Source organism: Aurantimicrobium sp. INA4 (assembly GCF_027924525.1).
Taxonomy (GTDB): domain Bacteria; phylum Actinomycetota; class Actinomycetes; order Actinomycetales; family Microbacteriaceae; genus Aurantimicrobium.
Window position 1 is genome coordinate 1,264,414 of record NZ_AP027040.1, and the last position, 56,799, is coordinate 1,321,212.

Sequence of the window (56,799 nt, forward strand, 5' to 3'; positions counted from 1 at the left end):
CATTCGATACGGACGTAGAGAACCTCATTCAAGGCGCAGATGATCATGCCCTGTGATGTGCGCAGATCAAGGTGGTCATGCCCCACATGATCGATTATTCCTCTGAATGTTTCTGCAGCTGTGTAGACATAAACAGGCTTGCGTCTGCGGCCAATATCTCGAAGCACGAATGCCAGGTTGACCTTCTGAGCCAGCCGGGGGCGTGAGGAAAGAGCTTCCAAGGCGCTATCTGTGACCTCGCCAACCTGATTACCTAGGCTAAGTCGTTCAAGTTCGTTGGGAATTCGAAGTGATCTCACTGCCTGCAAGGCAACGATGAGTGCGCCGTGGAGCTCCTGTGGGCCTTCAACCTCGAGCGCGGTCCAGTCTTTGCCCACGTTCTTGATTGAGCCAGATATTTCGCGACCATCCTTCAGATTCAGTGAAATAGTGATCTTCTCTTGAGCGCCTTGGAGTGCGATCAGGCGGTCTCGAAGCGTCAGCTTAGAACGTCTCTCGCGCTCCTCATCTTCGAGGCGGTTGAGCACTTCTGCATCCAGTTCTCGCTCGAGCTGACTTTCTAAATCATGAAAGAGGTTATCTAAGGTCATAGTGAGCGAAGGTAGGAACCGAAGCTGAGAATCTGCTGGAGTTATCCACATCTTTCCTGAGAATTAGACTTTTGGTCTATTTGCTATGTCACAGTGTTTTCATGACAACAGCACAAGCTCTCAACACACGCAGTTCCCTCTTCGACCAGGATGACTACTTTGGGTACCAGCCGACCGCTACGTCTGCACTGCCCGACCCGCAACCGATGGTGGAGAACCTTGCTCGCTCCGTCATGGAAATTCTCGCTGGGTGCCGAGAGCTTGACCAGATAGCTCGCTGGGTGAGCGATGAGGTGTATCGCACCCTCCTCAAACGCGTCCATATTTCCCGCCGAGCGCGGGCCGTCAAGAAAATGCCCGCAGTGCGCCCTACCTTTGGCTTAGGTCGCACCATCATAACCAACCCCACCGATGGTGTTGTGGAATCGGTTGTGATTGTTCACGGCAAAGCCCGCACACGTTCAATAGCGATCAGGCTCGAAGGTATTGATGGAAGGTGGCGTGCGACCGCAATCCACGTTCTCTAAACCAGAACGGGTTTTTCTTTGTTGTATCGAACAAAGAGCATGCCAACCCGAAATGCTGATTCGCTCACGATCAACAACAGGCCAGCCGTGATCAAGAGGCTCACCGCATAGTTGGAAAAGGTGCTGTTCTCCGACACCGTTTTTACGACAACAAGGAAAACTAAGGCCAGGTACTCGGCTCCGCTGTTTCGCACGACCACAGCTTTTTTCTCTGGGAGTGGGCGAACCCACATAATTCGTGTTCGATAGCGAGCAAAGATGTAGCCACAAACAACACCGATTCCTCCAGCAGCCCAGTGAAGCGGGTCTTTGGTGAGGTCATCCCAGAGCACGATTCCAATAAAGAGCACTTCAAAAACAGGGTCAAAAATGGCCAGCCAGAGAAGACTGACATATTCACGTTTGGGAAGGTGGAGAACCTTCTTGCCATAATTGCGAGCTTTGAGATCGAAAATGATCATCACGACTATCAGTGGTGACAACCACAGAAGCAACAGCCAATCATTCTCCATGGCAGAAGCTTAGCCCTGGAGTTAGTAGCTCAAGAAAAAGAAAAAGGAGTTACTTTTTCTTCTTCTTGCGGCGCTCAGCCCGGTTACCCGCAGGCGCTCCACCAGTCTGCTGACCAAAGGCACCACGTGTTCCCACGGTGGGTCCGGTGGGGCGGTTGTTCTCGGGAACAATCTGACGTCCATTATCGGCTGCCTGTTGGGCACGAGCGGTCTCAGCCTGCTCAACACGTCCACGCTCGTCACGAACCTCCACCTGGCCGTCTTCTGACGGTGCGGTGTAGCTCAATTGCGCGTTGGCGTCTTCAGACTGGCCAAGACCCTTAGCGGCAATGCTGGGGTGCTCCGGATTGCCCTCAGCGACGTTGACCTGAACTTCGAGATTGAACAAGAAGCCAACAGATTCAGCCTTGATGGACGCCATCATGCCCTGGTAAAGGGCAAAGCCTTCACGCTGGTACTCGACCAATGGGTCACGTTGAGCCATGGCGCGAAGACCAATACCGTCCTTGAGGTAGTCCATCTCGTAGAGGTGGTCACGCCAGCGGCGGTCCACGACAGATAGAACGACACGGCGCTCTAATTCACGCATCGCGGTTGAGCCGAGAGATTCTTCACGGCGCTTGTATGCAAGGAGAGCATCTGACTGGATTTCGCGACGCATGAACTCCTTGTTCACACGACCCTTGTTTCCAGCTTCCTGGATTACTTCATCAATCGTGATGGAAACAGGGTAAATGGTCTTCAGCTCAGCCCAGAGAGCGTCGAAGTCCCAGTCGTCACCGTTGCCTTCGCTGGTGTGGGCAGCAAGAACTTCATCGACGACATCCTCGAGGAACTTGTGAACACGTTCTTGCAGATCGTCACCTTCGAGGATGTGAGCTCGGTCGGCATAAATAGCTTCACGCTGACGGTTAAGAACGTCATCGTATTTGAGAACGTTCTTCCGCATTTCAGCATTACGCGCTTCAACCTGAGACTGAGCAGAGCGAATAGCACGGCTCACAATCGAGGACTCGATAGCAGTGTCATCGGGGATGTTGCTTCGGGTCATGATGGCTTCTGCAGCACCCGAGTTGAACATCCGCATAAGGTCATCGGTTAGGGAGAGGTAGAAGCGGCTTTCACCGGGGTCACCCTGACGGCCAGAACGTCCACGAAGCTGGTTGTCGATACGACGAGATTCGTGGCGTTCGGTTCCAAGAACGTAGAGGCCACCAACGGCAACAACCTTGTCAGCTTCTTCCTGAACACGGGCCTTGACCTTGGAGAAGGCTGCTTCCCAGGCGGCTTCGTATTCTTCTGGGGTTTCTAGGGGGTTCAGTCCCTGAGATGCCAGTTCAGAAACAGTGAGATGCTCAGCGTTACCACCGAGCATGATGTCGGTACCACGACCAGCCATGTTGGTGGCCACGGTGACAGCACCCAAACGACCAGCTTGAGCAACGATAGCTGCTTCACGAGCGTGGTTCTTGGCGTTGAGGACCTCGTGACGAATGCCCTTCTTGGCTAGAAGCTTAGAGAGGTATTCGCTCTTCTCAACTGAGGTGGTTCCCACGAGGACAGGCTGGCCCTTGGCGTGGCGTTCAGCAATGTCGTTAGCAACCTGCTCGAACTTGATGACTTCGTTCTTGTAAACGAGGTCAGGCTGGTCAATGCGCTGCATGGGCTTGTTGGTGGGGATAGGAACCACACCAATCTTGTAGGTGCTCATGAATTCGCCGGCTTCAGTTTCAGCCGTACCGGTCATACCTGAGATCTTCTCGTACATACGGAAGTAGTTCTGCAAGGTCACTGTAGCCAAGGTCTGGTTTTCTGCCTTGACCTCGACGCCTTCCTTGGCTTCGATGGCCTGGTGGATACCTTCGTTGTAACGGCGACCAGCAAGGATACGACCAGTGTGTTCATCTACGATGAGAACCTCACCGTTCATGACGACATAGTCTTTGTCCCGCTTGAACAGGGCAACCGCCTTGATGGAGTTGTTCAAGAACGAAATCAGCGGGGTGTTTGCAGACTCGTAGAGGTTGTCAATACCGAGGTAGTCCTCAACCTTTTCAATACCTGGCTCAAGAACACCAACGGTGCGCTTCTTTTCGTCAACTTCGTAGTCAACACCGGGCTCGAGTGTGGTGGCAATCTTGGCAAACTCGGTGAACCAGCGGTTGGCTTCACCAGAGGCAGGTCCAGAAATAATCAGTGGGGTACGAGCCTCATCAATGAGGATGGAGTCCACCTCATCGACGATGGCAAAGAAATGTCCGCGCTGAACCTTGTCAGCAGCACTCCAGGCCATGTTGTCGCGCAGGTAATCAAAACCAAACTCGTTGTTGGTGCCATAGGTAATGTCGCACAGGTACTGTTCACGACGAACAGCAGGCTGCTGACCAGCGGTAATCACACCGGTGGTCATGCCCAGGGCGCGGAATACGCGACCCATGAGTTCAGACTGGTAGCTGGCTAAGTAGTCGTTCACGGTAACAACGTGAACACCGCGACCCGCAATCGCGTTGAGGTAGGCAGGAAGGGTGGCAACCAGTGTCTTACCTTCACCGGTCTTCATTTCAGCAATATTGCCCATGTGCAGTGCAGCACCACCCATGAGCTGAACGTCGAAGTGGCGCAGACCGATGGTGCGTCGCGCTGCTTCACGAACAGCAGCAAAGGCTTCAGGGAGCATGTGGTCGAGAGATTCACCCTCGATGTAACGCTTGCGGAAATCTGTGGTTTCGGCACGAAGCTCTTCATCGGTGAGGTTGATGAATCCCTCTTCGAGTTCGTTGACGGCCTTCGCAAGGTTTTCTAGTTTGCGTAGGGTTCGGCCTTCACCAACGCGAAGGACCTTGTCAAGAATGTTTGCCACTGAAACTCTCCAAATACTGGTGCACACTGCATATAAAAGACATGCGCATAAGGGCGGTCACACGTGAAGTGCAGACCGCCCTCAATGCTACCGGGAATGAGCTTGCCCCGCCTGTACAGATGCTGGAGGCGGGGCAAGAATCAGCTGTTAAGCAGCTGCAGAAGGTTTAGTTGCCTGCACTTCTTTGGCTATTCGCTCAATATCTTCTGGGGTTGCGGGGACGAGATCGACCTGGGCAAAGGCGTCAGCACTCGCTTCATGAATCGACAGTGGCTTCTGGTGGCCGTTGTGGTGGACCTTCTTCTTATCCCTGGCACGGCGCAGCTGTTCCATCATGCGGCCCATGGCCAGATCAAAGGCGGCATATTTGTCTTCGCCGTCGGACTCGGCACGGACGACTGGTCCGGCTTCTACGAGGGTGAGTTCCACATGATCACCACCTACCAGGCCTTTACCGCCGTGATGTTTACTGACGGTCACATCGAGTTCGAGGGGGCGATCTGCCAGCTTCTCAATCTTGTCGACCTTCTCGGTGACGTAGTTACGGAATCGGTCGGTGATTTCGGTGTGGCGGGCGATGAAGTTCAGTTCCATGATGACCTCCCGTAGTTGGCGTTTACGCCCAACTTTTGGGCGAGTCCTTTCACGCCAATCGATGTTGTTGAAAATGTAGTCCTGTTTGCATAAAAATGTCACGCAATTTTTCTGCGAGTGTCCTGAAAGTTTTTTGGCGTGTAAGCCAGCACAGCTGCACCAATGACGTTGGCGCCCTCGGCACGCAGTGCCCGGGCACATTCCAGCAGGGTTGCCCCTGTGGTCAGAACGTCATCCAGGATGATGACGGAGCGTCCGTTAAGGTTCTTTACTGCCCGAAATGAGCCGCGCATATTCTCGAAGCGCTCTATCCTGCCCAACACGGATTGATCGACGCGTCGTCGAGTGTTCACCAGCAAACGCTGAGCTCTCACACCAGCTGCTTGCGTCAAGACCGTGATGGGGACATACCCACGTTGCCTGAAGTTTGCCCTGCTGCTGGGCGGAACCACCCAGGTGATGTGCGCAGCAGTGCTTGAGCTTTCAGCTCTGCCATCTGCATACGCAGCCTGCAGTGCTGACACGTAAGGCCTGGCTAAGTGTTTAGCCACAGAGGTTCTGCCTTGCTCTTTGAATTCATGCAGCACAGAACTGGACACTTCCGTGAGCTCCAAGGAATACCACAGCGGAAGCCGGGTCTCCGAAACTGGGTCGAACAGTTCACGGTATTGAAGCTCTGGAACTAGCACAGCTTGGCACGCAGGACAGAGGTTGTAATCGAGTTCACCGCATCCCGCGCAACTTACCGGCAGAACTAACGAGAGTGCCTCTCTGCACGCGTTAGCTACCCATTCACGGATTGTTCCACTGCTCATACCTTGGAGTATGAGCTTCTAGCGATACACCACTGTGTCCCGGACACTGGCCGGTGGATAAGTTGAGGCTACTGCTGAACAGCGAGGGTAGTGACACCACTCACAGCGGTTTGCCACTGCGTTCCACCACGCAGTGAGAGCAGTATTCCGCTCGAGGTGAGAACGCGTAGACCAGAAATTGTGTTGGCTCCTGCCATGGATTGTGGAGTCCCTTCAGTGATGGAGCTGAGCTCTTTACTCTGTCCACCAATTTCTTGGGCCCGAACCAGTCCCAGCCCGGCAGAGTTGATGGTGACAGTCGCAATGGTGGTGGCATCCACCCAAGCCACGCTGACAGGAGTCCCATCTGAGAGGGTTTGTGTAAAGAGTGGACCTAAGGCCACAGGTATTGATCTTTCACCCCTGACTAGGGCGCTAGCAACTAGTTGATAACTGCCATTGGTCTCCAGTAGGGCAACAACCTGAGTTCCGTCATGGGAAAGCGCTAAAGACAGAATTCGGTCTGCAGATGCCCAGGAAGTGTCGACCTGTTGAATCTTTCCATCAGTACTGATGGCTTGCAGTTTGCTGGGTTGATCGGCAGGAACAGACCAGACGTAACCAAAGTTATCAACGGTGGGGGCAATCAAGCCGGAGCGTGAATCCACGAGTTGAGCAGTTCCGTTGCGAACGAGGGAAACACCTTGGGAAGTTAGCGTGGCCGAAATGTTTGTCATTGTGCCAATGGAAATGGCGCTGGGTTGGCTCTGAATCATGACGTTCGCGAAAGCACCATAGGTGTCAATCTTTGTGCCATCCCAATACCCGAAGGCTTTGGAAGTCAAAACCAAAGGACGTGAATCAATAGGTGGTGGCATGACATCACTGGCAGAGTCACTGATGGAGTTATTCAACACCGCTCCATCAACAAGTAGATCAACCGAGTTGATGGTGGCAACTGATTGCAGGCTTGCTAAGGTTTGCTGCTTCATCCGGCGAATCACCGCAGGATCCGCTGACAATGCAGCAGCATTCAAATCAACCTTGGCCACGCCGCGTGTGACCGGAACTGTGTCGGCAACGAGGGCCGTTCCTTCAGGAAAGGAAGTCTGCACGGCACCATTGGCCGCTAACCACTGTGAGGGCCCCGCAAGCAGAGCTTTCGTGATGCGCGTGCTGGCCGAAGCACCGGCAGGGAAGAATCGCACATCTGGCACCAGCATGGTGTTGGTGGAGTCGAAGAAGTAGAGCGGGTGTGATTGATACACCTGGTCAAAAGTGAAACGGTCAATGACCACTCCGTTGGGAGCTGCACTAATACGCCATTGACCATCAACCTGTTGGAATGTGTACTCAAAGGTGGTGGGAACAGCAGGATTGATTTCGGCGTAGTTACCTTGAGCACCAACTTGTGCTGTCAGGGCGAAGACCAGTCGACCTGTGTTTTCTCCGGTTTGTGAAACGGTGCGCAGCCCTGAGTCAACATTCACCGCGGTGGTGGCATCCCAGGCTGATGCAAACTCCGGGGTAAGGAATTGTCGAGCAATCGCATAATCACTCACTGGTGACGAGGATGCCTCAATGAATCCGCGCAGAATTTGCTCAATGCTGCCGTTCTGGATGGGACCTGCTGGAAGGAATTCGATGGCGTCGTTTTCGACAGGAACCACGGCAGAGCCCTGATTGACTCCACTCGAGCGGGGAATGCCCGAACAGGCAGCGAGTACAACAACACACAACAACGACAACAGCGCCGCTAATGAACGCTTGAGCGAGGAAGACATCATTGCTCCTCCCCGTCGTGGCGTTCATCAGGGTTCAAAGGCAGTGGCGAGACCGCAATGGGGACATCTACATCTCGAGGCAGCGTTAGGCGGAAGATTGCACCCTCGCCAGGGGCTGCCCACACATCCAGTTGACCATTGTGAATGCGGGTATCTTCGAGCGAGATAGCTAACCCGAGACCTGTTCCACCGAGTGTTCGCTGGCGGGACGGATCTGCGCGCCAGAATCGGCTGAACACATTCTCTAACTGCTCGGTGGTCATACCCACACCGTGATCGCGCACGCTAATTGCAACCGCGGTGGCATTGCTGTCCACGGCAACTTCAATAGGTTTGCTCTCACCATGCTCAATGGCATTACCAATGAGGTTCATCAGGATGCGACGAACACGACGAGGATCAATGTCGGCATCGAAGTGACCTCCGGGTGCCATCAGCGACAGGTCGCAGCCGTGCTGCTCCGCCAGGGTGGTCATGGTTCCCACCACATCTTGAACAAGACCTGCAACGTTGGTGGGTTCTGGCTCGAGGTTGACACTTCCTGCGTCGTAACGGCTAATTTCGAGCAGGTCCGAAAGCAGCTTTTCGAAGCGGTTTACCTGCGCATTGAGAAGTTCAGTACTGCGCCGAGTTTTATCGTCAAAGTTCTCTCGCTCTTGGAAGAGAACATCGCCAGCAAGTTTGATGGTGGTCAGCGGGGTGCGAAGTTCGTGAGAAACATCAGAAACGAACCGCTGTTGCATAACCGATAGGTCAGCGAGCTCTGTGAGCTGACGTTGCATGCTGCTGGCCATGTCATTGAAGGAAGTTGCCAGTGTGGCAACAACATCTTCACCCTGAACAGGAATACGCACTTCCAAATCACCGGCAGCAAGTCTCTGACTAGTCTCAGCAGCGTTTTGCAAGGGTGTAACCACCATGCGCGAGACCACCCAGGCGATAGCACCGACCATGATCAACAGACCTAGTCCAGAAAACCACAGAACCTGCTGGATGAATTGAAGGGTTTGTTCAGACTGGGCAAAGTCGTAGCCGATAAAGAGTTCATAGAGCCCAGCACCAGGAATATCGAGCTGTGAGCCAACGACAACGCCGGGAACTTTCGTTCCCGCCACAGTTAATTCGACAGACTGCCAAAACTGTTGGTCCGCGTTGGAGATCACTTTCTCCTGCAGTTCCTGACTGATCACACCACCGGTGAGTTCCGTACTGGAAAAGTTCTGCGGAGCCAGAGGGTTAGGTTCTTGGTCGGGAACTCGATAAACCGCCACCAAACCACTCGATGATGCATCACGGATGGCGGTTCTGGCCGCATTCATAACTGATTGCATCGAGGCCTGATCGGTTGCATCAGCTGAGTCAAAGATGCGTTGAGCTGCAACTTGTGCACGCTGAGACTCTGAAAGCACCTGGTCAAGTCGGGAAGCAAAAAGGTCATTACTGATGGAGAAGGACATGTACAGTCCCACCAGCACAATGGCAAGTCCCGAGAGTGCCATTGAAACCACCACGGTTCGAAGCTGCAGTGAACGTCGCCACAATCGCGCTACTCGCGAAGGCAGTCCAAAGAAGTCGAAACGTCGAACCTTCATCGCACCGTTAGATCACAGCTCCGGCACGGTAACCAATGCCACGCACGGTCGTGACGATGGTGGGGTTATCTGCATCAAATTCCACTTTGCTGCGCAGGCGCTGCACGTGCACATTCACCAAACGCGTGTCTGCCTTGTATTGGTATCCCCACACTTTTTCTAAGAGCATCTCGCGAGTGAAAACCTGCTGGGGCTTGGACGCTAGGGCAACGAGCAGATCAAACTCCAATGGCGTGAGGTTGATTGCTTTGCCCTCACGCTTGACCTCGTGACCATCGACATCAATGGTGAGATCACCAATACGCAGGGTCTGCGCTGTGGCAGCTGCAGGCGCCATGGAGCGCAGACGAGTGCGAATACGTGCCACTAGTTCACCCGGGTTGAACGGCTTGACCATATAGTCATCTGCACCGGCTTCTAAACCAGCAACCACGTCCGTAGCGTCACCCTTGGCAGTGAGCATGATGATGGGAATTCCCGATTCTTGACGGATCTGACCGCAGACTTCAATCCCGTCAAACCCTGGAAGCATCAAATCCAGTAGCACGAGGTCAGGCTTGCTTTCCCGGAAAGCGGCGAGCGCTTCGGCACCATCAGCACAGAAGGTGGGCGTGAAACCTTCACCTTCTAACACGATGCCGACCATTTCAGCTAGTGCGGCGTCGTCATCGACTACCAGAATGCGTGCACTCATGGGTTAGAGCCTAGTCTTCGTTGCTTAGTAGCGGTAATGGTCAACTTTGTAGGGACCCTCAACGGGCACACCAATATAGGCAGCCTGCTCTGGTGTGAGGGAAGTCAGCTTGACCCCGAGTGCGTCCAAGTGCAGTCGTGCCACCTTCTCATCCAGATGCTTGGGCAAAACAAAAACGCCCACGGGATAGTTTTCGCGGCGAACATAAAGTTCCATCTGCGCCAACACCTGGTTCGCAAACGAGTTGCTCATGACGAAGGAAGGGTGGCCTGTGGCATTGCCAAGATTCATCAATCGACCTTCAGACAGAACAAGAATGCTTCGCCCGGAAGGCATGCGCCATTCGTGCACCTGAGGTTTGATTTCGACCTTCTCGGCCCCCGGAAGATTTTCCAGGGCAACCATGTCGATTTCGTTATCGAAGTGACCAACATTGGCCACAATGGCTTGGTGCTTCATCTCAAGCAAGTGTTCAAGCCGAATGACATCTTTGTTTCCGGTGGTGGTGACGAAGATATCGACCTGGTCCACCACATTCTCCAACGTGTCCACCTGGTAGCCATCCATGGCTGCCTGCAGGGCACAAATGGGGTCAATCTCGCTGACAATCACGCGAGCGCCCTGTCCGCGTAACGCTTCAGCAGATCCCTTGCCCACATCTCCATAGCCAGCAACGAAGGCAACCTTGCCGCCGATGAGAACATCGGTGGCACGGTTCAAACCGTCAGGCAATGAGTGGCGGATGCCGTACTTGTTATCAAACTTGCTCTTGGTGACCGAGTCGTTGACGTTGATGGCGGGGAACAGAAGTTCTTGCTGTGCGAAGAGTTCATAGAGACGGTGAACACCGGTAGTGGTTTCTTCAGTGACGCCAATAATCTCAGCTGCAGTGGTTTGCCACCTGGTTGGAGTTTCGCTCAGTGTCTTACGGAGGAGATCAAGAATGACGGCGTATTCTGCGCTGTCCTGGGAGGTGGTTGCGGGGACTGCCCCTGCTAATTCGAATTGGCGACCTTTGTGAACGAGAAGGGTTGCATCCCCGCCGTCATCCAGGATGAGGTTCGGGCCAATCCAAGATTCTCCCGCGGCCTGAGCTTCTGCCGACCAGTCAAAGATGCGCTCGGTGCACCACCAGTATTCCTCGAGGGTCTCGCCCTTCCAGGCAAACACAGGAACACCTGCTGGAGATTGGGAGGTTCCGGTGGGGCCTACAGCAATTGCTGCAGCGGCTTCATCCTGGGTGGAGAAAATGTTGCAGCTAGCCCAACGAACCTGTGCACCCAAGGACACCAGCGTTTCAATCAACACAGCTGTCTGCACGGTCATGTGCAGGCTTCCTGCAATGCGAGCACCCTTGAGGGGCTGGGTGGGCCCAAACTCTTCACGCAGTGCCATCAAACCGGGCATCTCATTTTCTGCCAGACGAATCTGGTGACGTCCAGCTTCAGCAAGGGAGATGTCTGCGACTTTGAATTCAAGATTCATAGCAGCAGAAATGGCAGAAGAAATTGATGAGCTCATGCCTTACAGTTTAGGCGTGGAATGCTGGGCGCGAATCAGCGCAAGAACTTCATCACGGATCGCAACCATGGTTGCCTCATCCCCTGCCTCAACGTTCAAGCGCAATAAGGGCTCCGTGTTGGAGGGACGCACAGAGAACCACCAAAACGGTTCACCTTCGGCAGTGGTACCGGTGATGGTCATGCCATCCAAGGAGTCTTCGGTGCCACGTGCTGCAAACGCCGTGCGAACGCGCTCTGTTGCCTCTGCCACGTCGCTCACGGTGGAGTTAATTTCACCGCTGATGGCATAAGGCATGAACTTCGCTGCAAACTCGGACAGGGGCTTATCCTGGTGGCCAAACTCTGCCAGCACATGCATTGCTGCAAGCATGCCGTTGTCTGCACCCCAGAAGTTACTGAAGTAGTAGTGAGCCGAGTGTTCACCGCCGAAGACAGCACCAGTAGCTGCCATTTGATCCTTGATCAAAGAGTGGCCAACTCGGGTGCGAACTGGGGTTGCTCCAGCACCAATAATGGTTTCTTTCACAATGTTCGAGGAGATGAGATTGTGAATGACAAAGATTTCTTCATTGGGTGTTGCAGCTTTAGCTCGTGCAATCTCACGCAATGCAACGATGGCAGAAACCGCAGAAGGAGTGACAGGGGTACCCTTTTCATCCACGACGAAGCACCGGTCTGCATCTCCATCAAATGCGAGACCTAGATCTGCACCATGCTCAACAACTGCATTCTGCAAGTCAACCAAGTTCTTAGGCTCGAGCGGGTTGGCTTCGTGGTTAGGGAAGTTCCCATCCAGTTCGAAATACATCGGAATGATCTCGATAGGCAAAGCAGATAAACCTGCTGCAGTACCCAACACGGCAGGAACAGTCATTCCGCCCATTCCGTTACCTGCGTCAACAACTACACGGATGGGGCGAATACCTGAAAGATCAACGAGGGAACGCAGGTATCCGGCGTATTCCGCCAGGACATCAACTTCGCGATAGGTTCCTAAAGTTTCAACGTTTGGAATTCCGTTTTCGAGGTAGTCACAGGCCCGATCGCGAATGGCAGCCAAGCCAGTATCAAGGCTGATACCTTGAGCACCCGCCCGCGAGAACTTAATACCGTTATAAGCAGCTGGGTTGTGGCTGGCCGTAAACATCGCAGCTGGAGCATTCCACGAACCAGAGGCAAAATAAGTCTCATCTGTAGAGCACAAACCAAGGTTCACAACATTGGCACCACGGGCCTGGGCACCACGAGCGAAAGCCTGAGCAAAACCGGGAGACGAGTCACGCATGTCGTGACCAACAACAATATCTGCCCCTGCACCGTCAATCTCATCAACAAAACCGGCAGCGAGTGCTTCCACCATTTCTTCGGTGAGCTGCTCCCCCACAAGGCCTCGAACGTCATAGGCCTTCACGATAGAACGGAGGCTCTCCACTGCGTTTTTAGTCATTGGTTAAGTCTATGTGACGCAGTTGCTGCCACCCTTGAGGCGGGACAAAGCCCACTGCATGTTTACGGCATAAATCATGCGCGAGGGACTCTGGGTGGGGCGAGAGTGGTCCCAAGACGGCCAGTTTGTCTTCGTAGTCATAGGTGAGTGAAAACTCTGCTGGCTGCTTGCAGCGACCCTTCGTACACAGACGTTCCATGCGTTCAGGCTATCGAAGAGCTAACATGGGCGCATGGATAGCCCGTTCGCGACGTCAGTGCCCAACAGGGGACTTAGTCGTGACCGTCATGGCCGCGGAATGCGCGGCCCGGTGACGGGCCCCCACCTGCCACAGTTGCGGGGGCGGTATGAAACATTCATGATGACCGTGGCACACACGGTTGATTATTTGCGCAGCATGTGGGCTGAAGAATTAGCCGACGTTCATTTCGATGTAGCACCCACACCCCCTCGTGTATCCGTTAACGGTGTGGTGGAACGCTGGAAGGTTGATCACGAGCGCCGACGGATAGTGCTCTATCGTGTGCCGATTCAACGCATGAGCAAACTGCACAAAGACGATCCACTCCACCGCCAGATGATGGTCGAAAGTGTTGTCTTTCGGGCCGTGGCCGAGTTGTTGGGCAAAGACCCCTGGGATTTAGGCCCAGAACGCTTACGCCCCTAAGCAGATCGGTTTAACGCGGATAAACCGTGATGGGAGAACCGAGCACGTTAGCTGGGTTCAATGCGATGGCTGAACCAAGGCCAGGACCACTGAAGCTGAGTCCACCCAGCAAGCCTGTGGCGCCGGTCACGGTGTAGTTGGTGGCTGCCATCAAAGGTGTTGTCACCATCTGACCTTTTTTCACGCTCAGCACGATGTCTTTTTGACCTTGAGCAGACAGGGTGACCTCAGCTGTGTCGCGTCCTGGGTTGTAGAAGGTCACCGTCGGAGCAGTTCCTTGTGGGATAGGAATCAAGATTTCATCAGTGAGGAAAGAACTGGAACTCATCCACGCGAAGTCACCGCCAGTAATGGGGGTGCCTGGGGCAGCAGTGGCATCCGTGAGGGAATCCTGGACTGTTCGAACACCAGCTGCGATGGGCTGCTCACTGGTGACAATCACGGTGTAGGTGCCATCGGCAATACCGGTTAGAGGCAGTTGCACTGCCTTCTTTGCCTTGAGCTGTGCTGAGTATTCGGTCTTTTCTCCTGTGCTAGAAAGCAGAGTGACCGTGACTTTGCTGTCTTTGTCACCAGGAGCAACAACACGAATACCCGGATCAAGGTCGCTGATCACGTCACCGATCTCTGATCGTTCGTGATCAGCCTGACCGGTGACAAACACTCCAGTGATGATTTGCTGTGTTGCAAGTCCAGCTCCGGGAACAACCCATTCAACACCGGAAGGAACGAGGGTGCGTGTAACCGATTGCTGCAAGGTGGCGAGGACCTGGCCTCCATTACTCATCACCCGCACAACTGGTGAATACACATCGGGGGCATATCCTGCCAGCGAGACGATACGTTGCTCACCAGGTTCAACAATGATTCCGTCAGAGTTGGCCGCCTCGACATAACCATTCTCGGTAAAGACTTCCAGAGTGACGGTGGCTGTGACATCTGTGGGGTTAGCCAGCATCACCAGCGTTGTGCGACCAACCTCCGTCGAACCTCCCACAAGCCACAAATCATTAGCTGGCTCTGTACACGCTGCAGCAGCTAAACCAGAAAGAGATTCGGTTGCCAGGAGTTGTTCCTGGTTTCCGGCAAGCAGAGGCGCCTGCTCTGCGCTAGCGGCAGGCGGCACAGATATAACCTGTGGTGCACCATAGACAACACCGCTTTGGTTATCTGGTGCGTTCAGCCAGGAATTTTCAAAATTGTCTTCACTCGAGGCTTGTGCATATTCGGGCTGACCATTTGAAGTGAACGTAATGTCTGCGGTTCCTTGCGAGAGAACGTCAACGAGAGGACCAGGACACACTCTTTGTTGCACAGCAGGAACAGGAGCAATGCTTAACGCTGGCGGTGTTCCCACAAAGCCTGGAATCGGCAACGTCACGAGGGCAACAATTCCCAGAGCAACAGCCCCAGCACTCACAATTCCGGTGACACCGGTTACACCAGCGCGGACGAGTTTAGTTTTGTTCGTCATCTTGATCACCTGCCAACGGGTCTATCGAGGCAAGTTCCTCTTCGCTTTCAATCAAGCCGGGCAGATAGCGCTTGGGGCGTGCATCGAGCATGACGCTTCCGGTGGGAATGGCGAGCAGGAGCGTCAGGAGAATAATGAGGCCCTGAACGGAACCGATGATGATGCGCCACGGTTCAACCGGGAGAACCGATTGAAGAGGAGCAACTGCGTCGGGGGAATAACCGGGGTAGCGCCAGAGCAAACCTGCATCAGTATTTCCCACAATCTCGATACCCGCATTGGCATCCAAGGTTGCTTTCACTCGAGCAGACATTGCTTGAGACTGTGGTGTTGGCTGTTCCCCTAGTTCGGCAAGAGGATCAGTGAGAACAACAAAGCCCACACCCAGCGCAGAGAGTTCTTTGGCTGAATCATTGCCGCTGACCGATGCGAGGTTGCTCACGGTCTCGGCAAGAAGCTTCTCTTGGGCAGCAAAACCAGCTCCGGTGGTGACAAAGGTGGAAGTAGCTTCCAAGGTCATGCCGGTCCCGTGCACCAACACCGAGCCCAGACCGCCGTCAGGTTGTGGCGTGAGGACGAGAGTTCCCACCTGAGGAGATATGGCTGCTTGGGCAACAACATAAGCAGGAAGTGTTTGTCCGTTGCTGGGGGCAACTCGAGAGTTACCCAGGCTCGATGCAGCCAACGCGGGCAGAGCCAAAAGGGACACGGCAGCGATACCGGCCAGGGCAGGGAAGTAGGAGAAGCGCCGAAGAATAGAGGCGCCAGTACCTGCTGCCACAATCAATCCCAGCCACGCCAGGCTCAAACCACTACCTGGCCACACATTGACCGCTACGGACCCGTTGAAAGACACCTGCAAGCCTGAGGCGAATACTGCGGTGACAATACCTAGCACCATCACAGCAACAGCAAGCTGCGCCCGGATGGGGTACTGCGAGAACAGTCCCACGAAAGCCAACGCGACAAGGACACCCACCAAGATGGCGACCCAGACGCTGGCAACCGGATTAGCCCAAGGAAGGAAACTGGCAGCTTGCAACCAGCCTCCAAGGCCTTCGGTGGGGAAGCCGAGAGCGAGCTGCCAGTGGGGCGCAACAGCGCTGGCTGCAGCTGGTTCAGGATCCGCGGCAAGCCCAAAGAGATTGAGACCAAAAACTTGAATCACCACGATGGGTGCAACTAACGCAGCTGCGGGAATGGGGATGGCCAAGAACCGAGGCACATACCTACCAGTCAAGAGCAGTGTCCCAATCCAAACCACCAGCAGGGCTGGAGTCAAGGACGGTGAGCATGCCACCACTGCGGCAAACAACAGTGCCGTTGTCGCAGAAGCAGACCACGAGCGGGCGGCACGAATACCTGCAAAAAAGAGGAAGGGCAGCAGAATGTGCGTCATCACGGCGGCAGGGCGGCCATCATGAAGTGCTCCCAAAAGTGCGGGGCTCAGCCCATAACCGACAGCGATAAAAGCGCGAATGCCTGCCCGCTGTGTGAGTCTTGCGGCAAGAAGCCAAGCACCGAGACCTGCCAGGGGCATGGCTAAGAACCACAGCAGCACTAACGAGAACGAAGGCTGCCAAAAGGTGAGAGTACCCAGCAGGGCAACTACAACCGAGAAGCCGTCAGCTGGACCGACGATACTAAATGCGCCCTCGCGCCAACCCCACAGTGTTTGTGCCCACAGATCTGAGACCTGAGCACCCAAGGGAAGCAGAGCACCACCTGAAATAGCGTTAGCGCCCACCAAGGTGGAGAACGCACCAATGGACACAATCGTGAGGATGAGGGTGACCCATGCTCCACCACCAGAGAAGAAATGCAGTGGCTTCTTTTCTCCGTGCATGCGAATCTGGATTGCCTCACGCGCAAGAGATTCCCGGCGACGAACATCAGCGCGGGAAATCCGCAAGGGGGCCAGTGCAGACCAGGGAGCTTGGCGGATGCGCTTGATGTTCTTGCGTGCCCGACCGACGGCTCCTCCCGAGAATGCAGCAAAGAGAGCGGCACGGAATTCGCCGGAAACAGCACCAGGACGCTTCGCCAAAAGTTGACCGAGGGAGCGAATGACAGCAGCCGGCATCAACGCCAGCCAGTGCCACATCAACATTCCAGAACCGGAGTAAACCAGGCGACGATAAAGCTCTGCAGAGCGGTACTGACGTGCACGCTTTTTACGAGCGCGGTAGCTGTCTGTTCCCACAGCACCAATAACGCCATCTCCGGCGTTGAGCACGCGTGCGGTGGGGACGACAGAGACGCGGTGGCCTGCAAGACGAGCGCGAACACAGAAATCGAGGGCGTCATCGACAACGCGAAGCTGGTGATCGAATCCGCCCAGTTCACTCCAGACTTGCTGGCGAACGAGCATGCCGTTGCCGCCAACACCCATGACATCGCTCATCTGGTCGTGTTGTGCCTGGTCGAGTTCATCGGTAACGAGGGAGATAGTTCGGCCACCTTGAGCCAACGTCAATCCGTATTCACGGATGTAGTCAGGACGTTCCCAATCCATTTGTTTGGGTCCCACCACTGCCACCGAAGGGGCTACTTCGAGAGCACCAATCAGTTCAGACAGTGCGGTGGGCTCTGGAGCACTGTCTTGAGCTAAGAACCACAGCAGATCATCTGGGCCGGTCACCGCTGGAAAAGCTCGGGCAGCAACATCAAGTGCCTCACCAAAACTCAATCGGCCTTTGCCGACAAGAACTTGGCTCACCCCGAAGGCTTGAAACTGTGCTGACGCATTTTGTTTGGGGGAATTATCCACCGCAAGAATGACATCTGGCTGACGAGTTTGCTTCGAGAGTGCATCAAGGGTTCGCGCAAGATGCTCGCCTCCTTGGCGCGCCACGATTACCGCTGTAACTCTCGTTTTCATCCTCCCCACAGCCTAGGCAGGGGATGCCAAAAACCCACCCAAATGGGTGGGCGTGGCTTGGAAAGAACTACTTCTTCGAACGCGTTATGCGCGGCGACGCAGCTTGCGACGCTCACGCTCACTCAGCCCGCCCCAAATGCCAAATCGCTCATCGTTAGACAGCGCATATTCGAGGCATTCACTGCGAACTTCGCACGAGGTGCAAATCTTCTTTGCATCTCTGGTCGAACCACCCTTTTCAGGGAAGAAAGATTCTGGGTCAGTCTGTGCACACAGTGCGTCAGCCTGCCACGCGAGAGGGTTGTCATCGAGGTCGATGTTGCGAGAAGAAGGGGTTCCTGGAACTCCCAAACGAACTGGATCAACAAACCAATTCTCTGGAACGCTTGCGCGATATTCCGGTGCCATAAAGAACTCCCACCCCGGTGTCTCTTCCGCACGCCACCATGGCGTGTCTATGTAATTACACCGTTGTCATTCGTATACGTCAAGTCCAGATATTGAAACTTTGAAGACGCGCTGGAGAGTTTGCGCACAAATCGGGGGATATCCCCTAAAGCGCGATGAAGAGTTCGCCGACGCCACGGACCGTAATTGCCTGTTCTTCCGCAGAAATAAAGGCATGTTGCCCTTGAGACAATTCAATATCGGACTCATGTCCGGTGATGATGAGCTTTCCTGAGGTGCACGTAACAATTGCGTGACGGCGTAACACAATGGCTTTCGTCTGCGAGATGTCGCCTTCGAGATGGACGTGTGCCAGAGAAAAATCAGGAACATCTGGTTCAAAGATGTCAACACCAGGGCTCACCTGAACTGCTTCAAGCAAGGGCACAGGAAGCACATCAGTCTTGACGACAGAGAGCAACTCCGGAACATCAACATGCTTTGAGGTGAGACCTCCACGAAGGACATTGTCACTGGCAGCCATGATCTCGATACCCAGGCCTCGAATGTAGGCGTGCATATTTCCAGCGGGCAAATACAGTGCTTGGCCTCGGCACAGTGTCACACGATTAAGTAGCAGAGCAACCACGATGCCGGGGTCTCCGGGGTAGTCACGTGCAAGCTCGATGAGCAGCTCGTGTTTGGTAAGTGCACCGGCGGTAGAAATTTCGGACACCAGGGCCCGTGCTTTCTCCCCGCTCAATGCCCACTCAACAGCCCAGGCAAGTGCTCGATCACCACGATCAAGTAGCTGCTGAGAAAACTCCGTCAGTGCCGAAGTGGGAGAACAAGCCTGCGCATTCGCTACAGCGAGACGCTCCAGCTCAGCAACGGTGTCACTTATTGGTCTGAACCCACACAGAGCTTCAAATCTCTCGCTCAAGGCAAAGATCAACTCTGGTTTGTGGGCGTCGTCTTTGTAGTTTCGTACCGGGGAATCCAGGGCAATTCCTGCCGCGTTTTCGCGGGCATATCCCTCACGTGCCTGTTCTGGTGAAGGGTGTGCCTGAATAGACAGAGGGTGTGCTGCAGCCAGTATCTTCAGCAGGTATGGCAGCGGTGCATCACCTCTTTGGGTAAGAAAATCTACAATGGTGCCTGCACCATCGGCCTGTGCCACGTCAAGAATCTGGGTGGGTGAGCCTGGATGTGTGCCCAGCCACAATTCTGCTTCTGGCTTTCCGGTGGGCTCTACTCCCCTGAGCTCAGCAATATCGGTCAACGAGCCCCAGGCATAGTCGCGTGGAGTGTTATCGACTCGAATCATCACATAAGTGAGCCTAGTTTCTGTCCCGAATTTCGAGCTGGAGACTTCCTGACAATTCTCAAAGCGAGGCCCTGCCTAGAACAGCACTGCGCATCCGTTCGTTACTTCGTCTAGCCTTGATACATGCCCGCCAAAGAATATAGAAAAGCTAAGACTGGCCTTGCCGTCGTTGCGCTGTTCATGCTCTTTGCCGGGGAAGCTATTCGCAACCTGGTTGGTTGGGATATCTTCATGGGCCTCAGCGTCGTTTTGACGCTGATTTATATCGTGGTCATCTTCCGTGCTCGTCACCTTATTCACTGGAGAAGCATCCCCTTCTGGCTTGCATTCTTCTCGTTGTGGGCGGTGGCATCCCTGCTGTGGGCGTATTCGCCACCCAACACTGCGCTTACGTTGTGGCCCTTTGTTGAGGTCACGATTGCTGGTGTGGGTATTGCCCTGACCCTGCCGTGGGGTGATTTTGTGCGTGCCCTGGGAACAACCCTGCGTTGGATACTTGGACTTTCACTGGTCTTTGAACTGTGGGTTGCCGTTTTTGTCGGTCACGCGATTTATCCGGTGTGGGTAGATACCAGCGAAGGAAAAATCCCTGCTGTATACCAATGGAGCCGGAACCTGCTGTTTGAAGGTGGTCCCATCCAAGGGATAGTGGGAAACCGTAACCAGCTCGGTTTCATTGCAGTTATCGCTCTCATCATCTTCTTTGTCCAATTGGCAGACAAGACTGTGTGGCGAAGCTGGGGTTTCATCTGGGTTGGGCTCTCCCTGTTCACAATCGCATTCACCCGATCAGCAACGGACCTCATTGCACTCGTTGTGGTGATGGTTGTCGCTGTGTTTGCGCTGTGGGCACGAGCCGTTCCGCAAAGTAAACGTCGCCCCTTGTATTTCACTGCCGCAGGATTAGTATTCTTCGCTGCGGTCTTCATCACCTTCGCCCAAGGATTCCTTCTGAACCTGCTGGGCAAGAGTGAAGATCTCACCGGCCGCAGTGACACCTGGGCAGCGGTGGCCGAGCTAGCTCAGCAACGACCCATCTTTGGTTGGGGTTGGCTTAGCCCCTGGGTTCCCTGGCTTGAACCCTTCAACAACTTGGCCGTGCACAACGGAGTTCACTACCTGCAAGCACACAACACGTGGTTAGACGTGTGGCTGCAGGTTGGCTATATCGGTGTGATTGCTCTGGCGTTTGCCATGATTGGACTGCTGTGGCGGTCCTGGTTTATTGCCGTAGACCGCCCCCGCTGGGATTTGGTTGAAGAACGCCCCTACAGTGCTAACTCTCTGGTTCCCGTATTGATCACGGCCGCCTTGCTCACGCAAAGCTTTGCTGAGAGCCAACTCATTGTTCAATCAGGTTGGGCACTAGTGGTGGCGTTGTCGCTGACGGTGATGGTTCCCACACGCATCACGAAAGCTTTGCGCTAAGGCCTGGACTGTGAAAGAAACACACTCACCGGTGGCTGAGGCGGCATACGCTTTCTTTTCTCACGCCCGCTTTGCTCAAGCGCTCAGCCTGATGCTCATCGGAACAGCCTTCGGCACGCATGCACTGCGCGCACTGTTAGGAACCGCTGGGCTGACCGCTCTCATTGCAGCTGAGCTTGTGTTGCTGACGTTCATGTTGATTGCACGCCGTCGAGTGGTGCGGTGGAATGTGTTTGTCCCGATCACCTTGGCTGTGTTCCTTGCCTGGACAATCGCCAGCTGGTTCTGGTCCTACTATCCGCGTGCCAGCGCGACTGGGTTGGCATCTCAGATTAGTTTTACGGCCCTTGCATTAGGAATCTCGGCATCCCGTGACACGATTCAACTCATTCGTGCAGTTGGGGATGTGCTGAGAGTATTTTTGGCCACCTCCCTAGTTTTGGAAATTATTGCCGGAGTGCTCATTGATAGCCCCATCACTTTCTTAGGGATCAAAGGCAACCTCATTTCAGGTTCGGGTATTCAGGGAATCTTTGGTTCGCGCAATGCGTTCATGATGATTTCGCTCATCGCCGCCATCACGTTTTTTATTGAGTGGCGCACCCAATCTGTGTCACGACAGCTTGCGCTGTGGTCGTTGGCAGGATCTGCAGTGTGTGTGGTGTTGGGGGCATCTCCGGTTGGTTTTGTCACGGCATTGATTGTGGTGCTGCTAGCAGGTTTTATTTCCCTATTGCGCAAGATGGAAGCTGGCCTGCGCCGGGGTACCGAGATAGCTGCTGTCAGTGCTCTAGGTGTGTTCATGCTTGTGGTGTGGACTATCCGGAACTCAGTACTGGAGTGGCTTAGTGGCTCCCCCGTGCTGCAATATCGCCTCTCGCTCTGGTCTGAAGAATTACGCCTGGCCAAGATGAAACTCTTAGAAGGCTGGGGTTGGGTTGGGTTATGGCCTCGCAAAACACAGCCGTTCACCGTGATGAATTCCAGCAGTGGTGACATTCACAATTCAGGTTTGAATATTTACCTGGACGTCTGGCTCCAACTAGGAATTGTTGGCTTGGCCTTATTCCTGATTCTTATTGGCTTTGCTTTTGTGCGAAGTTGGACACTTGCTGTGTCTAAGAAGAGTGAGCTCTATATTTGGGCACCACTGGTGCTCTCGGCACTGCTGGTATCCGGCCTGGCAGAAAGTGCAGCAATCACTGAGTGGGGTTGGTTCCTTGTTGTATTGATTGTCGCCCGCAGCTCAGCGGAACTGAGCTGGCGACGTACCGAGTAAAACCAGCTAAGGAGTCGGGGTAGCTGTTGGCGTTGGTGGGTGAATCACCGAGTCAATGTATGTTCTGATACCGGGGTAGTCAGGGTATTCGGTGTCCACAGGGAATGGCTCGTAATACGGAGTGAGCTCAATGTGTGTCACCGGAAGTTCCTTGGTCTTCAAACCCAGATCAACGAAGTAACCGAGCATGGACTGTGGAATATCCGTTTTCACAACCTGCGTTCCTGCGGCAGCAATCTCCTGGAACTTTGCCAACACGTTGGCGGGGTTCATTTGGCGAAGCAACGCTTCTTGAACCTGCTGCTGACGCTTCATACGGTCATAGTCACCGGTGCCAGACCAGCGAGAACGCATGTACATCATGGCGTGGTAGCCATCCATGTGTTGCTCACCGATTTCAATCCACTCAGGAACCTGATCCTCAGGTGTTCCAGGTTCAGCAATAGCGATGCGCTCCTCAACGGTGATAGTGACACCACCGAGTGAGTCAATGAGGTTTTGCAAACCTTGCATATCGATGAGGACGTAGTACTGAATATCTAGACCAGTGATGGCCTCCGCTGCTTCACGCATGGCTTCAATACCGGGCGAACTACCGTTTGCAGCTGCGTCGGGATATAGGTCAGGGTGGTTGAGCTCACCAGCGACGTAGACCGTGTTCAAACATGCCCAGCGGGTGCAGTATTCGCCAGTTTCTTGACTGTAGCCGCCAGGGTAGAGCGAATACATGGGTGAGTCTTCATTGAAGGGGACGTTTTGAAGATCACGTGGCATACCGATGATGGTTGCTTGCCCTGTTTCAGCATTAATGCTGACAACTTGTGCGGTGTCTGTTCTCAATCCGTCACGGTCTTCACCAGCGTCGCCACCAAGTAGCAAGAAGTTGTATTGACCATCAACAGGAGGAACACTCGGACCCGCTACAAAGATCTTGCCCAGAGCACTGTTGAGGCTTCCGGTCAGAGAAGCAGCATATGCAGCGCCGCCTGAAACGAGAACCATCATGACGACCGTCACACTGGCAACCCACCACCTGGCACGTGGTCCCGTTTTGACGATGCGAATTAGCCGCAGGGTGTCCAAAGTAAGTACCAGCCACAAAATGGCATAAAAGAACAGAGCAATCTGTCCCACAAAGAGGGTCGGCCCCCAGGTGAATATAAAGAAAACAGCCGTTGGCCAGAGTAATCCCAACACAAGAACCAGCGCGGCAAAAATAACCAGCGTGAGCGTCGCGCCCAGACCAATCTTTCCCAGACGCTTATTTCCAGCCAGGGCTTGAACAGATCCAGGGATCAGGAAATTGAGTATGACTAACCACCACGCACGCGTGGTCATCACCTGTTGCGAACTGGTGTCGGGATAACGCAGAGGACTGGTTTGACTCATAGCTGAGACTTGAGCGCCGCGTTCTTCTCTTCGACCAGATCAGCGAGGCCTGCAGCATATGCTTCAACAGCCTTAAGGAGCTCTGGGTTACTGGTTGCCAAAATCTTGACGGCCAGAAGTGCCGCATTGGTTGCGCCGCCAATAGACACCGTGGCAACAGGGACTCCAGCGGGCATCTGAACGATAGACAGCAGTGAATCCATGCCATCAAGTTTGGCCAGAGGGACAGGAACGCCCACGACAGGAAGTGGTGTCACACTGGCGAGCATGCCAGGCAAGTGGGCAGCACCGCCGGCACCAGCAATGATCACTTTGAGACCGCGACCAGCTGCCGCCTTACCGAAGGCAATCATCTTCTCGGGGGTGCGGTGCGCAGAAAGCACCTCAACTTCAAAGGGGATGCCAAAGTCGTTGAGAACGTTGGCGGCCGAACTCATGACTGTCCAGTCAGAGTCAGAACCCATTACAACGGCGACTAGTGCGTGCTTTTCGGCCATTTTTCAAGGGTAGAGCTCAGACCTGAAAGAACCCTGCTGCGCCACGCGCCTGATACACAACCTCAGGCAAATCATCTCCGCTGGCGTTCACGTGGCCAACTTTGCGTCCTGGCCGAGGTTCCTTGCCATAGGTGTGGATTTTGACGGTGGGGTGATCTGCCATAGCGCGAGGGTAGGGAGCGAGCATATCTCCCGAGGAGGGTCCCCCCAGAATGTTGACCATAACCGTGTGGGGTGCTGTCAATCCTGTTGCACCCAACGGCAGGTCCAAGACAGCACGCAAGTGCTGTTCAAACTGACTGGTGGTGCTGCCATCTTGTGTCCAGTGCCCAGAGTTGTGCGGGCGCATGGCAAGTTCGTTCACCAAAATGCGATCGTCGGTTGTCTCAAACAGTTCCACGGCCATGACGCCGGTGACACCCAGTTCTGCCGCAATCTGACTTGCGATTGAGCCAGCCATATTCGCAATCTTGCCCTGGGAAAGCGGCGCCGGGGCGATCACTTCACTGCACACACCATCTGTTTGGATGCTTTCAACAACAGGCCACAACGCCATCTCGCCGCTGGGGCGACGGGCAATCAGTTGGGAAAGTTCGCGACGAAAATCGACCAACTCTTCGAGCAGGATGGATTCACCCGGCCCGAGTTTCTCTAGCCAATCACTCACATCGGCAGCAGAGGTAATGACGCGAACACCTTTGCCGTCATATCCGCCGCGAGCAGTTTTGGCTACAGCTTTACCGCCCCACTCCTGAAGGAAAGCATCCACATGAGCTTTCTCGGAAGCACGCATCCAGCCAGGAACGGGGATGCCTAATTCTGCTAAACGCTCACGCATTCGCAGTTTGTCTTGAGCAAATTGAAGTGCGTGAGGTCCGGGGTGTACAGCTATTCCCCGCGAGATCAGCTCGGCAAGTACGTGGGCAGGAACATGTTCGTGATCGAAGGTGATGACATCGCAGTCAGTAGCAAAAGACACGACCGTATCGACATCGGTGTAATCGCCTACATGCGTGGCAGCAATCTGCGCAGAAGAACCCTCATTCTCAGCGAGCACCCGGATATCTAGTCCAAGATTGATTGCTGGGGGCACCATCATGCGTGCCAATTGGCCGCCGCCTATAACGCCAACTACAGTTGTCAACAGCTCATCTTTCGCGTGGTTGAACGGGTTAGTGAAGTGCAATACACCGGGAGAAACATGACAACATCGGAGCAGATATCTGCACCCGCTGCTTCCCCGAGCCTGTTTACTCGCTTGCGTCTGGGCCTGGTGGGCTACTTCGTCAAGTTCGGACTGGTCGGTTTAGTCGGCTTAGTTGTCGACGTTTCTCTCTTTAATCTACTCTCCCTCTCCGGTGCTGGTTGGTGGTCTGAACCCCTGGTGGCAAAGTTCATCAGCACCTCGGTCGCCATTGTTGTCAACTGGCTGGGCAACCGCTACTGGACCTTCCGCCGAGATAAGCGTTCAGATGTTGCCAAGGAATTCGTTGAATTCGTCGTCGCCTCCGTCGCAGGCATGTTGGTCACCCTCGCCACGCTGTGGTTCACGCACTATGTTCTCGGCTTTGACTCGCTACTTGCCGACAATATTTCTGCCAACATAATCGGCCTCGGCTTGGGCACTCTTGTGCGCTTTGCGCTTTATCGTTGGTGGGTGTGGAGTGTGAAGCGATGAGTGCCTTAGTTATCATTCCCACCTTCAACGAGATTGAAAATCTTCCCACGGTCGTTGCTGCTGTTCGCCACGAAGTCCCTGAGGCCAACATTCTCATCGTGGACGATAATTCTCCCGACGGGACGGGCCAGAAAGCTGACGCATTAGCCGGCGCTGACCCTTTTGTTCATGTGCTTCATCGCAGAGAAAAAACCGGTTTAGGTGATGCCTACCTGGCTGGTTTTGACTGGGGGCTGGAGCGTGGTTTCGAGATTTTGGTCGAAATGGATGCAGACGGCTCCCACCCTGCACACCGCCTGCCAGCTTTACTGGGTGCGGTGTCTGCTCCGACTGTTCCGGGTGCACACTTCCCTGGCCTTGCCATTGGCTCTCGCTGGGTCAATGGTGGATCGGTAGTGAATTGGCCAGCTCACCGGCTTCTTCTCAGCCGCGGAGCAAACGCCTATGCCCGCCTGGCTTTAGGAATCTCGATCAAAGATTCCACGGCAGGCTTTCGAGCTTTCCGTGCAGAAGTGCTGCGAGGGATTCATCTAGAGGAAGTGAACTCTCACGGATATTGCTTCCAAATTGATTTGACGCTGCGGGTGCTTGATGCCGGGTACACCGTGGTGGAATTACCCATTGAGTTCACCGAGCGCACCGTAGGTCAGTCGAAGATGAGCAAGAACATCGTTTTCGAGGCGATGCGCAGTGTGACCAGCTGGGGCTGGCAGCGCCGCTTTGGCGCGAAGAAAACTTCGACGGTTTAATAGTCCTGCGTGAAGCGCTGATCGTCACGGCGCAGCTGCGCAGACAGCGGCGACTGTTTATCAACCAGTTCGGTCAGTGCTGAGAGCACAAGGTTTGCCTTGGGCAGATCGTAGAGGCGAATGGGCTTTTCTGCTCCGGTGTTCAGCAGTAAATCTCCGGCACCGAAGACTGCTTGCACCGCGTTTTGTCTCACCGTCACGTCGTGGATACGACCGAAGAGAACTTCTTGGCGGGTTCGGGTGAAGATTCCTCGATAAATAATCACCCGTCGGGTGGTGATGATAACGCGGTTACCTAGCCAGGTCACCAGCGGGAAAACCCACAACACTATGAGCAGGAGGGCACTCAAAAGCCAGAAGGTCAGTGTCATCCAAAACTCGGGGAACCCCATCGAGAAATAACCCCAGGCGGTGGCAATACCAATCAATGCCATGGTGGGCATGAACAGAACACGTCCGTGTCGGCGCAAGCGCACGACGACAGGCTCAGCAGCCTCAGTGGGGGCAGGGTCAAAAGCAATAGTGGGTTGGGACATCACTTGCAATTATGGAGGCTAGATCACTCGCAGGTGGGTCACATCGCCGGCAGAAACCACAAGTGGTTCTGCACAGTTGGCCATCTCCACCACCAGTGACCCTTCCTCGTTGATGCCGATCGCGGCGCCTACCGGGCTGTCGCCGGTGGGCAGTTCCACCCGCACTGAGCGGCCAATCGTGTCGCATTCATCACGAATCTGGTCCAACAATCCAGAACTGCGCACATTACCCCCAGCAGAAACAAAGACTTTGGTGATCCGAGAAAACTCGGTGAGATAGGCGGCAAGAAGTTCATCCATGGATGTGTGAGCTCCTTCAATCGCCAGGGAGGTTGCCGTGGGGACAGGTAACTGGTCTTCGGCGAGCGCAATGTTGACTCCGGTACCCACAACCAATGCAATGCCATCAGGCGTCGTGACGAGTTCACTGAGAACTCCACAAACTTTTCTGCCGGAAATCAATACATCGTTGGGCCACTTGATCATGGCCTTTTTCCCATTCGGAAGGACCGAGTTACACGCTCTGGTCATGGCCAAGCCAGCCAATAAACCAAACCAGCCCAACGATTCTGGAGGCAATGGTCTGCCTGCAGGAGTATGTGGGCGCAACAACACAGACACGGCGAGTGAGGCTCCTGCGGGTGCAGACCAGTCACGACCTAAGCGCCCTTTGCCGGCAACTTGGTTATCGGTGGCGATGACGGAAAAGTCCGGCCACGAACTGCCATCTTCGCTATTGACTCGAGCAACAAGATCAGAGTTGGTCGAGCCCACTTCATCCAGCCACAGCAGGCGCGAAGTAAGAGCAGTGCTCAAAGAAAGGTCCATAAGAACAGTTTGCCACTTCATTTTTGTAGAGAAGCTCCAACCCTTTTTCGATACCTATGGCAAGTAGAGTGAAAAGCGTGACTGAAAACGCGAAATCAATTGACCCCTTCACTACCGCTGGAAAGCTCGCCGATCTGAAGGCTCGCTACACCGAAGCGGTTATTGACAGCGGTGCTAAAGCGGCAGAGAAGCAGCATGCCAAAGGCAAGATGACTGCTCGTGAACGCATTGAAGAACTTTTAGATCCCGGCTCCTTTGTTGAGCTCGATGAATACGTGCGTCACCGCACCACCGCCTTCGGCATGGATAAGAACCGTCCCTACGGTGACGCTGTTGTGACCGGTACCGGAACTATCCACGGCCGTCAGGTTGCGGTCTACTCGCAAGACTTCACCGTTTTTGGTGGGTCCTTGGGTGAAGTAGCCGGTGAAAAGATCATCAAGGTGATGGACCTGGCCATCAAGACAGGTGTTCCTATCTTGGGCATCTTGGACTCCGGTGGAGCTCGTATCCAAGAGGGTGTTGTCGCCTTGGGCAAGTATGGAGAAATCTTCCGTCGCAACACCGCTGCTTCTGGTGTTATTCCTCAGATCTCTATCATCATGGGTCCTGCTGCTGGTGGTGCTGTGTACTCCCCCGCACTGACCGACTTCGTCATCATGGTGGACAAGACCAGCCACATGTTCGTCACCGGTCCTGACGTGATCAAGACCGTCACCGGTGAAGAAGTGGGCTTTGAGGAGCTCGGTGGCGCACTGACCCACAACACCGTCTCTGGTGTTTCTCACTACCTAGCAGCAGACGAGAGTGATGCTCTTGACTACGCCCGCACCTTGGTTGGCTTCCTGCCCGATAACAACATGGCCGAGCTTCCTGTGTACGAGTCCGAGGTTGAACTCGAGATCACCGACGAAGACAAGAAGCTCAACACTCTGATCCCAGATAGCCCCAACCAGCCTTACGACGTTCACGAAGTGATTCGTGGCATTGCTGACAATGGAGACTTCCTGGAAGTTCAAGCACTCTTTGCCCCCAATATCGTTATTGGTTTTGCTCGAGTAGAAGGCCGCACTGTCGGAGTCGTTGCAAACCAGCCGTCACAGATGGCCGGAACTCTCAACATTGAAGCCGGTGAAAAAGCTTCACGTTTCGTTCGCTTCTGTGACGCGTTCTCCATCCCCATCCTGACCTTGGTTGACGTTCCTGGTTACCTTCCCGGAACCGACCAAGAGTGGGCTGGTGTGATTCGTCGTGGAGCCAAGTTGCTTTATGCCTACTCCGAAGCAACTGTTCCTCTGGTCACGGTGATTACCCGTAAGGCATATGGTGGCGCCTACATTGTGATGGGCTCGAAGCAACTGGGTGCAGATATCAACCTCGCCTGGCCCACCGCTGAGATCGCTGTAATGGGTGGTCAAGGAGCTGTGAACATTCTCTACCGCGGTGAAATCAAGAAGGCTGAAGAAGCTGGTCAGGATGTCAACGCCGTGCGCACCAAGCTGGCCAACGAATACACCTACAACGTGGCCAGCCCCTTCTTGGCTGCTGAACGTGGTGAACTCGATGGCGTAATTGAGCCTGCACAAACTCGTGTAGCTGTGGTCAAGGCACTGCGTGCCTTGCGTGGAAAGCGTGCCTCACTGCCTCCAAAGAAGCACGGAAACATCCCACTATGACCTTGGACAACGTTCGTTTTCTCACTCGGGGTGTTACCCCCGAGGAGAAAGCCGCCGTGCTCGCTGTTCTCGATGCACACATCGAAGAAGAGTCCGCTATTGAGCACGAAATCCAAGGCGCTGGTTTGAACGCGTGGCAAAAGTCTCAACGCGGAATCCGCGAAGACATCAAGGGTGGCTCCCGTCGCTTCGGCTGGGATTTCGGTCGCTAATTAGCCCTTAGTGAAGTGGGCGACTGCTTCCACGTGGTGCGTGTTCGGGAACAAATCAAAGGCACGCAGTTCCTGGAGTTGGTAGCCGCGTTCTGCCAGCAAAGCAACATCTCGGGCCAACGCAACGGGGTCACACGCAACATAGACAAGCTGCGCAGGCGAGAGTTCGGCTAAGGAGTTCACAACATCCTTGCCTGCTCCTGCACGCGGAGGATCCAGAATGATCGTGGCTGCTTCGAAGCGTGCCTTCTCGATTGCGTTGAGATCTCGAAGTACCGACTGGAGATATAGGTCTACGCGAGCGGTAACTGCTCGTGCGCCAACCCAATCAACAAGATTGTCGGAGGCATACTCCGTTGCCATCCCATCAGACTCAACCGAGATCATGCGCGTAGTTGACCCGAAACGATCTCCTACAGCCGCAGCAAAAAGGCCGACCCCGCCATAGAGGTCAAGGTTTGCTGCACGAGGATCAAAGAGTGCCTCATCAACCATTGAGCTCACAGCATCCGAGAGTGTGGAGGCAGCATGGCGGTGTACTTGCCAAAAGCCGCGCACGTCCACCTGGAAACTGCGCGTGCCCACAATCTCGGTGATGGGTTCTGCCGCCGGACGCTTCATATTTTTTGCGGTGTCGACATTGCCTGCAATTGCCCTGGCGGAATCTCCACTGGGTCCAACGAGGTCAATGAAGTCAATGCCCTGAACACGTTGTCCGAAGGGCGCCAGTTCTGCAATGCGTGGAGCTGCGAGCGGGAGATCTTCGACTTCGATGACGTTGTGGCTGCGAGCTGCATAGGGTCCAACTTTTCCCTCGGCATCGACGTGCAGCCGAACGCGGGTTCTCCACTGTGTTCCCCGTGATTCGTCATCGCCAGGCAATGACTCAACTTCGACATCACGATCTATTTTGGCCATGCGTGAGAGTGAATCTTTCAGCACAAAAGCTTTGAGCTCGCGTTGGAAGGCTAGGTCAATGTGGCCAAACTCTGCACCGCCGGCACGCTGGGCAGGATCGCGCTCAACACTGGCAGCAGACCAGATGTGTTCTTGGCGGTGTTCGGAAGCCTCGAGTAACTCGACGGTGTCGGCACGCCAGAAACTTTTCTGCGAGGCATCCGTGATGCGAGCACGAACCCGTTCGCCAGGAATCGTATCTGCGACGAAAATGACACGACCTTCGTGGCGGGCAACACACACACCGCCATGAGCAACGTTGGTAATGTCGAGCTCACAGAGTGTGCCCACGAACTCGGAACCTCGCTGGGGGGAAGAATTTCTGGGTGTTGTTCTCTGTGCCATCATTCGAGCATTCCATACCTGAAGGGTCTTCCGCGTGCGCTTGTACCTTGCTTCTACCTCACCGGCACGTTTAGCCACCTTGCGAAGTTCGGGTATTGAGCCGGTGGTTGTCCCCAGCGAGGTCGACGAGGAGGCCGCTGTGGCTGCCGCGGAAGCGGAAGCCAGCGGCCCCCTCTCCCCCGAAGACATGGTGTTGTTGTTGGCCCAAGCTAAAGCTGAAGCAGTTCTGACACCAGAGATTGATGGATTGGTGCTTGGCGGAGATTCTGCTTTTGTTCTCGATGGTGTGACCTATGGCAAGCCACACACCCCTGATGTTGCGTGGCAACGCTGGCAGCTTCAACGTGGTCGCACTGGCAAGTTATATTCCGGGCATTGGCTCATCGACCACACCGGCGGCAGCACAGGCTCAGCTATTGGCGAAGTCACCGTTGCTGATGTGACGTTCTCTGGAGATATTTCTGATCAGGAGCTTGAGGCATATATTTCCTCGGGGGAACCGTTGAAAGTTGCGGGGGCATTCACAATTGATTCCCTCGGTGCTGCGTTCATTGAACGCATTGAGGGAGACCCCTCGACCGTGGTCGGGGTCTCCGTTCCTGCTGTTCGCAGGATGGCAAACCAACTGGGAGTGTTCTGGCCCCAGTTATGGAATAACTAGGTCGTTGTAGGCATCGTCTACGACTCGCGCACTTTTTTGTTGAAGATGCCCAACTGAAGTGCCCCATGCCTTACTAGGCTGGAGGCTATGTCGCGCATTACAAAGGTCCTCATTGCGAACCGTGGAGAAATTGCCGTTCGTATCATCCGAGCAGCCAGAGACTATGGAATTGGTTCCGTCGCTGTTTACGCTGATCAGGATCGCGATGCGTTACACGCCAAGCTTGCCGACGAGGCATACGCCCTCAATGGAACCACCAGCGCTGAAACCTACCTGGTCATTGACAAGCTGCTTGCCGTTGCACGCAAGTCTGGTGCTAACGCTGTTCACCCCGGATATGGATTCCTTGCCGAAAACGCAGACTTTGCTCGCCGCGTTCAAGATGCAGGTCTGATCTGGATCGGTCCCAGTCCCGAAGCTATTGAGCAACTGGGAGATAAAGTCTCTGCTCGTCACGTGGCAGAAAAAGTGGGCGCTCCTCTTGCCCCAGGAACTATCAACCCTGTTTCTGGCGCGGAAGAAGTTCTCGAGTTCGTTGACATTCACGGACTCCCCGTTGCCATCAAAGCTGCCTTTGGTGGCGGTGGTCGCGGCCTCAAGGTGGCACGCAACCGAGAAGAAGTTGCGGAGCTCTTTGATTCCGCTACCCGTGAAGCCATCGCAGCCTTCGGCCGCGGTGAATGTTTCGTGGAGAAATATCTCGATGAGCCACGTCACGTAGAAACCCAGTGTCTTGCAGATGCTCACGGCAACGTCGTCGTTGTCTCCACACGAGACTGCTCACTCCAGCGTCGCCACCAAAAGCTCGTGGAAGAAGCACCCGCCCCATTCCTCACCCAAGAACAAACTGATGAGCTATACCGTGCATCCAAAGCGATCTTGAAAGAGGTTGGCTACCTCGGAGCCGGCACCTGTGAATTCTTGATTGGTAAGGACGGCACTGTCTCCTTCCTCGAGGTCAACACTCGTCTCCAGGTTGAGCACCCTGTCTCCGAAGAGGTGACAGGAATTGACCTGGTTCGTGAACAGTTCCGCATCGCCGAAGGCGGCGTCCTGGATTACCCAGACCCCGTTGTTACTGGCCACTCTTTCGAGTTTCGCATCAACGGTGAAGATGGTGGGCGCAACTTCCTCCCAGCACCAGGTCCCGTGCACGTCTTCCGCGCCCCTGGCGGTCCTGGTGTTCGCGTTGACTCTGGTGTTACTGCAGGTGATGTGATCTCTGGATCTTTCGACTCGTTGCTTGCCAAGCTGATCGTCACCGGTGCCACCCGTGAGGAAGCTCTCGAGCGTTCGCGCCGTGCACTCGATGAGTTCGAGGTTGCCGGTCTTCCCACCGTGCTTCCGTTCCACCGCAAGATTGTGCGTGATCCCGCTTTTGCTCCAGAGGGTGACAAGCCATTCCAGGTGTACACCCGCTGGATTGAAACTGAATTCGTCAACGACATCGAACCGTGGAGTGGTGAGGCGGAAGAAACCCCCTCGCAGGCAAAGCGCCAACACGTCACCATCGAAGTTGATGACCGTCGTATCGAGGTTTCTCTTCCTGCCAAACTGTTGCGCGCGAATGCAGCAGATTTGGCCACTCAGGGTCCTGCCCCCGTGCGCAAGGTTGCTTCTCACGCAGTCGGTGGCGCCAGCGGTTCCGCAGTGAAAGCCCCCATGCAGGCCACTGTTGTGAAGATCGCCGTCGAAGAAGGACAGAAAGTTGTCAAGGGTGATCTGATTTTGGTTCTTGAGGCCATGAAGATGGAACAGCCCGTTGAAGCACACAAGGACGGCATCATTTCTGGCGTCAACGCCGAGGTGGGCCAGACCGTCTCCAGCGGTCACGTTCTGCTCAACATCGACGACGTCGAGTAACGTTTAACGTTTGCCTCGCTGCTACTTGCGCTCCACTTGGTGGAGTGCACGAGCCGCATCAACGATGCTTCCCGAGATGGACGGGTAAATAGCGAAAGACTTTGCCACATCGTCGACCGTGAGGCGATGCTCCACTGCCAAGGCGATGGGGAAGATCAGCTCCGATGCGCGCGGTGCCACAACCACACCACCAATGACTGTGCGTGAGGTTGTGGTGGTGATGAGCTTAACGAAACCATCACGAATACCCTGCATCTTGGCGCGGGGGTTGGCCGTCAAAGGAAGCTTGTATATCGTGCCTCGAATGATGCCCTGTTCAATCTCTGCTTGGCTCCATCCCACCGAGGCCACCTCAGGCTGAGTGAAGATGTTGGCAGCAACGTTGCGCTCGTCAAAGGGGGTGACAGCATCACCGAGGGCGTGGAAGGCAGCTGTGCGTCCTTGCATCATGGCCACAGACGCTAGCGGCAGTGCTGCAGAGCAGTCCCCCACGCCATAAATGTTTGGCACGCTCGAGCGAGCAACACGGTTGACCACGATGCGCCCTGCGTCATCGAGTTCAACCCCGGCATCTTCAAGACCTAAGTTGGCAGTGTTGGGAATGGAACCCACTGCAATCAAACAGTGGCTTCCTTCGACTGTTCTGCCATCAGCCAAGGTCACGATTACGCCGGTGTCGGTGCGCTCCACACTCTGCATGCGCGCCTTGGACATGAGCGTCATGCCGCGGCGGACAAACACATCTTCCAAAACCGCAGCTGCATCAGCGTCTTCACCAGGAAGCACCGTGTCACGGCTGGAAACCAAGGTGACTTTAGAACCCAATGAGCTGTAGGCAGAAGCAAACTCTGCACCGGTGACACCGGAACCCACCACGATCATGTGTTCGGGAAGCTCGGTGAGGTTATAAAGCTGCGTCCAGGTGAGAATGCGCTCACCGTCTGGTTTCGCAGTTTCCAGCACGCGAGGGCTTGCCCCCACCGACACGATGATGGTGTCTGCTTCAACGCGATCAAAATCTGTTCCGCCAGGTCCGGTTGACGCAATAACCGCATGGGTGCCATCTAGACGGCCATGGCCTGGAATAACGTTCACTCCAGCTTCTTTGAGAGCTAGCTTCATGTCTTCTGAAGTGTCGTGAGCCAAGCTGAGTAAACGCTTGTTGACGGTGGCGAGGTTGATAGCAATCTCAGGCTTTTGAGCTTTCTTATCTTCACCCGTGACGAAGTAGGTCACACCCAGTTCAGAGGAACGCTCGAGCGTTGAGGTGAACTCAGCTGTGGCGATGAGAGTCTTCGAGGGAACAACATCGGTGAGCACGGCGGCGCCACCAATACCGGAGCGTTCAATCAGGGTGACTTCAGCACCCAGCTGTGCTGCAGCGAGAGCTGCCTCATAGCCTCCGGGGCCACCACCCAAAATCGCAATACGCTGCCTACGTTCAAACTCAAAAGACATACGCTCATTCTGCCAGTAGAGGGGCAATAGGCTTTGGTTATGCTCAGCTCTGGTGAGTGGGGTTTCAACCCACTGGAAGATCCCACGCAAAATCCTTCGGATATTGCGAAACAGGCTGCGTTCGAAATTGCGGTCGCTACCGGTATTGGCCACCACGATATTGCCTTGACACTCGGTTCGGGTTGGGGCGTAGTAGTCGAGCTCATCGGCAAAACAACCGAGGAGATCCCTGCCGAAGAAATCACCGGCTTTAGTGCTTCAGGGATTGCTGGACACTTAGGAACAATTCGCAGCGTTCTCCTTCCGAACAACAAACGTGCGTTGGTTATTGGAGCCAGAACTCATTTGTATGAGGGCACAGGCCGTCACGGTTTTGTCCGCCGCGTGGTGCACAGCGTTCGCACTGCAGCAGCAACAGGCGCCACCACCATGATTCTTACCAGTGGTGTGGGCGGAATACGCCCTGCCTGGAAGCCTGGAACGCCAGTGCTCATCAAAGACCATCTCAACCTGACAGGGACCACCCCTGTTGAGGGAGCCGAGTATCTCGACCTCACTGAGGTCTACAGTTCTCGCCTGCGCGATATTGCCCTCAGCGTCGACCCGTCATTGGGCCAGGGTGTGCTGGCGCAGGTTCCAGGACCTCAATACGAGACTCCCGCCGAGGTGCAGATGCTGCGTGGTTTAGGTGCGGATCTCGTCGGAATGTCAATTGCCTTAGAGGCAATCGCAGCACGACAGACAGGCATGGATGTCCTGGGGCTCTCACTCGTGACAAACCTTGCTGCCGGTATTTCTGACCACCCTCTGTCTCACAAAGAAGTTCTCGAGACCGGCGCGGCAGCAGAACCCGTCATCGGCAAGCTTCTTTCGCAGATTATGCAGAAGATCTAGCGAGAGTTCTGCACCGCTTCAATAAAACCCTCAGTTATGGCATCGGCGAGCGCTTCGCGGTCCTCCAGCGGCACGAAGGCAGAAGCAGCAGCATTCTGCTGGAATGCTTCCAGGTCACTGAGCCCATAAGAGAACGCGTCGGCAACGAGCCAGAGTTCTTTAGACAGGGTTGTTCCACTTTGGAGACGGTTGTCGGTGTTGACGGTGACGGTCATTCCCAGTTGATACAGCAGATCAAAGGGGTGATCGAGAATGTCTGTTCCCCAAGCTGCGATAGCACCGGTTTGCAAGTTTGAGCTGGGGCTGAGCTCTAGTGTGATGCCGCGATCTTTGACCCATTGTGAAAGGGTGCCCAGGGTGACGAAAGTGGCCTCAGCATCCGATCCGTCAATGGTGATGTCTTCTGCCAGGCGCACGCCGTGCCCAAGACGCAGTGCACGACCGTCATAGAGTGCACTTTCGATACTAGGTAGACCATCTGCTTCGCCAGCGTGGATAGTGACGGGGAAGTGTTCCTGAGCTAGATAGTCAAAGGCAGCCTTGTGCTTGGATGCAGGGAATCCGAGTTCAGCGCCAGCAATATCGAAACCAACTACTCCGTTGTTGCGGTGGCGCACGGCTAGTTGTGCAATCTCGAGCGAACGATCTGCGTGACGCATGGCTGTCACCAACTGTCCAATGCGTATTGACTGACCCTGGGCGGCGGCATCAACGATGCCCTGCTCAATACCCTCTTGGACATACTCGACGACCTGATCAAGCGTGAGGCCAGCGGTGAGGTGTTGTTCAGGAGCCCAGCGGAGCTCTCCATAGATCACACCATCTCGTGCCAGGTCAATCACGGACTCTCGTGCAACGCGTGTGAGACCCTCGCGAGTTTGCATCACAGCACAGGTCAGATCAAAGGTCTTCAAATACTCAACGAGGGAACCAGAGTTGGATTGCTCAGCAAACCACTCGCCTAACCCTTCGGAATCCAGTACAGGCACGTCAATGCCATCAGCTTCAGCAAGTTCAATGATGGTTTCTGGTCGAAGTGAACCATCAAGGTGATCATGAAGTGAAACTTTGGGAAGTGTGGTGACGTCAACACCGTCCACGAGAAATGAGCTGGTCATAAATTCTTTCTTTGTCTTTTATAGAACGTCATCTCGACCGGAGATGCGCAGCGCGTCAACGACCGACTTCACTTTTTGAGCATTTGCTGTGGTGGTGACCAACAGTGCATCTGGGGTGTCCACGACCACGATGTCCTTGACGCCCACCAGTGCAATGGTGCGACCGGTGTCTGTAATCAGGATTCCCGAGGAGGCATCCGAGAGCACTCGGGCTCCTTCACCCAAGATGGCAAGGTCTTTTTTGTATCCACTGGAGTGCAACTTGGCGATCGAGGCAAAGTCTCCCACGTCATCCCAATCAAACTCTCCGGGAATAACGACGAGCTTGCCGGCAGCAGCGGCTGGTTCGGCAACTGCGTAGTCGATGGCAATCTTTTTGAGCGTGGGCCAAATCTTGTCTACGGCTGGTCCACGCTTGGCGTGGTCGTCCCACACCTCAGCGAGCGCAATGATGCCTGCGTGTAGCTCAGGCTGGGTCTTTGCCAGTTCTTCCAACAGCACAGAGGCCTTGGTGATGAACATGCCCGCGTTCCACAGGTAGTCCCCGCTGTTGACGTACTCCTCAGCGGTGTGGGCGTTGGGCTTTTCTACGAAGGAATCCACTTTCAGCGCTGATGGAGCACCCTCGAGCTCAGTTTCTTCCGTTGCGTGGATATAGCCAAAACCAATGGCGGGCTCGGTAGGGACGATGCCGATAGTAGCGATGTAGCCGGCGCGGGCTGCTTCAACAGCCTCGGCAACGGCCATGTTGAAGAATCGTGTTCCCTTGATGACGTGGTCGGCAGCGAACGATCCGATGATGACGCCGGGTTCACGCTTTTCCAAAATGGCTGCTGCTAAACCGATAGCGGCAGAGGAGTCACGGGGCTCACTTTCGAGCACCACGTTGAGATCGGCTAGTTCTGGAAGCTGTTCTTCGACAGCTGCGCGGTGGGCACGACCGGTAACAACCATGACGCGCTGTTCCCCGGCAAGTGGAGTCAAACGATCCCATGTGTCTTTGAGCAAAGAGCTACCTGAACCTGTGAGGTCATGCAGGAACTTGGGCGCATCTGCCCTAGAGAGTGGCCACAGGCGCGAACCTATTCCACCGGCCGGAATAACCGCGTAGAAGTCGCTCAGTGGGGTCGATAGTCGTGCCATGAGACCAGACTATCGGGCGTAAAGTTATGAGCAGTTATTGCCCACAACCAAGGAGGGTTGTTCGTGTCTACGATCTCGGCACCACGCTCTGAAAAAATGCCCCGCCCAGGTGGCACGCTGTACCGCGGCTACACCGGCATGTGGTCTTGGGTTTTGCACCGAATTACCGGTGTTGCCATCTTCTTCTTCTTGCTCGTCCACATCCTGGACACTGCACTTGTCCGCGTGAGCCCTGAGGCTTACAACGCTGTGATGAGCACCTATAAGAACCCCCTCATGGGTCTAGGCGAAGCAGTTCTCGTGGGAGCTATCGTCTTCCACGCTCTGAACGGTTTGCGCATCATCTTGGTGGACTTCTGGAGCAAGGGCGTCAAGTACCAGCGCTACATGTTCTGGGGAGTCATTGGTGTGTGGGTGGTTCTCATGGCTGGATTCTTGCCACGCCACCTCATGAACGTCTTTAGCGAAGGGCACTAATCATGACGACTATTGCTGAACCTCGTTCTCCTTACGCACGCTCTCCCCGCTCTGGCACCAACTGGGAAAAGTGGGGCTGGGTCTACATGCGCGCCTCGGGCGTGATTCTTGTTGTCCTCATCTTTGGTCACCTGTTTGTCAACCTCATGGTTGGTGAAGGTGTCAAGGCCATTGACTTTGCTTTCGTCGCTGGAAAGTGGGCCACCCCCTTCTGGCAGTGGTGGGACCTAGCCATGCTGTGGCTTGCACTGATTCACGGTGCAAACGGTATGCGCACAATTGTCAATGACTACTCAAGCTCGGTGCGCTTGGGCAAGATTCTCCGCGGAGCAATCTATGCCTCTGCCGTCATTCTCATCATTTTGGGCACGCTGGTGATCTTCACCTTCGATCCTTGCCCTTCGGTCAGTCCAGATCAGCTCGACTTGCTGCCCTCGTTCTGCCCACCCCAGTAATTCTTTAGATCACACCTACATACGGAGTTTCACTCGTGGCAACTAAGAGCAACGACACATACGAAGAAACCAAACTCATCGATGGCGTCTACTACCACCAGCACGATGTTGTCATCGTGGGTGCTGGTGGTGCCGGTATGCGTGCGGCGATCGAGGCAGGCCCCAACGCTCGCACCGCCGTGATCAGCAAGCTCTACCCCACCCGTTCGCACACTGGTGCTGCACAGGGCGGTATGGCTGCAGCGCTGGCGAACGTGGAAGAGGACAGCTGGGAATGGCACACCTTCGACACCGTCAAGGGTGGCGACTACCTGGTTGACCAAGATGCTGCAGAGATTCTTGCCAAAGAAGCTATTGACGCGGTTATCGACCTCGAAAACATGGGTCTTCCCTTCAACCGCACACCCGATGGCAAGATCGATCAGCGTCGTTTCGGTGGCCACACTCGTGACCACGGTAAGGCTCCTGTGCGTCGCTCCTGCTACGCAGCAGACCGCACCGGTCACATGATTTTGCAGACCCTTTTCCAGAACTGCGTCAAGCTCGGCATCGAATTCTTCAACGAGTTCTATGTTCTTGACCTGGTCATGACCAAGGTCAAGGGCAAGCAGGTTCCTGCCGGTGTCGTTGCTTATGAACTGGCAACTGGTGACCTGCACGTGTTCCAAGGCAAGTCCATCGTCTTTGCCACTGGTGGTTTCGGAAAGATCTACAAGACCACCTCGAACGCTCACACCCTCACCGGCGATGGCGTTGGCATCATTTGGCGCAAGGGTATTCCGCTCGAGGACATGGAGTTCTTCCAGTTCCACCCCACCGGCCTCGCTGGCCTGGGCATCCTCTTGACTGAGGGTGCTCGTGGTGAAGGTGCCATCTTGCGTAACGCATCTGGTGAGCGCTTCATGGAGCGTTACGCTCCCACCATCAAAGACCTCGCTCCTCGTGACATCGTCTCGCGTTGCATGGTTCAGGAAGTGGCTGAAGGACGCGGCGCTGGCCCCAACAAGGACTATGTTCTCCTGGACTGCACCCACCTGGGTGCTGAGGTTCTCGAAACCAAGCTTCCAGACATCACCGAGTTTGCTCGCACCTACCTGGGTGTCGACCCCGTTGTTGAGCCCGTGCCCGTGATGCCAACAGCTCACTACGCCATGGGTGGTATCCCCACCAACATCAAGGCAGAGGTACTCTCCGACAACGACACTGTTATTCCTGGCCTCTACGCAGCCGGTGAATGTGCCTGTGTTTCTGTTCACGGATCAAACCGTTTGGGAACTAACTCCCTGCTCGATATCAACGTCTTCGGAAAGCGCGCTGGAAAGTACGCCGTCGAATACGCCAAGAAGGCAGACTTTGTTCCACTTCCTAAGGACCCTGCAGGTCCTGTGCGCGAGATGATCGAAAGCATCCGCAACGCCAATGGCACTCAGCGTGTTCCTGCACTGCGTAAAGAGCTGCAGGAAGAGATGGACAAGAACGCTCAGGTATTCCGCACCGAAGACTCACTCAAGTCGGTCACCAAGACCATTGAGAAGCTACGCGAGGAATACAAGAACATTTCCATCCACGACAAGGGCAAGCGTTACAACACCGACCTACTCGAAGCTGTTGAGCTGGGCTTCCTGCTCGATCTGGCCGAGGTCGTTGTCTACTCCGCTCGTAATCGTAAGGAAAGCCGCGGTGGCCACATGCGCGACGACTTCCCGAACCGCGACGACAAGAAGTTCATGAAGCACACCATGGCGTACCTCACCGGTGACGCCACCAGTGACGACGCTGGCGATCACATCAAGCTTGATTGGAAGCCTGTTGTTATCACCAACTACCAGCCCATGGAAAGGAAGTACTAAGAATGGCTACCGCAGTCGCAACACAGGCAGCAGTACCCGAGGTACAGGCCTTCAACATCACCCTGATTATTCGTCGCTTCCTTCCCGAAGTAGATGAAGAGGCTCGTTGGGAATCCTTCGACGTAGAGGTCTACTCAACTGACCGTATCCTTGATGCTCTTCACAAGATCAAGTGGGATCAGGATGGTTCGCTCTCTTTCCGTCGTTCCTGTGCTCACGGTATTTGTGGCTCTGATGCAATGCGTATCAACGGACGCAACCGTCTTGCCTGCAAGACCTTGATCAAAGACCTGGACATTACCCAGCCCATCTACGTTGAAGCCATCAAGGGCCTGCCCCTCGAGAAGGACCTCATCGTTGACATGGAGCCATTCTTCGCTGCATACCGCGAAGTTAAGCCCTTCCTCATCTCTAACACCACCCCTGAGGCTGGTAAGGAACGTCGCCAGAGCATTGAAGACCGCGAGCGCTTCGATGACACCACGAAGTGCATCTTGTGTGCAGCTTGCACCACAAGCTGCCCCGTGTTCTGGACTGACGGTCAGTACTTTGGTCCTGCCGCCATCGTGAATGCACACCGCTTCATCTTTGACTCTCGTGATGATGCTGCCGAGGTTCGCCTCGACATTCTCAACGACAAAGAGGGCGTGTGGCGTTGCCGCACCACCTTCAACTGCACCGATGCATGCCCTCGTGGCATTCAGGTTACGCAGGCGATTGCGGATGTCAAGCAGGCAGTATTGCGTGGACGTCCTTAGGGCGTAAAGCATCTTCACGGTAGGGAAAAACCCTCTTTATCGTGCAATAATCAGGAGCTTTGTTTCCTTCTTGATTGGCATACCTCATGCGCAAAATCCTTGCAGCGCTGCTTTCTGTGTTTCTGCTGGTTTTCATTACCACCCCTGCCCAGGCGGTTTCTGGCACCTGGTCTAACCCAGTAGTTGTTTCACCTACTCCCTTTGGAAATAGTGTTCAAGTTGGGCTAGACATCGCCCCTGATGGGAACGGGAATCTTTTCTCAGTTTGGAACCAAACAGACGGCAGTTTCCAACGAGTATGGATTAGCAAATCCTCTAATCATGGGACTTCGTGGTCAACTCCCACTGCGATTTCTCCTGCTAATCAAAATTCAACCCAAGCAGTAATTACTATCGATAAAGCAAACACAATTTACGTTGCTTGGTACAGCACCAATGGGTCATTTGACAAGATTCAAACCAGTAAATCCAGTAATGCTGGTGCATCTTGGAGCACTCCTATTGATCTTTCTTCCAACGCGGATCTCAACAGAAGGCCTGTAATTGCTAGTCATGGAACGGGCACAGTTACTGTTGCTTGGCGAACGATTGATAATGGAGTAAGCAGCGACATTCTTTCTAGCACAACAACAAATTCGGGTGCTTCGTGGTCTTCTGAAGTGGCTGCATCAACAAGTGGAAACTCAATTTATAATCAAAACCCATCCTTGAACTACAGTCCAACAGGTGTGGCATTTCTTTCTTGGGTTCAAGAAGACGCATCCCAAAATGTTTTTGCTCAAATTTCATCTAAGAGTGGAAACACATGGTCAAACCCAACAACTTTCACAGGGCAAGGAACAGCTTCGACACCTTCCGTGGCATTTGGCGCATCCAATACAGTTACTGCATCGTGGGCCTATGCGGACGGAGTTGATGTAAGGGTTCTAACAAAAAGTTCAACCGATAACGGAGCTTCCTGGTCTGCTCCTCGTACTGTTGCCATAGCAAATATATTATTGTGTGACTGCTCCGCCCAGGTTGTTTCAACTCCCACAGGCGTATCAACTATCGTCTACAGTTTCGGTGAAGTTGTTGAATCGAGCACATCACATGACAACGGAGTGTCGTGGTCTACCCCAACACTTGTTTCAGACCAGTCCAGCCAAGACATATTTGATTTCGACGTTGTGATGGATACAAATGGCAATATTGCTGCTACTTGGAGTGAATACAGTGTTGGATCTCAGGTTAACTTTGTTAGTGTAAACACCTCTGAAGATAACGGAATTACATGGGATGTTCCTGACATATTGTCAGACCCAAACCTCACCTTCAGCGCAGATAACCCAAGAATTGCTGTCGACTCGGCCGGATATCTCATTGTGAATTTTGTTCAACAAATTTCTGCTACACCCCATTTGGTTATCCAAAGCTCAAACGTATTCTGGGCGACTCCAAATACACCAAGTCCCGATAATGGCGGGGGGTCTGAACTCGCCAGAACAGGTAGTGATTTCACTCTTTACTTCGCAGGAATAATGACAATCCTTTTAGGCATTGGACTTATTCAACTTCGACGCAAAGCATGACAAAAAAGACCCGGCTTTTTCCAAAGCCGGGTCTTTTGTATTTCTGCAGGTCGTCTCCCCTGCAGAAGCTTTATTCGCTGCCGAGCTTGCGTGCTTGTGCTGCTGTTCGACCATTCAGTGCTCGAGTCGCACGCGCCTGAGCTTCTTCTAAGGTCACCGTCAACAGCGCAGCACGAACATCAGCAAGTGCAGCTGGAGTCATGCTCAAGGTGGTGACACCCAAACCAACAAGCACGATGGCCAGGTTGGGATCTGCTGCTGCTTCGCCACAGACGCCAACAGGTTTGCCCGTTTCTTTGCCGGCGTCACCGAGCTGCTTGATTAATCGAAGCACTGCAGGGTGCCATGGGTCTTGGTAGGAACCTACCGAGCCGAGCATGCGGTCAGCTGCCATGGTGTACTGCGTGAGGTCATTAGTACCAATGCTGACGAAGTCTGCAGACTCCAAGACCTGGTCAGCGACCAAGGCTAAGGAAGGAACTTCAGCCATCACACCTGGAACACGCAGTCCCAGTTCACGGCACAGCCCAACGAAGTAGTCGGTCTCCTCCGCATCGGCAACCATGGGTGCCATGACCCACAAATCTGCTTCTGTTTTGTTTTGAGCGTTGACCAATGCAGTGAGTTGATCGCGAAGAATGTTCTCTTTCACACGCAGGGCACGAAGACCACGAAGTCCCAGTGCTGGGTTTTCTTCTTTGTCTGCGTTGAGGAATGCCAAGGGCTTATCTGCTCCAGCATCCAGTGCACGAACAACAACCTTCTTGCCCGGGAATGCTTCAAGAAGTTCAGTGTATTGGGCTTCCTGTTCGGCAACGGTAGGTGCAGTTTGAGAATCAAGGAAGAGGAACTCTGTGCGGAACAGGCCAACACCTTCAGCACCTAGAGCAATTGCTCCAGCTGCTTCTTTGGGAGAGCCCAAGTTAGCCAGCAGTGGAACCTTGTGTCCATCCTTGAGGGCTCCATCAGTAATGGGAGCGTTAGATGCCTCCAGCCATTCGGCACGCTTGATTAATGCCGCCTCAACTTCTGCCTGGCTCACACCCGCAGTGATGGTGGAGGTTCCCGCATTGACGACAACGAGAGTGTCGTCAGAAAGTTCTTCAGCGCCGGCGCCCACACCCACGATGGCGGGAATAGATTTTGCTCGAGCAAGGATGGCGGTGTGCGAGGTGGGACCACCATCACGCGTGACGAGGGCATACACCTTGGTGAAGTCCAGCAGTGCTGTGTCGGCAGGGGCGAGGTCATGAGCGACAAGAATGAAAGGCTCGTCGGATTCGGGAACACCCGGTGCTGGAACTCCACGCAGCGAGGCAATCACACGTTGAGCCACATCAGCTAAGTCAGCAGCGCGTTCTCCCATGTAGCCGCCCATGCTTTCGAGCATTTTCTGGAATGAAGAGAACGCATCGAAAACGGCACGTTCTGCGGTTTTGCCCGATTCGATCCGCTTGGCAATATCTTTTGCCAATGCTGGGTCGCCCGCCATCAATGCTTGGGCGTCAAGAACATCCTTGGCTTCGCCACCGGCTTTGACGCCCCGCTCACGCAACCACTGTCCTACTTCAGCAAGAGAGTGTTGTGCGGCGGCAATTTCTGTTTCAGCATCTGCGGTGCGCTGGATATCAGCTGGCTCTGCCAATGGCTCGGGCATCCGTTTGATGGGGCCTGCGGCAATGCCGCGTCCGACGCCAATTCCGGTGAGCTCCATTGCTGCTCCTACTGATCAAGAGGGATAAAGACCTTAGTTGTCACCCTCAAGCATTAAGGATAACGAGGCACGTCGTGCCAAATAATGTGGGCGGCCCACACAAAAACGGGCACAAACACAACGATACCCCCGTTTTAGGTTGACAAACAAGTGGAATCGGGAGTAAAAAAAGATAAACAAACATTTCTGTTGGTTTTCTGACAGAAATATCACGACGACGGAGTCCCATGTACGCACCTGAACGCCACCAGGCCATTTTGGCCAAGGCGCGTCACGCAGGTCGTGTGGAAGTCCGCACTCTCGCGGAAGAACTCGATGTCACTCCAGAAACTATTCGTCGTGATCTCACTGTCCTAGAACGACGTGGCCTCTTGCACCGTGCACACGGTGGGGCTATCCCCGTCGACCGCCTCAGTGTTGAACCTGACGTTACCTATCGCGAAGGTGTTCTCTCCGCAGAGAAAGAACGCATTGCGCGGATGGCTCTCTCTGAGGTTCCCGCAGGCGGATCCATCATCCTGGACGCCGGAACAACTACAGCACGCCTTGCTGCATTATTGCCCCAAGACATTGAGCTCACAGTTGTTACCAACTCCATCCCCATTGCTGCTGTTCTGGCCACCCGCCCCAACATTCAGCTTCATCTCCTTGGCGGACACGTCCGCCCCATCACGTTGGCCATGGTGGGCTCCTGGCCTGAAGACGCTTTGAAGTCCCTCTCCGTTGATGTTGCTTTCTTAGGCATCAATGGCCTCACCCCAGAACGCGGACTCACCACTCCTGATTTGGAAGAAGCCCGCATCAAGAGTGCATTCGTCGATGCAGCGCGACGCACCGTCGTGCTTGCTGACCACACCAAGTTTGGCCGCGAAGACTTTGGTCATGTTGCACCAATGAGTCGTATTGACACGGTCATCACCGATAGCGACATCGACCACGAGCACTTGCTTGAAATTGAGATGTCCGGCCCTGATGTGGTGGTGGCATGATCATCACTGTGACCGCTAACCCCAGTCTGGATCTCACCCTCGAGGTTGAGAAGTTCGAGCAGGGTGAAGTCAACCGTTCAACCAGCAAGCACAAAGACCCCGCGGGCAAAGGAATTAACGTTTCTCGCGCTCTGCACAAAAACGGCGTCGACACTGCCGCCGTTTTCCCTGCAGATGCCTCTGTGGGTGTCTGGATTGAAAAGGCCCTCACTGAATCAGGAATCCAAACCATCACGACTCGTATCACCGATGAGGTTCGCCAGAACATCACCATCGTTGATGCTCAGGGCGACACCACAAAGATTAATGAGACAGGCCCCCTACTCAGCGCCGACGAAGTCTCATCACTTCTGGCCCAGATTGCTGGCCTACTTGAGACCCAACCAGAATGGCTCGTTGCTGCAGGAAGTTTGCCTCCAGGTCTTGATGGATCCTTCTACGTTGCTCTCGGCAAACTCGCTCATGAGCACGGTGTTCGTTTTGCTGTCGATAGTTCCGGCTCTGCTTTCAAAGATGTAGCACACGCGGGTGTTGCTGATGTGATGAAACCCAACCACGAAGAGTTAGAAGAATTAGCTGGCCGTGAACTTCCCACCGTCGGGGATGTTGTTGATTTTGCTAAGTCCATGCTCGGTAACCCCAGCGCCGCAATCGTGGTGAGCCTCGGAGAAAACGGAGCACTTCTGGTCAACAACCGGGGAAGCATCTGGGCCGGTCACGAGCCTGTCAGTCCAGAGAGCACAGTCGGTGCCGGAGACAGCACCCTCGCCGGTTACCTCAGTGCTGATGTCTCGCTTTCCGAAGAGGATTCTGAGTCTGAGTCTGGCGATATTGCTCGGATTTCAACTGCTGTGGCATGGGGCTCGGCTGCCGTTCAATTGCCTGCCACCACGGTTCCAGGTCCAAAAGACATTACTATTACGGCAGTTCACACTGTTGTTAACCCAGAACCACAAACCGCAATTAAGGAGCTCCACGTATGAGTGCACTAACGACCGAGGACATCGTCATCGTTGGTCTAGAAGCAGAGACCAAGGAAGACGCAACGCGTCAGCTAGCTGTGAAGCTCGCTAATGACGGACGTGTAACAGATCTCGATGGTTTCCTCGCCGATGTTCGCGCACGTGAGGAACAGATGGCGACCGGTCTTCCCGGTGGAATCGGTATCCCTCACGCACGTTCAGCTCACGTCACGGTTCCTTCAGTTGCTGTGGCAACCAGCGTTGACGGCGTGAACTTTGGCGCTGCCGACGGTCCCGCACACCTCATCTTCTTGATCGCTGCACCAGATGGTGCAGATGACAAGCATCTCCACATCCTCGCTGCACTTGCTCGCAAGCTCGTGCACGAAGACTTCCGTCAATCACTGCGCGACGCTAACTCCGGCGCCGAGATCGCAGAGATTATCACCCGAGAGGTACAGCAATAATGACCAAAATTGTCGCAGTAACATCCTGCATCACCGGTATTGCCCACACCTACATGGCAGCTGAAGCTCTCGAGCAGGCAGCCAAGAAGGCTGGCTACGAGATCACTGTAGAAACCCAGGGTTCTGCAGGTTCATCCCCCATGAAGCAATCCACCATCGACGAAGCGGACGTTGTCATCTTCGCCACCGATCTTGAGGTCAAGGACCGTTCACGTTTCAACGGCAAGCCTTTCCTTCAGATTGGCGTGAGCAAGGCTCTTGCAGACGCAGACAACGTCGTTGCTCAGGCTGTTTCATCCATCGCCACCCTCCCCAAGGATGGCGGAGCTGCACCCGCAGCACCGAAAGCTGCTCCTGCAGCCGAAAAAGCACCCAAAAAGGACTCCGGCGACAAGCCTGGGTTCTTCGGTCGCCTCTTCGGAAGCAAGTAGTAGATTCCCCACAGAGTTCCTGCTGAGACGGCAGGTTCAGTAACACCAATAAAAATGCAATGAGGCATTGGAGGCCACAATTGTCTAGTAATTCAGGAACAGGAACACGCATCCGCCAATGGCTGATGACCGGTGTTTCCTACATGATCCCCTTCGTGGCGGCCGGCGGTATCCTTATCGCTCTGTCGTTCGCAATCGGTGGTTATGACATCGTTTACCAGGACCAGGGCGAGTTCCTGGCAGCGGGCTTCAACCCACTGTCGGCACACGACTGGGCCTACGTAATGTTCGCCGTTGGTGCAGCAACCTTCGGCTTCCTTGTACCCGTTCTGTCAGGTTTTATTGCGTACGCAATTGCTGACCGTCCAGGTCTTGCTCCCGGTTTCGTTGGTGGTGCCATCGCTGGTACCGTTGGCGCCGGATTCCTCGGTGGTCTGATCACCGGTTTCCTCGCAGGTTTCGTAGCACTCTGGCTCAGCCGCCTCAAGGTTGCTGGCTGGTTCCGCCCCATGATGCCTGTTGTTGTGATTCCTTTGATTGCAACCTTCGTCACCGGTGGTCTGATGCTCGTGATCCTCGGTGGTCCACTGAAGGCTCTCATGGACTCACTGAACGCATGGCTGACCGGTCTTTCCGGTGGAAGCGTTATCCTCCTGGGTATCGTTCTCGGTCTCATGATGGCATTCGACATGGGTGGTCCCGTCAACAAGGTGGCATACACCTTCGCTGCAGCTGGTCTTACTGAGGCTGGCGCAACCGCTGCTGACAACGACGTTCGCTTCGTTGTTATGGCTATCGTTATGGCTGCAGGTATGACACCTCCTCTGGGTCTCGCACTCGCGACTGTTCTCCGCAAGAGCGCATTCTCGAACGCTGAGCGTCAGAACGGTAAGGCTGCTTGGGTTCTTGGTGCATCCTTCATCACTGAAGGTGCTATCCCCTTCGCTGCTGCTGACCCCATCCGTGTGATTCCTTCGATCATGATCGGTTCTGCAACTGCAGGTGCTCTCGTTGGAGCATTTGGCTGCACCCTCCGTGCACCTCACGGTGGTCTGTGGGTATTCGGCCTCGTTGGTAACTGGCCTCTGTACCTGGTAGCTATCGCTATCGGTACCGTCGTTACCGCTCTCCTCGTTCTCGTCGCAAAGAACATCAAGCCTGGTGTATCTGACGAGGAGCTGGAGGAAGCAGTTGCCTAAAGCTCAGAGAACAGTCACCGTTGGTTCGCGTGTTGGACTGCACGCTCGCCCTGCCAGCACCTTTGTGCAGGCAGTGGCAGCAACAGGTCACAACGTAACGATTACCAAAACAAACGGTGACGACGCAGACGGTGCAAGCATCCTCTCGGTGCTCGCTCTCGCTGTCGGACACGGTGAAGAAATCGTGCTCGATGTTGAAGGTGACAACGCTGAGGTGATTGCAGACGAGCTGGCTAGCCTGCTCACGTCTGACCTCGATGCTGACTAATCGTTAGCAGGGCTCTTTGGCCCGTGGGTTCCGATAGGGAATCCACGGGCCTTTCCCTTTAAGCTGACAGATATGAAAAAGGCATTGGTGTGGGCGCAAGAACGTCGCCCGTATCGGGTCTACAAGATTTACAGTGCCGCAGGTGGAAACCTGCTGGCCGCAGGTATGTCATTCCAAGCATTGTTTGCCACCTTTGCAGCTGTGTGGCTTGGCTTCAGCCTCAGTGGCATCTATCTTCGCGAGCGCCCAGAACTCAAAAACGCCATTATTGATTTCATTAATACCCAAATTCCTGATCTCATCCAAAAGGGTGGTGTGATTGATCCAGGGATTTTGGACACAACCACCAACTTGGGGTGGACTGGTGGAATCGCGGTTGTTGTTGTTCTGTACACAGCAATTAATTGGCTGAACTACATCCGCACTGCTGTGCGTACAATCTTCACTCTGCCACCTTCTCGGTTGAATTTTGTGCTTCTCAAGCTCTATGACCTGGTTCTGGCGTTGGGATACGGTCTCTTCGTCATCCTCACCTCAGCACTCACGGTTGTGGCAACAAATCTGGCAAATGTGATCTTCCCTGCTTTAGGAATTATTGATAGCACTGGGTGGGGCAAGATTGGTTTTGAGATTGCTGGGTTGGTTATCGTCTTCATTTTTGATGCCATCATGCTTGCCTTGGTGATGAATGTTCTCAGCGGTGTTCCCATTCCACTTCGGAATCTCAGAGATGGTGTGCTTTTGGGAGCACTCGCGTTGACATTGTTGAAAATTGCGGGGTCCTACATTCTGACCCGCACAGAAAGTAATCCCCTCTTAGCCAGCTTCACCGTGTTTATCGGTTTGCTGATCTACTTCAACTTCGCATCACGGATCTATTTGTTTGCTACCAGCTGGGTTGCATTGAGCATGCAGGATGACCAGGTCGAAGTTCGCGACTTGGGCTGGATTGTTCCCCACCGTCACCCCAATGAGTAGCCCTAGACTTGAAAGCATGTCCGTTCGCATCGCCACCGTCAATGTCAATGGCGTTCGTGCCGCTTTCCGTAAAGGAATGGACCAGTGGCTTTCACAGCGCAACGTGGACATTCTTGCCCTGCAGGAAGTCCGCGCATCGACCGAAGACTTGGAAGAGCTTCTAGGACCTGAGTGGAACATTCTGCACGATGCTGCCACGGCTAAAGGCCGTGCAGGAGTTGCCTTGGCTAGTCGCAGCAGTGCGGAAATTCACCGCGTCAGCCTCGGTGCTGATGATTTTGATACGGCAGGTCGTTGGCTTGAAGCGGACTACAAAATTGGCGACAAGATTCTTACCGTGGTGAGCACCTATGTTCACTCGGGCGAAGTCGACACCCCCAAGCAGGTGGAGAAATTCAAGTTCCTAGAAGCAATGCAAGAACGGCTTCCTGAGCTCGAAGCACACACTCCCTACGCACTGGTCGTGGGAGATCTCAACGTCGGCCACACCGAGCTTGATATCAAGAACTGGAAAGGCAATGTCAAGCGCGCAGGGTTCCTGCCCGAAGAGCGTGCCTACTTCTATCGATTTATGGGCCCCAAAGGCGAGCCCGTCACCGGACCTGACGGTTCCACCGGGACTGGCCTAGGTTGGGTTGATGTGGGACGCCAGGCAGCCGGGGATGTTCCTGGCCCCTTCACCTGGTGGTCGTGGCGTGGTCAAGCATTCGATAACGATGCTGGCTGGCGTATTGATTACCATCTGGCAACCCCAGCTTTGGCTGCTCTTGCCTCGAACTACAGTGTTGACCGCGCAGACTCCTACGACACTCGCTGGTCAGATCACACCCCCGTTGTTGTCGACTACAACCTCTAGGACATCATGAGTATCAAACCCGTCATTCTCTCTGGCATGCAGCCCTCGAGCGATTCATTGCACCTGGGAAACTACATTGGTGCGTTGGGTAACTGGGTCACCATGCAGGATGAATTTGATGCTTTCTACTGCGTTGTTGACCTCCACGCCATCACGGTTCCTCAAGACCCAAAAGAACTTCGCGAGCGCACCCGCTCCACCGCCGCGCAATACATTGCTGCCGGGATAGACACCGACAAATCAACTTTGTTTATTCAGTCCCATGTTCAGGCACACACTCAAATCGCTTGGGTGCTCAACACCATCACCGGTTTTGGCGAAGCAAGCCGCATGACCCAGTTCAAGGACAAGTCCGCCAAACAGGGAGCTGATGCAGCTTCGGTTGGTCTTTTCACATACCCCATCCTGATGGCAGCCGACATCCTCGCCTACCAAGCAAATGTCGTTCCCGTGGGTGAAGACCAGCGACAACATTTGGAACTCACCCGCGACCTCGCTACCCGTTTCAATGCACGTTTTGGTGAGACCTTCACGATTCCTGAGGGTTACATTCTCAAAGAAACCGCGAAAATCTTTGACCTGCAAAACCCCACAGCCAAGATGTCCAAGTCAGCTGATACAGAAGCAGGACTTCTCAAGATCATGGATGACCCCGCTGTCACAGCAAAAAAGGTCATGCGTGCTGTCACCGATGCTGATGGTGAAATCCGCTTCGACCGGGAGAACAAGCCTGGTGTTGCAAACCTGCTCACCATTTTCTCTGTACTTTCCGGCCGCAGTATTGATGACCTCGTCAATGGGTATGCAGGCGGTGGTTACGGAGCTCTCAAGAAAGACCTTGCAGAGCAGGTGACGGCAAGCTTTACTCCCATCCGGGAGCGCACCAACGAACTCTTGGCTGATCCAGCAGAGCTGGATCGACTGCTGGGCCAGGGTGCTGACCGTGCCTCTGAGGTGGCAGATAAGACCTTAGCGAAGGTCTATGACGCTATCGGTTTGCTCCCCCGTCACCAGGGCTAACCCCGCACGCTCTCAGCGAATTCACACCCCAGTCTTAGGTGGGAATAACTCCGGGCAGTAGACTGTTATCTAGAGCAACGCGCTTCGGGGTCAGTGAAAATCTGAGCCGGCGGTGAAAGTCCGCGACCCTCATGCAAAAGCCACCCGGCTGGAGGATGAGGTTGATTCGGTGAAATTCCGAAACCGACGGTTAAAGTCCGGATGGGAGAACGCGCGCGGCAGGTGTAGTTAGTGACGCCTGCCGAGTTCGGTTGTCATTTCGGCACCCGTCTACCCGAAGCATGCCTCCACAACAGAGAGCACCGGTAGATGAACGAGTTAGACACCACGCAGGCCGAACAGGCCGCTATGCGTCGTGCCATCGTGCTTGCCGGGAACGGCCCGCATTTTGGCGTCAACCCACAGGTGGGTTGCGTCGTTTTGAATGCTGAAGGAACGACTATCGCTGAAGGCTGGCACCGTGGTGCCGGCACAGCTCATGCTGAAGTAGATGCGTTGAGTCAACTCACACCTGAACAGGCGCAAGGCTCAACCTTTGTGGTCACCTTAGAGCCCTGTAACCACACCGGCCGCACAGGTCCGTGTGCACAAGCCCTCATTGAGGCTAGGGTTGGACGCGTTGTCTACGCCGCTACTGACCCCGGTCATGCCTCCTCTGGCGGGGCACAACGTCTGCGCGATGCCGGTATCGAGGTTGTTGGCGGCCTGCTCGAAGATGAGGTGGAAGAGCTCCTTGAAGAGTGGATGCTTGCCGCACGCCTTCACCGTCCTCACGTCACAGTGAAGTGGGCCTCGAGTTTTGATGGCCGTGCTGCGGCAACAGACGGAACAAGCCAGTGGATTTCTGGTCCTCAATCGCGTGAGCGTGTTCATCTGCAGCGTTCAGCAGCAGATGCCATCGTCGTGGGAACAGGAACGGTTTTGGCAGATAACCCTTCCCTGACTGCGCGCACCACCTCTGGGGATCTTCACGATCACCAGCCCATCCCCGTCATCATTGGAAAACGCCAGATTCCTGGTGATGCCCAGGTTCATAAGCACCCCCTCGAGCCTCTCGTAATCGGTCACAATGACCTGCATGCGGCTCTGAGCGAGATGTTTGATCAGGGAATTAGAACTGTGTATCTCGAGGGCGGTCCTACCTTAGCCAGTGCGTTCATCGCCCAAGGTTTAGCTGACCGTCTCTACATCTTCCAAGCTCCCGTTCTGTTAGGCGGAGACAAACTTGCCCTGGGCGACCTTGGTGTTTCCACCCTGTCTGAACGTATTGATCTCGAGGTCAGCTCAGTCGAAAACCTGGGTGACGACATTTTGATCACCGCTAAACCAATCAGGAAAGGGGCCTAATCCATGTTCACTGGCCTAATTGAAGAACGCGGAACAATCACCGCAATTGAAACTTTGCCTGATGCCGTGAGGCTGACAGTCTCCGGACAGAAAGCACTCTCCGGAGCACAGCAAGGTGATTCCATTGCCGTCAGCGGAGTGTGTCTGACAGTGATCGAACACGATGCCACCTCATTCACCGCAGATGTGATGCAGCAAACCTTAGACATGTCCACTCTCAGTGATGCGCGGGTCGGGTTGGCAGTCAATCTTGAACGCGCAGCAGAGCTGGGTAGCCGCCTAGGCGGCCACATCGTGCAAGGTCACGTTGATGGGACCGCCGAGGTTCTGTCGATTACGCCCAGTGAAGACTGGACAGTCATTCGCTTTGGCCTAGGTAGAGAACTAGCTCCTCTTCTTGTTGATAAGGGCTCCATCACTGTTGATGGTGTTTCGCTCACCGTGAGTAACATCAGTGACCCTTCAGAATCTGCCCAGTGGTTTGAGGTTTCTCTCATTCCAGAAACACTCGCGGTGACCACGCTTGGCCATCGTGCCGTGGGCGACAAGGTCAACCTCGAAACAGACATTATTGCCCGACAGGTCGCACGCATGCTGGCCTTCCTTCCCCAACAGAATGCAGGTGCCTAACATGGCTCTCACCCCTATCCCCGAAGTTCTTGAAGCGCTCAAGGCTGGACGCATCGTGCTCGTTGCCGATGACGAAGGTCGCGAGAACGAGGGCGACGCCATCATGGCGGCAGAGTTCGCGACCAAAGAAACCATGGCCTGGATCGTGAAGCACTCCTCTGGTCTGGTGTGTGCTCCGATGCCTCGTGATGTGGCTGACCGCCTCAACCTGCCCATCATGGTTGAGCGCAGCCAAGACACACGTGCCACGGCCTACACAATCTCCGTAGACGCTGCTTCTGATGTGACCACCGGCATCAGCGCCAGTGACCGTGCTCGCACCGTCAAGGTTTTAGCTGACCCCACAGCAGGCCCCATGGACCTGATTCGTCCCGGACACATCTTGCCGTTGCGTGCTGTCGACGGTGGTGTTCTTGAGCGCGCAGGTCACACAGAGGCAACGGTTGACCTTCTCCGCTTGGCTGGGTTGAACCCTGTCGGCGTCATCGCTGAGATTGTTGCTGAAGACGGTGACATGATGCGCATGCCTGGCCTGGAAGAGCTAGCTGAACGCGAGAACTTACCGTTGACTACAGTTGCTGCGCTGGTTGATTACCTCGAAGCACACCCTCTGCCAGCTCGCATTGAAGGTGAACTCGATCAGCACCGAGTTGCTTTCGAGGTCGAGACCACTGTTCCCACTGATCTCGGAATGTTCCGTATGCGCGGTTACCGTGACCACGCAACAGGCACGGATCACGTGGCAATCATCGCCGGAAACCCCGACGGAGAAGACGTCCTCGTGCGCGTGCACTCCGAATGTCTCACCGGTGAAGCTTTGCACTCACTCAAGTGTGAGTGTGGCCCCCAGCTTGATGAGGCTTTGCGCATGATTGAGGCTGACCCTAATGGCGGGGTTGTTCTCTACCTACGCGGCCAAGAGGGTCGTGGCATTGGCTTGGTCAACAAATTTAAGGCCTACAAGCTGCAAGAGCAAGGCTTCGACACCCTCGACGCCAACCTTGCGCTGGGCTTCCCTGCCGATGCTCGTGATTACACCGCAGCAGCCCGCATGCTCGATGACATGGGTATTCGCTCGGTGCGTCTGCTCAGCAACAACCCTGAGAAGAAGCGCCAGCTTGAGCAATATGGCATCAAAATCAATGATCTTGTTCCCCTCGTCGTGGGCCTGGGTGAATACAACACCGGTTACCTCAACGTGAAGCGTGACCGCATGGGACACCAGTTACCTGGCATCCTCCCCGCAATTGAACCCGCAGTAACGGCCAAGGAGGTCACCGCATGAGTGGAGCAGGCTCTCCCACAATCACAGTTGATGCAACAGGGCTGAACATCGTTATTGTTGCCGGGCAATGGCACGACGTCATCACCGACGCGATGATTGCATCCGCACAGCGCACCATTGATGCAAGCGGTGCAACTCATTCACTCGTTCGCGTTGCAGGAAGTTTCGAACTTCCGGTGGTGTGCAAAGCTGTCCTGGAAGCAGGCGCAGACGCCGTTGTTGCTCTCGGCGTCATCATCCGTGGTGGCACACCACACTTTGAGTTTGTCTCAGATGCAGCCACCTCTGGATTGACCCGCGTTGCGCTCGACACAGGTAAGCCTGTTGGCTTCGGAGTGCTCACCCTAGATGACGAACAGCAGGGTCTCGACCGTGCTGGACTGCCCGATTCCAAAGAAGATAAGGGTGAAGAAGCAGCACTCGCTGCCTTAGAAACAGCTGTTACCCTTCGAAAGATTCGTAACAAGTAGCTAGGCTGAGGATATGGAACTTATAGTCACAATCCTCGTCATCCTTCACTTCATTGGTCTGTCTTATCTTTTGGGTGCATTCCTGCTCCAGATCAAGGACATTGCAAAGGGTAAGGGTCGCGTTGTTCGCGGCATGCTCGATGGTGCTTACACTCAGTTAGTTACCGGTGTCGCACTGACTGGTATCTACTCTGCCGGCCTTATTGAAGGCGAAGAGGTCAACAACACCAAGATTGCCGTGAAGCTCTCTGTGCTCATCGTGATCATTGTCTTGGCCCTGGTATTCCGCAAGCGCGAGGTTGCACCTTCGTGGGCACTGTGGTCCATCGGTGGACTGACCCTGCTCAACGTTATTCTCGCTGTCGCCTGGTAACTAGGACCTGATGAGCTCACCCCGCATGGGTCGTCGTTCATCGGCCCCTGAAAATTCTTCAACCGCACCCAAAGCCAGCTTTGGGCAGTTGATGCCTTACCTGCTAGAACACAAGAAGGTTCTCTCTTTCGTCATTGTGCTCAGCGTGTTGGGTGCTGCCGCGTCATTGGCTCAACCGCTGTTGGTGGGACAGGTCATCAACCGTGTAAGTGCTGGTGAACTTATGGGCAACCTCGTGTGGTTGCTTATCGGACTCGTAGTGGCATCTGCGCTGATTAATGGCTACCAGCACTACCTGCTCCAGCGCACCGGTGAGGGTGTAGTTCTTTCCTCCA

Annotated in this window: 56 protein-coding genes and 1 riboswitch (2 of these 57 cut by a window edge); of the genes, 31 read left to right on the plus strand and 25 right to left on the minus strand. The window is 54.6% G+C overall.

Annotation, left to right across the window (positions count from 1 at the left end):
• Positions 1–590 carry the 5' portion of a hypothetical protein gene (locus tag AINA4_RS06210; RefSeq protein ID WP_281786592.1) on the minus strand. 1 nt of this gene lie to the left of the window's left edge, so 590 of the gene's 591 nt are visible here — the first part of the coding sequence; the start codon lies at positions 588–590; the stop codon is cut by the window's left edge — 2 of its three bases fall inside, at positions 1–2.
• A 101-nt stretch (positions 591–691) separates the two neighbouring features.
• On the opposite strand from AINA4_RS06210, the gene AINA4_RS06215 reads away from it, so the two are divergent.
• Positions 692–1,117 carry an Rv3235 family protein gene (locus tag AINA4_RS06215; RefSeq protein ID WP_281786593.1) on the plus strand — a complete coding sequence of 142 codons (426 nt, stop codon included), beginning with the start codon at positions 692–694 and terminating at the stop codon, positions 1,115–1,117.
• On the opposite strand, the gene AINA4_RS06220 is transcribed toward AINA4_RS06215, so the two are convergent.
• The 10 genes from AINA4_RS06220 to AINA4_RS06265 all read right to left on the minus strand — a co-directional run bounded on the left by AINA4_RS06220 (position 1,114) and on the right by AINA4_RS06265 (position 13,116).
• Positions 1,114–1,629: a hypothetical protein gene (locus tag AINA4_RS06220; RefSeq protein ID WP_096380218.1), complete on the minus strand. Its 516-nt coding sequence runs from the start codon at positions 1,627–1,629 to the stop codon at positions 1,114–1,116. The genes AINA4_RS06215 and AINA4_RS06220 overlap by 4 nt on opposite strands.
• A gap of 49 nt (positions 1,630–1,678) precedes the next feature.
• On the minus strand, positions 1,679–4,489 hold the full coding sequence (secA, locus tag AINA4_RS06225; RefSeq protein WP_281786594.1) for a preprotein translocase subunit SecA: 2,811 nt from the start codon (positions 4,487–4,489) through the stop codon (positions 1,679–1,681).
• Positions 4,490–4,636: 147 nt separating this feature from the next.
• A complete protein-coding gene (gene raiA / locus AINA4_RS06230; RefSeq protein WP_281786595.1) occupies positions 4,637–5,083 on the minus strand; it encodes a ribosome-associated translation inhibitor RaiA in 447 nt (148 codons plus the stop codon).
• 98 nt (positions 5,084–5,181) lie between these two features.
• Positions 5,182–5,898 carry a phosphoribosyltransferase family protein gene (locus AINA4_RS06235; protein ID WP_281786596.1) on the minus strand — a complete coding sequence of 239 codons (717 nt, stop codon included), beginning with the start codon at positions 5,896–5,898 and terminating at the stop codon, positions 5,182–5,184.
• Positions 5,899–5,966: 68 nt separating this feature from the next.
• The gene (locus AINA4_RS06240) at positions 5,967–7,664 is read right to left on the minus strand and encodes a GerMN domain-containing protein (protein ID WP_281786597.1); all 1,698 of its coding nucleotides are present in this window, start codon (positions 7,662–7,664) and stop codon (positions 5,967–5,969) included.
• On the minus strand, positions 7,661–9,253 hold the full coding sequence (gene mtrB, locus AINA4_RS06245; RefSeq protein WP_281786598.1) for an MtrAB system histidine kinase MtrB: 1,593 nt from the start codon (positions 9,251–9,253) through the stop codon (positions 7,661–7,663). Before mtrB ends, AINA4_RS06240 begins: the two co-directional genes overlap by 4 nt.
• 7 nt (positions 9,254–9,260) lie before the next feature.
• Complete coding sequence (gene mtrA, locus AINA4_RS06250; protein WP_096380204.1) at positions 9,261–9,947, minus strand: MtrAB system response regulator MtrA; 687 nt, start codon at positions 9,945–9,947, stop codon at positions 9,261–9,263.
• 24 nt (positions 9,948–9,971) lie between these two features.
• Entirely contained in the window at positions 9,972–11,468 is a 1,497-nt protein-coding gene (gene ahcY, locus AINA4_RS06255) for an adenosylhomocysteinase (RefSeq protein ID WP_281786599.1), read from the minus strand.
• A 3-nt stretch (positions 11,469–11,471) separates the two neighbouring features.
• Positions 11,472–12,917: a phosphomannomutase/phosphoglucomutase gene (locus AINA4_RS06260; RefSeq protein ID WP_281786600.1), complete on the minus strand. Its 1,446-nt coding sequence runs from the start codon at positions 12,915–12,917 to the stop codon at positions 11,472–11,474.
• Complete coding sequence (locus AINA4_RS06265) at positions 12,910–13,116, minus strand: DUF3499 family protein (RefSeq protein WP_280798530.1); 207 nt, start codon at positions 13,114–13,116, stop codon at positions 12,910–12,912. The genes AINA4_RS06260 and AINA4_RS06265 overlap by 8 nt, the downstream gene beginning before the upstream one ends.
• A gap of 33 nt (positions 13,117–13,149) precedes the next feature.
• Between AINA4_RS06265 and AINA4_RS06270 the strand changes: the two genes are divergently transcribed.
• Entirely contained in the window at positions 13,150–13,584 is a 435-nt protein-coding gene (locus AINA4_RS06270; RefSeq protein ID WP_281786601.1) for a metallopeptidase family protein, read from the plus strand.
• 10 nt (positions 13,585–13,594) lie between these two features.
• Here the strand turns inward: AINA4_RS06270 and AINA4_RS06275 are convergent, their stop codons facing one another.
• From AINA4_RS06275 to manA, 4 genes are all read right to left on the minus strand, one after another.
• The gene (locus tag AINA4_RS06275; RefSeq protein ID WP_281786602.1) at positions 13,595–15,058 is read right to left on the minus strand and encodes a DUF5719 family protein; all 1,464 of its coding nucleotides are present in this window, start codon (positions 15,056–15,058) and stop codon (positions 13,595–13,597) included.
• Positions 15,042–17,939, minus strand: a complete 2,898-nt coding sequence (locus AINA4_RS06280) for a glycosyltransferase (protein ID WP_281786603.1) — start codon at positions 17,937–17,939, stop codon at positions 15,042–15,044. The genes AINA4_RS06275 and AINA4_RS06280 overlap by 17 nt, the downstream gene beginning before the upstream one ends.
• An 84-nt stretch (positions 17,940–18,023) precedes the next feature.
• Entirely contained in the window at positions 18,024–18,347 is a 324-nt protein-coding gene (locus tag AINA4_RS06285) for a WhiB family transcriptional regulator (RefSeq protein WP_096380190.1), read from the minus strand.
• Between the two features lie 145 nt (positions 18,348–18,492).
• Positions 18,493–19,653 carry a mannose-6-phosphate isomerase, class I gene (gene manA, locus AINA4_RS06290; protein WP_348773309.1) on the minus strand — a complete coding sequence of 387 codons (1,161 nt, stop codon included), beginning with the start codon at positions 19,651–19,653 and terminating at the stop codon, positions 18,493–18,495.
• A 123-nt stretch (positions 19,654–19,776) separates the two neighbouring features.
• On the opposite strand from manA, the gene AINA4_RS06295 reads away from it, so the two are divergent.
• Positions 19,777–21,081: an O-antigen ligase family protein gene (locus tag AINA4_RS06295; RefSeq protein ID WP_281786605.1), complete on the plus strand. Its 1,305-nt coding sequence runs from the start codon at positions 19,777–19,779 to the stop codon at positions 21,079–21,081.
• Between the two features lie 10 nt (positions 21,082–21,091).
• A complete protein-coding gene (locus AINA4_RS06300) occupies positions 21,092–22,360 on the plus strand; it encodes an O-antigen ligase family protein (RefSeq protein ID WP_281786606.1) in 1,269 nt (422 codons plus the stop codon).
• Between the two features lie 6 nt (positions 22,361–22,366).
• Here the strand turns inward: AINA4_RS06300 and AINA4_RS06305 are convergent, their stop codons facing one another.
• Genes AINA4_RS06305 through AINA4_RS06315 form a run of 3 tightly spaced genes read right to left on the minus strand, consistent with a single transcriptional unit; the run spans position 22,367 to position 25,432 of the window.
• The gene (locus AINA4_RS06305) at positions 22,367–23,749 is read right to left on the minus strand and encodes an LCP family protein (protein ID WP_281786607.1); all 1,383 of its coding nucleotides are present in this window, start codon (positions 23,747–23,749) and stop codon (positions 22,367–22,369) included.
• A complete protein-coding gene (gene purE / locus AINA4_RS06310; protein WP_280798522.1) occupies positions 23,746–24,246 on the minus strand; it encodes a 5-(carboxyamino)imidazole ribonucleotide mutase in 501 nt (166 codons plus the stop codon). Before purE ends, AINA4_RS06305 begins: the two co-directional genes overlap by 4 nt.
• Positions 24,247–24,262: 16 nt before the next feature.
• Positions 24,263–25,432, minus strand: a complete 1,170-nt coding sequence (locus AINA4_RS06315) for a 5-(carboxyamino)imidazole ribonucleotide synthase (protein ID WP_281786608.1) — start codon at positions 25,430–25,432, stop codon at positions 24,263–24,265.
• A 15-nt stretch (positions 25,433–25,447) separates the two neighbouring features.
• Here AINA4_RS06315 and AINA4_RS06320 point away from each other — a divergent pair, with 15 nt between their 5' ends.
• Complete coding sequence (locus tag AINA4_RS06320; protein ID WP_096380176.1) at positions 25,448–25,924, plus strand: GtrA family protein; 477 nt, start codon at positions 25,448–25,450, stop codon at positions 25,922–25,924.
• Positions 25,921–26,673, plus strand: a complete 753-nt coding sequence (locus tag AINA4_RS06325; RefSeq protein ID WP_281786609.1) for a polyprenol monophosphomannose synthase — start codon at positions 25,921–25,923, stop codon at positions 26,671–26,673. Before AINA4_RS06320 ends, AINA4_RS06325 begins: the two co-directional genes overlap by 4 nt.
• Here AINA4_RS06325 and AINA4_RS06330 read toward each other — a convergent pair.
• Positions 26,670–27,209, minus strand: a complete 540-nt coding sequence (locus AINA4_RS06330) for a PH domain-containing protein (RefSeq protein WP_281786610.1) — start codon at positions 27,207–27,209, stop codon at positions 26,670–26,672. The two genes, AINA4_RS06325 and AINA4_RS06330, sit on opposite strands and share 4 nt — an antisense overlap.
• Before the next feature lie 18 nt (positions 27,210–27,227).
• Entirely contained in the window at positions 27,228–28,037 is an 810-nt protein-coding gene (locus AINA4_RS06335; RefSeq protein ID WP_281786611.1) for a biotin--[acetyl-CoA-carboxylase] ligase, read from the minus strand.
• A gap of 56 nt (positions 28,038–28,093) precedes the next feature.
• Between AINA4_RS06335 and AINA4_RS06340 the strand changes: the two genes are divergently transcribed.
• Positions 28,094–29,713, plus strand: a complete 1,620-nt coding sequence (locus tag AINA4_RS06340) for an acyl-CoA carboxylase subunit beta (RefSeq protein ID WP_096380170.1) — start codon at positions 28,094–28,096, stop codon at positions 29,711–29,713.
• Entirely contained in the window at positions 29,710–29,925 is a 216-nt protein-coding gene (locus AINA4_RS06345) for a hypothetical protein (protein ID WP_281786612.1), read from the plus strand. Before AINA4_RS06340 ends, AINA4_RS06345 begins: the two co-directional genes overlap by 4 nt.
• Here AINA4_RS06345 and AINA4_RS06350 read toward each other — a convergent pair whose 3' ends face one another.
• Positions 29,926–31,173, minus strand: a complete 1,248-nt coding sequence (locus AINA4_RS06350) for a TRAM domain-containing protein (protein ID WP_281786613.1) — start codon at positions 31,171–31,173, stop codon at positions 29,926–29,928.
• 88 nt (positions 31,174–31,261) lie between these two features.
• Here AINA4_RS06350 and AINA4_RS06355 point away from each other — a divergent pair, with 88 nt between their 5' ends.
• Both AINA4_RS06355 and AINA4_RS06360 read left to right on the plus strand, forming a co-directional pair.
• The gene (locus tag AINA4_RS06355; protein ID WP_281786614.1) at positions 31,262–31,888 is read left to right on the plus strand and encodes a nucleoside triphosphate pyrophosphatase; all 627 of its coding nucleotides are present in this window, start codon (positions 31,262–31,264) and stop codon (positions 31,886–31,888) included.
• An 87-nt stretch (positions 31,889–31,975) separates the two neighbouring features.
• Positions 31,976–33,751: a biotin carboxylase N-terminal domain-containing protein gene (locus AINA4_RS06360; RefSeq protein ID WP_281786615.1), complete on the plus strand. Its 1,776-nt coding sequence runs from the start codon at positions 31,976–31,978 to the stop codon at positions 33,749–33,751.
• 21 nt (positions 33,752–33,772) lie between these two features.
• On the opposite strand, the gene AINA4_RS06365 is transcribed toward AINA4_RS06360, so the two are convergent.
• Positions 33,773–35,209, minus strand: a complete 1,437-nt coding sequence (locus AINA4_RS06365; protein ID WP_281786616.1) for an NAD(P)H-quinone dehydrogenase — start codon at positions 35,207–35,209, stop codon at positions 33,773–33,775.
• Between the two features lie 39 nt (positions 35,210–35,248).
• On the opposite strand from AINA4_RS06365, the gene AINA4_RS06370 reads away from it, so the two are divergent.
• Positions 35,249–36,103: a purine-nucleoside phosphorylase gene (locus tag AINA4_RS06370; RefSeq protein ID WP_281786617.1), complete on the plus strand. Its 855-nt coding sequence runs from the start codon at positions 35,249–35,251 to the stop codon at positions 36,101–36,103.
• Here the strand turns inward: AINA4_RS06370 and AINA4_RS06375 are convergent.
• Both AINA4_RS06375 and AINA4_RS06380 read right to left on the minus strand, forming a co-directional pair.
• On the minus strand, positions 36,100–37,221 hold the full coding sequence (locus AINA4_RS06375) for an adenosine deaminase (RefSeq protein WP_281786618.1): 1,122 nt from the start codon (positions 37,219–37,221) through the stop codon (positions 36,100–36,102). The genes AINA4_RS06370 and AINA4_RS06375 overlap by 4 nt on opposite strands.
• 18 nt (positions 37,222–37,239) lie before the next feature.
• Positions 37,240–38,364 carry a sugar phosphate nucleotidyltransferase gene (locus AINA4_RS06380; RefSeq protein WP_281786619.1) on the minus strand — a complete coding sequence of 375 codons (1,125 nt, stop codon included), beginning with the start codon at positions 38,362–38,364 and terminating at the stop codon, positions 37,240–37,242.
• Positions 38,365–38,460: 96 nt separating this feature from the next.
• Between AINA4_RS06380 and sdhC the strand changes: the two genes are divergently transcribed.
• From sdhC to AINA4_RS06405, 5 genes are all read left to right on the plus strand, one after another.
• Positions 38,461–38,841: a succinate dehydrogenase, cytochrome b556 subunit gene (gene sdhC / locus AINA4_RS06385; RefSeq protein ID WP_096383347.1), complete on the plus strand. Its 381-nt coding sequence runs from the start codon at positions 38,461–38,463 to the stop codon at positions 38,839–38,841.
• 2 nt (positions 38,842–38,843) lie between these two features.
• Positions 38,844–39,296 carry a succinate dehydrogenase hydrophobic membrane anchor subunit gene (locus tag AINA4_RS06390; RefSeq protein WP_281786620.1) on the plus strand — a complete coding sequence of 151 codons (453 nt, stop codon included), beginning with the start codon at positions 38,844–38,846 and terminating at the stop codon, positions 39,294–39,296.
• Between the two features lie 35 nt (positions 39,297–39,331).
• Entirely contained in the window at positions 39,332–41,146 is a 1,815-nt protein-coding gene (sdhA, locus tag AINA4_RS06395) for a succinate dehydrogenase flavoprotein subunit (RefSeq protein WP_096380147.1), read from the plus strand.
• 2 nt (positions 41,147–41,148) lie between these two features.
• Positions 41,149–41,904 (plus strand): succinate dehydrogenase iron-sulfur subunit, encoded by a 756-nt coding sequence (locus AINA4_RS06400; RefSeq protein ID WP_281786621.1) that lies wholly within the window; start codon positions 41,149–41,151, stop codon positions 41,902–41,904.
• 86 nt (positions 41,905–41,990) lie between these two features.
• Positions 41,991–43,475, plus strand: coding sequence for a sialidase family protein (locus AINA4_RS06405; RefSeq protein ID WP_281786622.1), 1,485 nt, complete (start codon positions 41,991–41,993; stop codon positions 43,473–43,475).
• Between the two features lie 70 nt (positions 43,476–43,545).
• On the opposite strand, the gene ptsP is transcribed toward AINA4_RS06405, so the two are convergent.
• On the minus strand, positions 43,546–45,189 hold the full coding sequence (ptsP, locus tag AINA4_RS06410; RefSeq protein WP_281786623.1) for a phosphoenolpyruvate--protein phosphotransferase: 1,644 nt from the start codon (positions 45,187–45,189) through the stop codon (positions 43,546–43,548).
• Positions 45,190–45,416: 227 nt separating this feature from the next.
• On the opposite strand from ptsP, the gene AINA4_RS06415 reads away from it, so the two are divergent.
• The 15 genes from AINA4_RS06415 to AINA4_RS06485 form a co-directional block, all read left to right on the plus strand.
• On the plus strand, positions 45,417–46,178 hold the full coding sequence (locus AINA4_RS06415; RefSeq protein ID WP_281640458.1) for a DeoR/GlpR family DNA-binding transcription regulator: 762 nt from the start codon (positions 45,417–45,419) through the stop codon (positions 46,176–46,178).
• Positions 46,175–47,161: a 1-phosphofructokinase family hexose kinase gene (locus tag AINA4_RS06420; RefSeq protein ID WP_281786624.1), complete on the plus strand. Its 987-nt coding sequence runs from the start codon at positions 46,175–46,177 to the stop codon at positions 47,159–47,161. Before AINA4_RS06415 ends, AINA4_RS06420 begins: the two co-directional genes overlap by 4 nt.
• Complete coding sequence (locus AINA4_RS06425) at positions 47,158–47,607, plus strand: PTS sugar transporter subunit IIA (RefSeq protein WP_281786625.1); 450 nt, start codon at positions 47,158–47,160, stop codon at positions 47,605–47,607. The genes AINA4_RS06420 and AINA4_RS06425 overlap by 4 nt, the downstream gene beginning before the upstream one ends.
• A complete protein-coding gene (locus AINA4_RS06430; protein ID WP_096380126.1) occupies positions 47,607–48,038 on the plus strand; it encodes a PTS fructose transporter subunit IIB in 432 nt (143 codons plus the stop codon). The genes AINA4_RS06425 and AINA4_RS06430 overlap by 1 nt, the downstream gene beginning before the upstream one ends.
• Before the next feature lie 80 nt (positions 48,039–48,118).
• On the plus strand, positions 48,119–49,237 hold the full coding sequence (locus AINA4_RS06435; protein ID WP_348773301.1) for a PTS fructose transporter subunit IIC: 1,119 nt from the start codon (positions 48,119–48,121) through the stop codon (positions 49,235–49,237).
• The gene (locus AINA4_RS06440; protein WP_281786626.1) at positions 49,230–49,505 is read left to right on the plus strand and encodes an HPr family phosphocarrier protein; all 276 of its coding nucleotides are present in this window, start codon (positions 49,230–49,232) and stop codon (positions 49,503–49,505) included. Before AINA4_RS06435 ends, AINA4_RS06440 begins: the two co-directional genes overlap by 8 nt.
• A gap of 72 nt (positions 49,506–49,577) precedes the next feature.
• The gene (locus tag AINA4_RS06445) at positions 49,578–50,483 is read left to right on the plus strand and encodes a YihY/virulence factor BrkB family protein (RefSeq protein WP_281786627.1); all 906 of its coding nucleotides are present in this window, start codon (positions 49,578–49,580) and stop codon (positions 50,481–50,483) included.
• Positions 50,484–50,499: 16 nt separating this feature from the next.
• On the plus strand, positions 50,500–51,339 hold the full coding sequence (locus tag AINA4_RS06450) for an exodeoxyribonuclease III (RefSeq protein WP_281786628.1): 840 nt from the start codon (positions 50,500–50,502) through the stop codon (positions 51,337–51,339).
• A gap of 6 nt (positions 51,340–51,345) precedes the next feature.
• On the plus strand, positions 51,346–52,359 hold the full coding sequence (gene trpS / locus AINA4_RS06455; RefSeq protein ID WP_281786629.1) for a tryptophan--tRNA ligase: 1,014 nt from the start codon (positions 51,346–51,348) through the stop codon (positions 52,357–52,359).
• A 75-nt stretch (positions 52,360–52,434) separates the two neighbouring features.
• A riboswitch (FMN riboswitch) is annotated at positions 52,435–52,576 on the plus strand.
• Between the two features lie 92 nt (positions 52,577–52,668).
• Positions 52,669–53,706: a bifunctional diaminohydroxyphosphoribosylaminopyrimidine deaminase/5-amino-6-(5-phosphoribosylamino)uracil reductase RibD gene (ribD, locus tag AINA4_RS06460; protein WP_281786630.1), complete on the plus strand. Its 1,038-nt coding sequence runs from the start codon at positions 52,669–52,671 to the stop codon at positions 53,704–53,706.
• Positions 53,707–53,709: 3 nt separating this feature from the next.
• A complete protein-coding gene (locus tag AINA4_RS06465) occupies positions 53,710–54,336 on the plus strand; it encodes a riboflavin synthase (protein ID WP_281786631.1) in 627 nt (208 codons plus the stop codon).
• Position 54,337: 1 nt separating this feature from the next.
• Positions 54,338–55,621: a GTP cyclohydrolase II gene (ribA, locus tag AINA4_RS06470; protein WP_281786632.1), complete on the plus strand. Its 1,284-nt coding sequence runs from the start codon at positions 54,338–54,340 to the stop codon at positions 55,619–55,621.
• Positions 55,618–56,091, plus strand: a complete 474-nt coding sequence (gene ribH / locus AINA4_RS06475; protein WP_096380109.1) for a 6,7-dimethyl-8-ribityllumazine synthase — start codon at positions 55,618–55,620, stop codon at positions 56,089–56,091. Before ribA ends, ribH begins: the two co-directional genes overlap by 4 nt.
• A gap of 13 nt (positions 56,092–56,104) precedes the next feature.
• Positions 56,105–56,464, plus strand: coding sequence for a hypothetical protein (locus AINA4_RS06480; RefSeq protein ID WP_281786633.1), 360 nt, complete (start codon positions 56,105–56,107; stop codon positions 56,462–56,464).
• A 10-nt stretch (positions 56,465–56,474) separates the two neighbouring features.
• Positions 56,475–56,799: the 5' portion of an ABC transporter ATP-binding protein gene (locus tag AINA4_RS06485; RefSeq protein WP_281786634.1), read on the plus strand. It continues 1,616 nt past the right edge of the window; 325 of the gene's 1,941 nt are visible here — the first part of the coding sequence; the start codon lies at positions 56,475–56,477; the stop codon falls past the right edge of the window.

What these genes read in the sequence shown, in the direction of transcription:
- AINA4_RS06305 (WP_281786607.1), bottom strand. Translation starts at nt 23,749, where the DNA reads ATGAGTCAAACCAGTCCTCTGCGTTATCCCGACACCAGTTCGCAACAG.
- AINA4_RS06430 (WP_096380126.1), top strand. Translation starts at nt 47,607, where the DNA reads ATGACCAAAATTGTCGCAGTAACATCCTGCATCACCGGTATTGCCCAC.
- AINA4_RS06420 (WP_281786624.1), top strand. Translation starts at nt 46,175, where the DNA reads ATGATCATCACTGTGACCGCTAACCCCAGTCTGGATCTCACCCTCGAG.
- AINA4_RS06335 (WP_281786611.1), bottom strand. Translation starts at nt 28,037, where the DNA reads ATGGACCTTTCTTTGAGCACTGCTCTTACTTCGCGCCTGCTGTGGCTG.
- ribH (WP_096380109.1), top strand. Translation starts at nt 55,618, where the DNA reads ATGAGTGGAGCAGGCTCTCCCACAATCACAGTTGATGCAACAGGGCTG.
- mtrB (WP_281786598.1), bottom strand. Translation starts at nt 9,253, where the DNA reads ATGAAGGTTCGACGTTTCGACTTCTTTGGACTGCCTTCGCGAGTAGCG.
- AINA4_RS06465 (WP_281786631.1), top strand. Translation starts at nt 53,710, where the DNA reads ATGTTCACTGGCCTAATTGAAGAACGCGGAACAATCACCGCAATTGAA.
- AINA4_RS06370 (WP_281786617.1), top strand. Translation starts at nt 35,249, where the DNA reads ATGCTCAGCTCTGGTGAGTGGGGTTTCAACCCACTGGAAGATCCCACG.
- ribD (WP_281786630.1), top strand. Translation starts at nt 52,669, where the DNA reads ATGAACGAGTTAGACACCACGCAGGCCGAACAGGCCGCTATGCGTCGT.
- sdhC (WP_096383347.1), top strand. Translation starts at nt 38,461, where the DNA reads ATGCCCCGCCCAGGTGGCACGCTGTACCGCGGCTACACCGGCATGTGG.
- AINA4_RS06450 (WP_281786628.1), top strand. Translation starts at nt 50,500, where the DNA reads ATGTCCGTTCGCATCGCCACCGTCAATGTCAATGGCGTTCGTGCCGCT.
- AINA4_RS06425 (WP_281786625.1), top strand. Translation starts at nt 47,158, where the DNA reads ATGAGTGCACTAACGACCGAGGACATCGTCATCGTTGGTCTAGAAGCA.
- AINA4_RS06295 (WP_281786605.1), top strand. Translation starts at nt 19,777, where the DNA reads ATGCCCGCCAAAGAATATAGAAAAGCTAAGACTGGCCTTGCCGTCGTT.
- AINA4_RS06380 (WP_281786619.1), bottom strand. Translation starts at nt 38,364, where the DNA reads ATGGCACGACTATCGACCCCACTGAGCGACTTCTACGCGGTTATTCCG.
- trpS (WP_281786629.1), top strand. Translation starts at nt 51,346, where the DNA reads ATGAGTATCAAACCCGTCATTCTCTCTGGCATGCAGCCCTCGAGCGAT.
- AINA4_RS06360 (WP_281786615.1), top strand. Translation starts at nt 31,976, where the DNA reads ATGTCGCGCATTACAAAGGTCCTCATTGCGAACCGTGGAGAAATTGCC.
- AINA4_RS06235 (WP_281786596.1), bottom strand. Translation starts at nt 5,898, where the DNA reads ATGAGCAGTGGAACAATCCGTGAATGGGTAGCTAACGCGTGCAGAGAG.
- purE (WP_280798522.1), bottom strand. Translation starts at nt 24,246, where the DNA reads ATGGCCGAAAAGCACGCACTAGTCGCCGTTGTAATGGGTTCTGACTCT.
- AINA4_RS06340 (WP_096380170.1), top strand. Translation starts at nt 28,094, where the DNA reads ATGGCAAGTAGAGTGAAAAGCGTGACTGAAAACGCGAAATCAATTGAC.
- mtrA (WP_096380204.1), bottom strand. Translation starts at nt 9,947, where the DNA reads ATGAGTGCACGCATTCTGGTAGTCGATGACGACGCCGCACTAGCTGAA.
- AINA4_RS06480 (WP_281786633.1), top strand. Translation starts at nt 56,105, where the DNA reads ATGGAACTTATAGTCACAATCCTCGTCATCCTTCACTTCATTGGTCTG.
- ptsP (WP_281786623.1), bottom strand. Translation starts at nt 45,189, where the DNA reads ATGGAGCTCACCGGAATTGGCGTCGGACGCGGCATTGCCGCAGGCCCC.
- AINA4_RS06390 (WP_281786620.1), top strand. Translation starts at nt 38,844, where the DNA reads ATGACGACTATTGCTGAACCTCGTTCTCCTTACGCACGCTCTCCCCGC.
- AINA4_RS06215 (WP_281786593.1), top strand. Translation starts at nt 692, where the DNA reads ATGACAACAGCACAAGCTCTCAACACACGCAGTTCCCTCTTCGACCAG.
- AINA4_RS06345 (WP_281786612.1), top strand. Translation starts at nt 29,710, where the DNA reads ATGACCTTGGACAACGTTCGTTTTCTCACTCGGGGTGTTACCCCCGAG.
- AINA4_RS06220 (WP_096380218.1), bottom strand. Translation starts at nt 1,629, where the DNA reads ATGGAGAATGATTGGCTGTTGCTTCTGTGGTTGTCACCACTGATAGTC.
- AINA4_RS06375 (WP_281786618.1), bottom strand. Translation starts at nt 37,221, where the DNA reads ATGACCAGCTCATTTCTCGTGGACGGTGTTGACGTCACCACACTTCCC.
- AINA4_RS06400 (WP_281786621.1), top strand. Translation starts at nt 41,149, where the DNA reads ATGGCTACCGCAGTCGCAACACAGGCAGCAGTACCCGAGGTACAGGCC.
- AINA4_RS06330 (WP_281786610.1), bottom strand. Translation starts at nt 27,209, where the DNA reads ATGTCCCAACCCACTATTGCTTTTGACCCTGCCCCCACTGAGGCTGCT.
- AINA4_RS06270 (WP_281786601.1), top strand. Translation starts at nt 13,150, where the DNA reads ATGGATAGCCCGTTCGCGACGTCAGTGCCCAACAGGGGACTTAGTCGT.
- ribA (WP_281786632.1), top strand. Translation starts at nt 54,338, where the DNA reads ATGGCTCTCACCCCTATCCCCGAAGTTCTTGAAGCGCTCAAGGCTGGA.
- AINA4_RS06365 (WP_281786616.1), bottom strand. Translation starts at nt 35,209, where the DNA reads ATGTCTTTTGAGTTTGAACGTAGGCAGCGTATTGCGATTTTGGGTGGT.
- AINA4_RS06275 (WP_281786602.1), bottom strand. Translation starts at nt 15,058, where the DNA reads ATGACGAACAAAACTAAACTCGTCCGCGCTGGTGTAACCGGTGTCACC.
- AINA4_RS06285 (WP_096380190.1), bottom strand. Translation starts at nt 18,347, where the DNA reads ATGGCACCGGAATATCGCGCAAGCGTTCCAGAGAATTGGTTTGTTGAT.
- AINA4_RS06405 (WP_281786622.1), top strand. Translation starts at nt 41,991, where the DNA reads ATGCGCAAAATCCTTGCAGCGCTGCTTTCTGTGTTTCTGCTGGTTTTC.
- AINA4_RS06325 (WP_281786609.1), top strand. Translation starts at nt 25,921, where the DNA reads ATGAGTGCCTTAGTTATCATTCCCACCTTCAACGAGATTGAAAATCTT.
- AINA4_RS06280 (WP_281786603.1), bottom strand. Translation starts at nt 17,939, where the DNA reads ATGAAAACGAGAGTTACAGCGGTAATCGTGGCGCGCCAAGGAGGCGAG.
- AINA4_RS06260 (WP_281786600.1), bottom strand. Translation starts at nt 12,917, where the DNA reads ATGACTAAAAACGCAGTGGAGAGCCTCCGTTCTATCGTGAAGGCCTAT.
- manA (WP_348773309.1), bottom strand. Translation starts at nt 19,653, where the DNA reads ATGATTCGAGTCGATAACACTCCACGCGACTATGCCTGGGGCTCGTTG.
- AINA4_RS06320 (WP_096380176.1), top strand. Translation starts at nt 25,448, where the DNA reads ATGACAACATCGGAGCAGATATCTGCACCCGCTGCTTCCCCGAGCCTG.
- AINA4_RS06445 (WP_281786627.1), top strand. Translation starts at nt 49,578, where the DNA reads ATGAAAAAGGCATTGGTGTGGGCGCAAGAACGTCGCCCGTATCGGGTC.
- ahcY (WP_281786599.1), bottom strand. Translation starts at nt 11,468, where the DNA reads ATGAGCTCATCAATTTCTTCTGCCATTTCTGCTGCTATGAATCTTGAA.
- AINA4_RS06415 (WP_281640458.1), top strand. Translation starts at nt 45,417, where the DNA reads ATGTACGCACCTGAACGCCACCAGGCCATTTTGGCCAAGGCGCGTCAC.
- AINA4_RS06265 (WP_280798530.1), bottom strand. Translation starts at nt 13,116, where the DNA reads ATGGAACGTCTGTGTACGAAGGGTCGCTGCAAGCAGCCAGCAGAGTTT.
- raiA (WP_281786595.1), bottom strand. Translation starts at nt 5,083, where the DNA reads ATGGAACTGAACTTCATCGCCCGCCACACCGAAATCACCGACCGATTC.
- AINA4_RS06240 (WP_281786597.1), bottom strand. Translation starts at nt 7,664, where the DNA reads ATGATGTCTTCCTCGCTCAAGCGTTCATTAGCGGCGCTGTTGTCGTTG.